This is a genomic window from Kitasatospora purpeofusca (genome assembly GCF_042691725.1).
In the GTDB taxonomy this organism is placed as follows: Bacteria; Actinomycetota; Actinomycetes; order Streptomycetales; family Streptomycetaceae; genus Kitasatospora; species Kitasatospora purpeofusca_B.
Window position 1 is genome coordinate 3797843 of the sequence record NZ_CP170483.1, and the last position, 56606, is coordinate 3854448.

Here is a 56606-nt window from a genome sequence, read left to right on the forward strand (position 1 = left end):
GGGCCAAGACCGGCCAGGACGTCACCGTCCTGGACGTCGCGATGACCCAGACCCGGCTGCGCGAGTGGGAGATCGGCAAGGTCTTCGTCCAGGTCGGCCGGGTCGGCCGGCTGCGCAAGGCGCGCGGCGAGACGCTCACCCTGGACTGGCAGGACGTCACCGGCTTCACGCTGCCCGAGGAGAACCAGGGCGCCGCCAACCTGCTCGCCACCTTCGACCAGCTGCGCGCCGCCGACCTCGCCAGCGTCATGCACCACCTGTCCGCCAAGCGCCGCGCCGAGGTCGCCGCCGCGCTCGACGACGAACGGCTCGCCGACGTCCTGGAGGAGCTGCCCGAGGACGACCAGGTCGAGATCATCGGCAAGCTGAAGGACGAACGGGCCGCCGACGTCCTGGAGGCGATGGACCCGGACGACGCCGCCGACCTGCTCTCCGAGCTGCCCGACGACGAGGCCGAGCGGCTGCTCCAGCTGATGGAGCCGGACGAGGCCGAGCCGGTGCGCCGGCTGCTGACCTACGAGGAGAACACCGCCGGCGGTCTGATGACCACCGAGCCGATCGTGCTGGAGCCGGACGCCTCCGTGGCCGAGGCGCTGGCCCGGGTGCGGGTCTCCGACCACAAGCCGGCGCTGGCCGCGCAGGTCTTCGTCTGCCGCCCGCCGAACGAGACCCCGACCGGCAAGTACCTGGGCACCGTGCACTTCCAGCGGCTGCTGCGCGAGCCCCCGTACACGCTGGTCGGCTCGCTGGTCGACGACGACCTCGACCCGCTGCCGCCGGACACCCCGCTCTCGCTGATCACCAGCTACCTGGCGACGTACAACATGGTCGCCGCACCGGTCGTCGACGACGCGGACCACCTGGTCGGCGCGGTCACCGTGGACGACGTGCTCGACCACCTGCTGCCGGAGGACTGGCGGGAGGCCGCGCTGCACGGCGGCCACGACGGCGCCGACGGCCGCGACGGGACCGACAGCCCCGACGAGAGAGAGGTGACCGGTGGACGCTGACCGCAAGGGCCGGCGGGACGAGTCCCCGCGCCAGCGGCTCCAGGGCGAACTGCGCCAACTGCGCCAGCTGCGCGAGCTGCGCGCCCGCGAGGGCGGCGCCCGGGACCGCCGCAGCGAGCCCGCCGCCGGCGGCCCGTCCCCCCGCACCCGGCTCGACCAGCCGCGCACCGCCCGCCCCGGGCTGATCACCCTGCCGTCCTACGACCCGGAGGCCTTCGGCAAGCTCTCCGAGCGGATCGCCCGCTTCCTGGGCACCGGCCGGTTCATCGTCTGGATGACGGTGGTGATCATCCTCTGGGTCGCCTGGAACACCCTGCTGCCCGACACCGCCCGGTTCGACGACTACCCCTTCATCTTCCTGACCCTGGTGCTCTCGCTCCAGGCCTCCTACGCGGCGCCGCTGATCCTGCTGGCGCAGAACCGGCAGGACAACCGGGACCGGGTCAACATGGAGCAGGACCGGGCCCGCAGCGACCGCAACATCGCCGACACCGAGTACCTCACCCGCGAGGTCGCGGCGCTGCGCCAGGGCCTCGGCGAGGTCGCCACCCGCGACTTCGTCCGCTCCGAACTCCAGTCGCTGCTGAGGGAGATCGACGAGCGCCGGGAGGCCCCCGAGGTGCTGTGACCTGCGGCACCGTACCGACCGGTTATGCACCCCGCGCGGCGCCGTACCATCAAGGCATGGCCAACGAGACAGAGGTCGCGGCCGGCGCCACGGAGCAGTCCGTGCGCCAGGCGCTGGCGACCGTCAACGACCCGGAGATCAACCGCCCGATCACCGAGATCGGCATGGTGAAATCGGTCGAGATCGGCGAGGGCGGCGCCGTGCGGGTCGCGGTCTACCTGACCGTCTCGGGCTGCCCGATGCGCGACACCATCGTCACCCGGGTCCGCGAGGCCGTCGGCCGCGTCCCCGGCGTGACCGGCGTCGAGGTCGAGCTGGACGTGATGAGCGACGAGCAGCGCAAGGAGCTCTCCCAGCTGCTGCGCGGCGGCGCCCCCGAGCGGGAGATCCCGTTCGCCAAGCCCGGCACGCTGACCCGCGTCTACGCGGTCGCCTCCGGCAAGGGCGGCGTCGGCAAGTCCTCGGTGACCGTCAACCTGGCCGCGGCGATGGCCGCGGACGGCCTGAAGGTCGCCGTGGTGGACGCCGACATCTACGGCCACAGCGTGCCGCGCATGCTGGGCGTCGAGGGCCGGCCCACCCAGGTCCAGGACATGATCATGCCGCCGCAGGCGAACGGCGTGAAGGTCATCTCGATCGGCATGTTCACCCCGGGCAACACCCCGGTGGTCTGGCGCGGCCCGATGCTGCACCGCGCCCTGCAGCAGTTCCTGGCCGACGTGTACTGGGGCGACCTGGACGTCCTGCTGCTGGACCTGCCGCCCGGCACCGGCGACATCGCCATCTCGGTGGCCCAGCTGGTCCCCAACGCGGAGATCCTCATCGTCACCACCCCGCAGATGGCCGCCGCCGAGGTCGCCGAGCGGGCCGGCACCATCGCGGTGCAGACCCACCAGAAGATCGTCGGCGTGATCGAGAACATGTCCGGCATGCCGTGCCCGCACTGCGACGAGATGATCGACGTCTTCGGCACCGGCGGCGGCCAGACCGTCGCCGACGCGCTCACCCGCACCGTCGGCGCCACCGTCCCGGTCCTCGGCTCCATCCCGATCGACGTCCGCCTGCGCGAGGGCGGCGACGACGGCCGCCCGGTCGTCCTGGCCGCCCCCGACTCCCCCGCCGGCGCCGCCCTGCTCGCCGTGGCCGGCAAGCTCGGCGGCCGCCGGCGCGGCCTGTCCGGCCTGTCCCTCGGGCTCACCCCGAAGAACAAGTTCTGACGCGCTGTCGACAGAAGCCCGCAGGGGCCCGCCGGATGATCCGGCGGGCCCCTGCGGGTGTCCGGGCCCCTGCGGGCCTCCGGTTGTCCTGCTACGGGCGGGTGTAGGCGACCAGGTCGGGGACGGCGGCGAAGCCGGCGCCGTAGGCGCTGACGCCGCGGCCGTAGGCGCCGAGCAGGACGCCGGGGGCCTCGCCCGCGAGCACCCAGCCGTACTCGGACTCGCGGTAGCGGAACGGCTGCGGCAGCCCGTTCACCGGGAGGCTGAGGGTGGACCAGCCGGGGCCCTCCAGGTCGTCGGCGAGGTCCCAGGCGAGCGTGGACTGCTGGTCCAGCCAGTCCTGGCGCCGCGCGCGGTCCAGCTGGCCCGGCCAGGTGGCGGCGAGCAGGCCGGAACCCGCCAGCCAGGCGGCGGAGGAGGCGGACGTCGCCTCCAGCGTGCCGGTGTTGTCGGCGCTGCGCCGGCTCTCCCGCCGGGCGACCGTGACGACGACGGCGAACTTCCGCACGTCGCGCGGCTCGTACTGGCGGGCCGGCTCCTCGCCGTGGCCGAGGCTGCCGTAGTCGACGGTGCCGTGGGTGCCGGCCCGCGGGCCGCCGAAGCCGCTCGGCAGCAGGAACCGGCGGCCGCTCCAGCCCTCGTCCAGGCCGTACCACGGGAAGTCCGCGGACAGGTACGGCACCAGCGGGTCCGCCGGGCCGGCCTGTCCGCCGACCACGGGTCCGCCGGCCGTGGCCGTCCCGACCGCCTGACTCGTCGCGTCCATCCCCGGGGCCTCCTCAAACGATGTTTGCCTGCCGTGGCGCGCTCCCATCGTGGCGCACCGCGGCGTCCCCGCCGACCGCCTTCGGCCCGGACGGGACCGGAAAGTGACCGATGGCACAGCGGGAACAATCAGCACAATAGCGGCGCATACACCACCGCCCCGCTCAACCGTGGGGTCGGCGGGGCGGTCAGCTTCGGGATTCAGGTCGCGTCGGGGTCGAACGGGGGGCGCTCACCGGGGGCGAGCGGGGCGCCGGCGGTCGCGGGGGCCGGGGCGGCGGCGGACTTGTCGAAGGAGACGCTGCCCGCGCGGCCGGTGCCGTTCACCGGGGCGGCCGGCTTGTCGTCCAGCACCGAGCGGATGTCGAGGGTGTCCCGCATCTCCTTGAGGCCCAGCGGGTCCTCCTCGCCGCCCATCAGCTGCTTGCGCACGAAGGTCTTCGGGTTGAGGTCCTCGAACTCGAAGTCCTTGAACTCCGGACCCAGCTCACTGCGGATGTCCTCCTTCGCGGTGTCCGCGAAGGACCGGATCTTCCGGATGAAGCCCATGGTGTCCTGGATCAGCTTCGGCAGCTTGTCCGGACCGAAGATCACGATGGCCATGATGGCCAGGGTCAGGACCTCCATCGTGCCCACGTCGCTGAACACCAAAGCTCCCTAAGCTCGCGATCGGATCGGATCGGACAGACGCCCCTCACAGCGTAATGGCCATCGGCGGGTCCATGACCCCCGGTGTGATGAAGCCGTGGTGAAGAGCCGCCGATGATCCGGTCCGCGAGGGGCCGGTGGGGCCTATCTGTTCTCGTGGTGCAGACCGGCGACACCGGAGCTCGGCGAGCGCTCCGGCAGCTCGTGCGGCGGCGTCGCGCCCCGGGTGACCGCCACCGGGCGCAGCGACAGGTCCACCGCCGGCACCTGGGCGTTCATCGGGGCCATCCCGCCCCGGCCGCCGCCGGGCGGGCTGACCGTGGTGCCGTGCTGGTCGTCGCCCGGGCCGGCGATGTTGCCGACGCCGCCGAGCGTCACCGCGGCGACCGAGAAGGCGCCGGCCGCGGCGAAGACGAAGCGCCGCCCGCGCGCCGGGGCCTGCCGGACCACCGGGGCGGCCGCGGCCGCCGCCAGCGGCTGGACCGGGGCGTCGGGGCGCGGCGAGCGCCGTCCGATCAGCGGGCGCAGCACCGAGCCGCGGCCGAACGCCCGGGGGTCGACGCCCGGCACCGGTGCGTCGGCGCCGAGCGCGCCCGCGCCGAAGGAGGCTCCGGCACCGCGGCCGAACGAGCCGCCGTCCAGCCGGCTGCCGCCGAGCGTGCCGGCGGCGGCGACACCGCCGCCGGGCAGGTCGTCGTCGTCCCGGCGCGGGCGGTCGGCGCGCGGCTGCCGCTCGTCCTCCGGGAGCGCGCCGACGGCCATCAGCCGGGCCATCAGCGAGGAGGAGGGATCGGGCGTGCCGGTGCGGGTCAGCAGGTGCTTGACGGCGCGGCCCTCGTCGGCCTCGGCGAGGCACTGCGGACAGGTCGCCAGATGGGCCTGGACGCGCTCGCGCGAGTCGTGGCCGAGTTCGCCGTCCACGAAGGCGGACAGCCGCTCCCCGAGGTGGTGCTCCTCGGCGGCGGGCTCGACGGCCCGCACGGCGACGGCGCGCAGCGCCGGCTCGGCCTGGGGCGCGGGGTGCGGCGCGTCGGCCGCCACGGGGCCGTCCTGGCCCCGGCGGCCCAGTGCGGGCCAGCCGCCACGGCGGGTGGCGGTGCGGCCGGGCGTCTCCGGGTGGCCCGGCCCCGATCGGCCGGTTCCGCTCACGATCGCCTCCGTCCGCGCCCGCCCGGCGCGACCGCGGCCCCGCCGGCGGCGGCGCCGACCGGCACCGGCTGCTCCTCGCCGCCGCCGCGGCGCTCACGGCCGGGGGCCGAGCCGGGGGCGCGGTGCTTGAGCGCGGCCCGCAGGTGCGAGCGGCCGCGGTGGATGCGGCTGCGGACGGTGCCGAGCTTGACGCCGAGCGTCGCCGCGATCTCCTCGTAGGAGAGGCCCTCGATGTCGCAGAGGACGACGGCGGCACGGAACTCGGGCGCCAGGGTGTCCAGCGCGTGCTGGACGTCGGCGTCGAAGTGGGTGTCGCTGAAGTGCTGGGCCGGGCTGGGCTCGCGGGAGGCGAGCCGCTCGGCCGCGTCCTCGCCGAGCGCGTCGAAGCGGATGCGCTGGCGGCGGCGGACCATGTCCAGGAACAGGTTGGTGGTGATCCGGTGCAGCCAGCCCTCGAACGTGCCGGGGGTGTACGTGGACAACGAGCGGAACACCCGGACGAAGACCTCCTGGGTGAGGTCCTCGGCGTCGTGCTGGTTGCCCGTCAGGCGGTAGGCCAGACGGTAGACGCGGGCACTGTGGGCCTCGACGATCTCCTCCCAGCTGGGGGGAGTCCAGGTCTGCGCGTCGGGGCCCTCGGCGAAGGTCGCGAGGGCGGGGGCCTCGGCAGTGCCGGCGGCGGGCGCCTCGGGCGCGGGGGCCGGCTGGTCCAGGGTGGAGTGCGCAGGCTGGTTCATCACGGGCTTCGGCGTACGGGTCGACGCGGTGCCGCGGAAGTGCCGCCGCACAGGGACGTCGCCCTCGGCCACACCTCCTCGGTCGGCTCTTCTGCCCAGCAGGGCCACCACCATATCCACCTCGCCCGTCAAGCCCGGATAAGAAGCGTCCGGGACCGGCCGACCCGAATGACGGGCCCGGAGGGTGTCCGGGACGTCCCGTTCTCGCGGTCCCTGCTCCACCAACGGCCCGCCGCCGTACGCGGTTCCCGTCCGGCCAGTAATCTGTGGCAGGAAATATCGACATCCGCTCGGCGCCGGGCCGTCACCCGGGGCTCCGAAAGAGGCAGCCATCAGCGACTTCGGGCCCGCGCGCGCGGCCCTCGCCGACACCTTCGTCGGCGAGGACGCGGTGCTGACCTACGCCCGGGCACAGTCCGCGCGGACCGGGATCCGGGCGATCGGGCCGAGCGGCGGCGCCTGCCTGCGGCTGCTGGCCGCCGCGCTGGACGCCAAGGCGGTGGCCGAGATCGGCACCGGCACGGGCGTCTCCGGGGTGTACCTGCTGCGCGGGATGCGGCCGGACGGGGTGCTCACCACCGTCGACTCCGAGCCGGTACGCCAGCAGTTGGCGAAGGAGGCCTACCAGGCGGCCGGGTTCGCGGCCAACCGGTCGCGGTTCATACCGGGCCGGGCCCTGGAGGTGCTGCCGCGGCTCGCGGACGGCCAGTACGACCTGGTGTTCTGCGACGGCGACCCGGCGGAGTCCCGGGAGTACCTGTCCGAGTCGATGCGGCTGCTGCGGCCGGGCGGGATGGTCTGTTTCGAAGGCGTGTTCCAGGAGGGCCGGCTGGCCGAGCCGGAGCTGCGGGACCCGCAGACGCAGTCGGTGCGGGACCTGGTCCAGGCCGTCCGGGAGAGCGAGGCGCTGCTGCCCGCGCTGCTGCCGGTCTCGGACGGGCTGCTCTGCGCCGTGAAGCGCTAGCGGGCGGCCCCGCCCGGAAATGTACGGGGCCCGGGCCGACGCGATGGTCGTACCCGGGCCCGGCAGCACATCTCCAGGAGATGGCGAGCACCTGCTGCGGTCAGCCGCAGGCCTTCTTCAGGGCCTCGCCGAGGGCGTCGGCCTCGTCAGGCGTGAGCTCCACCACAAGGCGTCCGCCGCCTTCGAGCGGAACGCGCATGATGATGCCCCGCCCCTCTTTGGTGACTTCGAGCGGGCCGTCACCCGTCCGCGGCTTCATGGCCGCCATGCTCGTTCCCCTTCCTGCAACCGCTCAGCTACGCACCGGCAGTCCGTCCACCGCCGGTATCGAACGCATTGATCGGAAGCCATTATCCCGCATGCCACGGCCTGATGACCAACATCACTCTCGGTGCAACCTCGTCCGGATCACCGCAATCCCGCACATTTTCCGGCATAAGCCCCGGCCCGGCGGCGGTCCGGACACCGCCGAAAGGTGCGATACCTCACACTCCCCAGGCGACCCGGGACTCCGGCATCCTGGCAGCGACGATCAGAGCCGATCACGAGCAGGGAGCCCTCGCCCATGTCCGATTCCGTGCTGTACGAGCTGGACGGCGGCCTGGCCGCCATCACCGTCAACCGCCCCGAGGCGATGAACGCGCTGGACGTGGCGACCAAGGTGGCGCTGCGCGACACCGTGACCGCCGCCGCCGAGGACCCGGCGGTGCGGGCGGTGCTGCTGACCGGCGCGGGCGACCGGGCGTTCTGCGTCGGACAGGACCTCAAGGAGCACCTGGGCCTGCTGAAGCGGGCCGAGGAGACCGGCGAGGGCGCGCTGAAGACCGTCGCCGAGCACTACAACCCGCTGCTGCGGGCGCTGGCCGGGATGCGCAAGCCGACGGTGGCGGCGGTCGGCGGGGTGGCGGCCGGGGCGGGTGCCTCGCTGGCCTTCGCCTGCGACTTCCGGATCCTCGCGGACACCGCCGGCTTCAACACCGCGTTCGCCGGGATCGCGCTGACCGCCGACTCCGGGGCGTCCTGGACGCTGCCGCGGCTGGTCGGGCACGCCAGGGCGACCGAGCTGCTGATGCTGCCGCGCACCGTGAAGGCGGCCGAGGCGATGGAGCTGGGCCTGGCCACCAAGGTCGTGCCGGCCGCCGAACTGGCCGCCACCGCCCGGGTGTTCGCCAAGGAGCTGGCCGAGGGCCCGACGGTGGCCTACGGCGCGATCAAGGAGTCGCTGGCCTACGGTGCGTCGCACTCGCTGAGCGAACTGCTCGACAAGGAGGACGAGCTGCAGACGATGGCCGGCGAGAGCGAGGACCACCGGATCGCGGTCCGCGCCTTCATCGCCAAGGAGAAGCCGAGGTACCTGGGGCGGTAGGACTACCCGCCCCGCCCCGAGCCGAAGGGGCGCACCGGTGCCGAAAGGGAGAAGCGAGGACGCCGTGACGAAGTCGCGGTGTTGGAGCGACGACCGTCGGCGCCGGGTCAGAGCGCCCCGGAGGCGAGCGGGCGAGCCCCCGCCCCGAGCCGAAGGGGCGCGCCGGTGCCGAAAGGGAGAAGCGAGGGAGCGACGCAGGAGCGAGGGAGCGCCGACCGTCGGCGCCGGGTCAGAGCGCCCCGGAGGCGAGCGGGCGAGTAGCAGCCCGCACGTGGCAGTCGGCGAGATGGTCGTCGACCAGTCCGCAGGCCTGCATCAGCGCGTACGCGGTGGTCGGGCCGACGAACCGGAAGCCGGCCTTCTTCAGGGCCTTGGCCAGCGCCGTCGACTCGGGCGTGACGGCCGGCACCTCGCCCAGTGTGAGGGGCGCCGGCCGGTCCGGGTTACCGGCGAACTGCCAGATCAGCGCGTCCAGTCCGCCGTCGAGGTCGCGGGCGACCCGGGCGTTGGCGATCGCCGCCTCGATCTTGGCCCGGTTGCGGATGATGCCGGTGTCGGCGAGCAGCCGCTCGACGTCGGCCTCGCCGAACTCCGCCACCTCGGCGATCCCGAAGCCGGCGAAGGCCGCCCGGAAGCCCTCGCGGCGGCGCAGGATGGTGATCCAGGACAGGCCCGACTGGAAGGCCTCCAGGCAGACCCGTTCGAACAGCGCGTCGTCGCCGTGCACCGGGCGGCCCCACTCGGTGTCGTGGTAGACCCGGTAGTCGTCCGTCGAGTCGCCCCAGCCGCAGCGGCGCAGCCCGTCCGCGCCGAGGACGGCGCCGCCGGGCTCGGTGCTCATGCGCGCTCCTCGGGCTCGGCGTCCTCGGGACCCGGTGCCACGGAGATCTTGGTGAGCGCGACGGCGGGCTCGACGACCCGGGCGAACTCCTCCAGGCCGGGCAGCGGCTCGGCCCCGGGCTGCGGGCCCTCGCCGGCCTCGACGGCGCCGCGCACCACCGCCAGCACCTCCAGCTCGGCGATCCGGGCGTCGCGGTGCGCGAGTTCGGCGCCCAGCCGGTCGAGCACGTTGTCCACCTCGTCCATCCGGTAGCCGCGCACGGCCATCGGCAGGCGCAGCGCCTCGACGTCGCCCCGGTCCAGCGGGCGGTCCTCCGGCAGCCGGGCGGAGATACGGTCCTGCACGGCCTCCGGCAGCGAACCGCCGCCGCCGAGCGCCACCAGCGCGGCACCGCCGACCACCACGGCCATCGCCGCCACGATCACCCAGAACACGAGCGGTCCTCCCGATTTTCCGGCCGGCCCCGACTGGAGTGGGATCATGGTCCCGATGGGCCGGGGGCCATCATCGCACCCGCAGCAGCTGTGGAGGAGACATCGGTGGCACTGCGCCTGGGACCACGGGAATTCGGCGACGACGAGCTGGTGATCATGGCGATCGTCAACCGGACGCCCGACTCGTTCTTCGACAAGGGCGCGACCTTCGCCGACGAGGCCGCGTTCGCCGCGGCCGACCGTGCGATGGCCGAGGGCGCCGCGATCCTGGACATCGGCGGGGTGAAGGCCGGGCCGGGCGACGAGGTGACCGTCGAGGAGGAGTTGCGGCGCACCGTGCCGTTCGTGGCGGAGCTGCGCAAGCGCCACCCGGAGGCCGTGATCAGCGTCGACACCTGGCGGCACGAGGTCGGCGAGGCGGTCTGCGAGGTGGGCGCCGACCTGCTGAACGACGCCTGGGGCGGAGTGGACCCGCGGCTGGCCGAGGTGGCCGCCCGGTACGACGCCGGGCTGGTCTGCACCCACGCGGGCGGCGCCGAGCCGCGCACCCGGCCGCACCGGACCGGCTACGACGACGTGATGGCGGACATCCTGCGGGTGACCGTCGGGCTGGCCGAGCGGGCGGTGGAGCTGGGCGTGCGGCGGGACGCGGTGATCATCGACCCGGGGCACGACTTCGGGAAGAACACCCGGCACTCGCTGGAGGCGACCCGGCGGCTGCCGGAGATGACCGCGACCGGGTTCCCGGTGCTGGTGTCGCTGTCCAACAAGGACTTCGTCGGCGAGACGCTCGACAAGCCGGTCGACGAGCGGCTGCTCGGCACGCTGGCGACCACGGCGGTCTCCGCCTGGCTGGGCGCCCGGGTGTACCGGGTGCACCAGGTGGCGGAGACCCGGCAGGTGCTGGACATGGTCGCCTCGATCCGCGGCACCCGCCCCCCGGCGGTCGCCCGCCGGGGGTTGGCGTGAGCCTGCGGCCCTAGGGCGTGTCTGACACGCCCTAGATCTCGGTCGCCGGGCGGCGGGCCTCGGCGAGGATCTTCATGACCTCGTCGATCTCGTCGGTGACGTGGAACAGCTCCAGGTCGTGCGGGGCCGCCTTGCCCTGCGCGACCAGGGTGTTCCGCAGCCAGTCGACCAGCCCGCCCCAGTACGCGCTGCCGAAGAGGATCACCGGGAAGCGGGTGACCTTCTTCGTCTGCACCAGGGTGAGCGCCTCGAACAGCTCGTCCAGCGTGCCGAGCCCGCCGGGCAGGACGACGAAGCCCTGCGCGTACTTCACGAACATCGTCTTGCGGACGAAGAAGTAGCGGAAGTTCAGCCCGAGGTCGACGAACTCGTTGAGCCCCTGCTCGAAGGGCAGCTCGATGCCGAGCCCGACGCTGAGCCCGCCGGCGTCCGAGGCGCCGCGGTTGGCCGCCTCCATCGCGCCCGGACCGCCGCCGGTGATCACCGCGTAGCCGGCCTCGGCCAGCGCCCGGCCGATCGCCACGCCCGCCGCGTACTCGGGCGAGTCGACCGGGGTCCGGGCGGAGCCGAAGACGCTGACCGCGGGCGGGAGTTCGGCGAGCGCGCCGAAGCCCTCGACGAACTCGGAGGTGATCCGCAGCACCCGCCACGGATCGGTGTGCAGCCAGTCGGTGGGACCGGTGGTGTCCAGCAGGCGCTGGTCCGTGGTGCTCTCGCCGACCTGGTCCCGGCGCACCAGCACCGGGCCCTTCTGCTTCTCGGGCCACGCCTTCTTCGGGCGCGGCTCGCCCACCTGCTCGGGGCCGTGCCCGTAGTGCTTCTCGTCTCCAGTGCCTGTCATGACGAAACCCTACGCCCGCCCCTCCCCTTTTTCAGGCAACGGTGGAAGGTCGGTTGGGCAACCGGAAGATGGCCTCCGGTCGAGGGCCGGCGGGGCGGCTCAGGCGGTCAGCCAGGCGCGCAGCCGCTCCTCGGTCACGGCGATGGCGCTCAGTGAGCAGTGCTCGTCCCGCTTGTGCGCCATGTTCGGGTCGCCGGGTCCGTAGTTGACCGCCGGGACGCCGAGCGCGCTGAACCGGGCCACGTCCGTCCAGCCGAACTTGGCGCGGGCGGTGCCGCCGGTCGCGGCGAGGAACGCCTGCGCGGCGGGCTGGTTCAGACCGGGCAGCGCCCCCGGGGCGAAGTCGGTGACGGTGACCTCGAAGCCGTCGAAGACCTCGCGCACGTGCTTCTCGGCGTCGGCCTCGTCGCGGTCCGGCGCGAAGCGGAAGTTGACCGTCACCACGCACTCGTCGGGGATGACGTTGCCGGCCACGCCGCCGTCGATGCGCACCGCGTTGAGGCCCTCGTGGTACTCCAGCCCGTCGATCTCGACCAGCCGCGCCCGGTACTCGGAGAGCCGGCGCAGCACCTCGCCGGCCTTGTGGATGGCGTTGTCGCCGAGCCAGCTGCGGGCCGAGTGGGCGCGGACGCCGCCGAGCCGGACCTGCGCGCGCAGGGTGCCCTGGCAACCGCCCTCGACGACCGCCCCGCTGGGCTCCATGAGCACCGCGAAGTCGGCGGCCAGCCAGTCGGGGTGGGCCTGGGCGAGGTGGCCGAGGCCGTTGCGGTGGGCCTCCACCTCCTCGCAGTCGTAGAAGACGAAGGTGAGGTCCCGGTTGGCCTCGGGCAGGGTGGCGGCGAGCCGGAGCTGGACGGCGACGCCGGACTTCATGTCCGAGGTGCCGCAGCCGTGGAGCAGGTCGCCCTCGACCCAGGAGGGCACGTTGTCGGCGATCGGCACGGTGTCGATGTGGCCGGCCAGCACGACCCGCTCGGCGCGGCCGAGGTTCGTGCGGGCGACCACGTTGTTGCCGTACCGGTCGACGGTCAGGTGCGGGTGGGCCCGCAGGGCGGCCTCGATGGCGTCGGCGAGCGCCTGCTCGTCGCCGCTGACGGAGGGGAAGTCGACCAGCTGGGCGGTCAGCGCGCCGCCGTCGAGGGTGAGGTCCAGGGGCGTCTTCGGGCTGCTCATGGTTGCCCAGCCTAGTCCCGCCGGAGGCAGGGGATGTGGCACGGCTGTGACAGTGCAAACAGCAACCGGGCTTCCCCGCACATCCGTCCGAGTGGGTACGGTGTCGGTTCGGAGTGCTCGGCGGAGAGGGGCGGCGGTGGCGAGGCGAGAGGGCGGCGGCGGTGACGGGGACGCGGCGCCACGGCGGCGCCGCAGGCCGCTGCGGGTGGTGCTGATCGGCCTGCTGGTGCTGGCCGTGGCCGCGGTGACGCTGTTCTGGCTGCGCGACCAGAAGCTGCTGACCCCCGAGGGCTGCTCGGTGAAGACGCCGGCCGGCGAGGGCAGCCTGGAGGTCCCGCAGGCGGCCAACGCGGCGACCATCGCCGCCGTCGCGCACGCCCGCGGCCTGCCGGACCGGGCGGTGACGATCTCGCTGGCCACCGCGATGCAGGAGTCCAAGATCCGCAACCTGTCCGGCGGCGACCGGGACTCGGTGGGCCTCTTCCAGCAGCGGCCCTCGCAGGGCTGGGGCACCGTGCAGCAGATCATGGACCCGGTCTACGCGACCAACAAGTTCCTGGACGGTCTGGTCAAGGTGCCCGGCTACACCCGGCTGCCGCTGACCGACGCGGCCCAGCAGGTGCAGAAGAGCGGCTACCCGCAGGCCTACGCCAAGCACGAGACCAAGGCCACCCTGCTGGCCTCCGCGCTGACCGGCCGCGAGGCGGCCTCGCTGACCTGCGTGGTGCACGACTTCGCCGAGCCGGACACCGACGAGCAGAGCACCCCGTCGGCCGCCCCGGCCGGGGCGGCGCCCACCACCGGCGCCGCGGCGCCGGCCGGCCCGGACCGGGCCCAGGTGCTGAGCGACCGGGTGCGCCGGGAGTTCGGCCGGACGGTCACCCCGGCCACCGGCTACACGTCCACGATCAAGGGCGCGGAGAACGCCGTCTCGCTGACCCCGGACCCGACCGCGTCCACCGACTCCGGCCCGGACGCCGAGCGGCAGAACGGCTGGGCGGTGGCGCACTGGGCGGTGACGCAGGCTCAGCGGCTGGGCATCGAGACCGTCGCGTACGACGGGAAGATCTGGCGGAAGGCCAAGTCCGAGGACGGTTGGAAGCCGCAGCCGACCGGGACGTCGACCAAGCTGGTGCTGGTCTCGCTGACCGCCCCGGCGAAGGGCTGAGACCGGCGGCCCAGGGCCGTTGACGCACTGGTGTCCGGGTTGCCGCCGCCCGGGTGATTCGCGTCAACCCGGGTCGACGGCGGGCCGGCCGGGGCGGGCGGGGCGCAGAACCGTCACTCCCCTTGGCCCGTCCCGGCCGCGTCCCCCCGGCCCGGTGCCCGGACCACCCCTCCGTGCGGTCCTACCATCCGATGGTCGGCCCGGCGCTTTCCTTGCACGGGCCGAAACCTTCTGGCTTCTCAAGCGGTAACAACGTCGTCCGCCCGGCGGACGGGACGGACCCAGACCCTCCGAGGAGCCCCATGTCTCACCCCCTCACGCGCCGGATCGCCCAGGCCGCTCTGCTCGTGGCGGCCGGCGCGACCCCGCTGGTCGCGGCCGGCTCCGCGTCCGCCGTCGACGCCCTGCTGCCGAAGGGCGACCTGGCCGCCCCGCTGGGCCAGCTCACCAACACCGACGCGGGGTCCACTCTGCAGCACACCACCCACCAGCTGGGCCAGGCCGCCGGGAACACCGGCGCCGCCACCGTGGCGGCGGGCGTGCCCGCCGCCGCCGACGCGACCGGCAACATCGTCGCCCAGCAGCTCCCCGAGGCGAACGAGAAGGCCGGTTCGCTGACCGCCCCGATCGACCAGACCGCCGCCACCACCGGCGAGCTCTCCGGCGTCGCCCCGAAGGTCGCCCGGGCCCTGGCCGGCAAGCTCGGCGAGGCCGTCACCGGCAAGAGCGCCACCCCGCAGCGCAGCTCGCACGCCGGCCTCAGCCCGGTCGGCGGGCTCGCCCCGACGGCCGGCACCCTCACCAGCACCGTGCCGGGTGGCAGCGGGATCGCCCAGGCCGTCCCCAGCACCACCGCCGTCACCGACGCGCTGCCGATCGGCTCGGTCACCCGGGCGCTGCCCGCCGACCTGCCCGGCGCCGACGTGCTGGGCCTCGCCGAGCACGGGTCGGCCAACCGCCTCGGCGGCGCCGACCTCGGCCCGAACAGCCCGCTGAACGGCCTGTCCGGCCTCACCAGTGCGCTCGGCCCGCTCAGCAGCCTGCTGGGCGGTGTCAACGGCGGCAGCCTCGGCGGCCTGCCGATCGGCTGAGCCCGCCCGCACAGCGGCGAGGGGCCGGCGTCCGGAAACCCGGACACCGGCCCCTCGCTCGCGCCCCGGGCTACCGCGCGGCGGCCGCCGCGCGCAGCCGCTCCACCGCCGCCGCGACCCGCTCGTCGGTCGCGGTGAACGCGACCCGCACGAACCGGTCGCCGGCCGGACCGTAGAAGTCACCGGGCGCCACCAGGATGCCCAGCCCCGCGAGTTCGGCCACCGTCTCCCAGCACGGCCGGTCCTGGGTCGCCCACAGGTAGAGGCTGGCCTCCGAGTGCTCGATCCGGAAGCCGTACGCCTCCAGCGCCGCCCGCAGCGCCGCGCGCCGGGCCGCGTACCGCTCCCGCTGCTCGGCCACGTGCGCGTCGTCCCCGAGCGCGGCGGCCGTCGCCGCCTGCACCGGGGCGGGCACGATCATGCCGCCGTGCTTGCGCACCTCCAGCAGCTCCTTGACCACCACCGGGTCGCCCGCCACGAAGGACGCGCGGTAGCCGGCCAGGTTGGAGCGCTTGGACAGCGAGTGCACCGCGAGCAGGCCCTCGTGGCCACCGTCGCCGCACACCTCGGGGTGCAGCACGGAGACCGGCTCGGCCTCCCAGCCGAGCTCCAGGTAGCACTCGTCGCTGACCAGCAGCACCCGGTGCTCGCGCGCCCACTCCACCGCGCGGCGCAGCTCCCGCGCGCCGAGCACCCGCCCGGTCGGGTTGGACGGGGAGTTCACCCAGAGCAGGCGCACCCGGGAGCCGTCCAGCTCGTCCACCGAGTCGTACTCGACCGGCTCGGCGCCGCACAGCCGCGCGCCCACCTCGTACGTCGGGTAGGCCAGCCGCGGGTAGGCGACCTGGTCGCCGGGGCCGAGGCCCAGCTGGGTCGGCAGCCAGGCGACCAGCTCCTTGGAGCCGACGGTCGGCAGGACGGCCTGCGGGCCGATCTCGGCGCCGAGCCGGCGGTGCAGCCAGCCGGCGATCGCCTCGCGCAGCTCCGGCGGGCCCCAGACGGTCGGGTAGCCGGGCGTGTCGGTGGCTGCGGCGAGCGCCTTCTGGATCACCTCGGGCACCGGGTCGACCGGGGTCCCGACGGAGAAGTCGCAGAGCCCGCCGGGGTGGGCGAGCGCGGTCGCCTTGTACGGCTCCAGCTTGTCCCAGGGGAACACCGGCAGCAGGTCAGAAACGCGGCGCGCCGCCCCCGGGTGGCCCGGGAACGGCGCGTGCGTGCTGTTCTTGGTACTCACAGCTCAGTTGCCACCAGTCGTCAGTGGTCGGCGTTCTGCGGCGGCAGAGCGGCGATGAACGGGTGGTCGCGCTCGATCAGACCGAGCTTCGAGGCGCCGCCGGGCGAGCCGAGGTCGTCGAAGAACTCGACGTTGGCCTTGTAGTAGTCCTTCCACTCCTCCGGCGTGTCGTCCTCGTAGAAGATCGCCTCGACCGGGCAGACCGGCTCGCAAGCGCCACAGTCGACACACTCATCCGGGTGGATGTAGAGCGATCGCTCGCCCTCGTAGATGCAGTCAACCGGGCACTCTTCGATGCATGCCTTGTCCTTGACGTCGACACAAGGCTGCGCGATGACGTAGGTCACGCTGTCGTTCCTCCTCGGAAGGGCTCGGCGGCCCATTCTGTTTTCTCGCGTGCGCGGGTGAGCGCGGCGTCGTCGATGCCCGCCCCTAGTATCGCGGGTCGGAGACCGCAAATGCACAGGAGGTGCCCAGATGGCCGCCGAAGGGCCGGTTCAGGACCGTCCGGAGGTCCGGATAGATCGCTCTGACGTGGGCCGCAGGGTCTCTGTTCGGCGGCTCGCGGGGTTCGCCGACGACAACCGGCCAGTATTCCGCGATGTGATCGGTGTGCTCGCATCCTGGGACGCCGCCGGGCTCACCGTGGTGCCCAGGAGCGGCGAGCCGGTCTCCTTCGACGAGAAGCTGCTGGTCGCCGGCAAGACCGTGCCGCTCTTCCCGGCCCGGCGCGCCCCGCTGCCGCCGACCGGTCCGGCCGAGCTCCAGCGGATCGCCGCCCGCGGCTGGCCGGCCGTCGAACAGGAGCCGCTGGGCGCGTGGACGCTGCGCGCCTCGGCCGGGTTCACCCGGCGCGCCAACTCCGTGCAGGCGCTCGGCGACCCCGGTGTGCCGCTCGACGAGGCGCTCACCACCGCGCGCGGGTGGTACGCGGCGCGCGGGCTGCCGGCCTGGGTGGAGGTCACCACCCCCGGCTCGCCGGAGGCGCTGCGCGCCGAGCTGGACCGGCTGGGCCCCGCATACGCGCCCACCCTGGTCCGGGTGGCCGAGCTGGCGCCGCTGACCAGGCTCGGGGACCGGGCCGGCCGGGACCGGGTGCGGCTGGCCCGGACCGCCTCCGCCGACTGGATGTCGCTCTACCGGCGAGTGACCGACGACCCTGCCGTGGAGGAGGCCGCCCGCGCGGTGATCCACGGCGGCCCCTCGGTCTGGTTCGCGACCGTCCACGACACCTACGGCTGCGGGACCGAGGGCGACGGCGCCCCGCCCGTGCTGGCCGTCGGACGCTGTGTCGTCGACGGACCGTGGGCCTGCTTCGGCGCCATCGAGGTGGCGCCCCGGGCCCGCCGCCGCGGCCTGGCCACGGCGGTGATGGCGGTGCTCGCCGCCCGGGCCGCCGAGGAGGGCGCGAGCGGCGCCTACCTGCAGGTGGAGGCGGAGAACGCCGGGGCGATCGCGCTCTATGACGGGTTGGGCTTCACGACCAGTCACACTTACCACTACGCGCTCCTGCCCCAGGGCTAGGGCGACGCCCTGGAACCGCCTGTCTGTCCGCCCGTCCTACGAAAGCCGCCGCCACCGCCGTGACCGAGCAGAGCAGAGCACGCTTCCGGACCGAGGCCCGGGCCGAGCACCCCGATCCGGTGCTGCTCTGCCTGCTCGCGGCCGCCGAGCACCTCCCCGCCCCCGACCCGGACGACCCGGACGACCTCCAGGGCCCGCCCTCCGTCGACGCCCTGCTCGCCGCCTGCGCGGCGGCCCTGGACCGGCACGCAGCCACCGTCCGGCACGCCGTCGCCGAGCGGGCCCCGTCCGGGCCGGAGGAGACCGCGGCGCTGCTGGCCGCCGTCCTCGGCGGGCGCGAGCGGTTCCACGGGCGGCAGTCCGACTACCGGCGGCTGGAGTCCTCGCTGCTGCCCGACGTGCTGCGGCGCCGGCGCGGGCTGCCGATCATGCTCGCGCTGGTCTGGTCGGCCGTCGCCCGGCGGGCCGGGCTCACCGTGCACGGCGTGGCCCTGCCCGGCCACTTCATCGTCGCGGTCGGCGGGCCCGTCGGCGGCGAGGAGTACGTCCTGGCCGACCCGTTCCACGGCGGCCGGCTGCTCGACCTCGACGACGTGGCCCGGCTGGTGCGCGCCGCCGGGCACGAGTTCACGCCGGAGCTGCTCACGCCCGCCCAGCCGCTGGACGTCGTGCTGCGGGTGCTCGGCAACATCAGGACCTGGGCCGCCGACCGCCCCGAGCACGCCCGCACCCAGCTGTGGGCCACCGAACTCGCCCTGCTGCTCCCCCGCCACCCCGCCCAGCTCCGCCTCGAACGCGCCGAGCTGCTGGTGCGCACCGGCGACTTCCTGGGCGGGGCGGCGGAGATGGACGAGTACGCCGGGATCCTGGACGCCTTCGACCCGGACGCCGCCGCCAAGGTCCGCCAGGAGGCCCGGGCCGCCCGCCACCGGCTGAACTGAGCCACCCGGTCAGAGCCAGCCCTTCTCCAGGGCGATCCGGACCGCCTCGGCGCGGTTGCGGGCCTCGGTCTTCTGGATCGCCATCGAGAGGTAGTTGCGCACCGTCCCCTCGGACAGGTGCAGCCGCTCGGCGATGTCCGCGTTCACCGCGCCGTCCGCCGCGGCCGCCAGCACGTCCCGCTCGCGGGCGGTCAGCGGGTTCGCCCCCTCGGCCAGCGCGGCGGCGGCCAGCACCGGGTCGATCACCCGCTCGCCGCGCAGCACCCGGCGGATCGCCTCGGCCAGCTCGGCGGCCGGCGCGTCCTTCACCAGGAAGGCGTCCGCGCCCGACTCCATCGCCCGCCGCAGATAGCCCGGGCGGCCGAAGGTCGTCGCGATCACCACCTTGGTCTGCGGCCGCCGCGCGCGCAGCAGCGCCGCCGCCTCGATGCCGGTCATCCCCGGCATCTCGATGTCCAGCACCGCCACCTGCACGTCGTGCGCGATCGCCGCGTCCACCACCTCGTCGCCGCGCCCCACCTGGGCGACGACGTCGATGTCCCCCTCCAGCCCGAGCAGCGCGGCCAGCGCCTCCCGGACCATCCCCTGGTCCTCCGCCAGCAGCACCCGCACGCAGGGCCGGTCGTTCCGAATGTCGCTCATGGCGCCCGACCCTACGGCGTTCCGGCGGGCAGCGGCCGGACCAGGTACACCCCCGGCCGCGGGCCGGTGACGTCCAGCCGGATCTCGGTCCCCTCGACCACCGCCGACCGGGCCGGGGCCTGCTTCGGCTCCTCCGTGAACCGCGCGATCATCGACGCCCGCTGCGGCGCCGGCAGCTTCCCGTCCAGGGCGAGGTCCGTGGCGTCCGCGAGGTCGTTCGCCGCCGCCGCGGACATGCCGCCGACCACGTTGAACTGCACGAAGCGCGAACGGCCGGCCGGCTCCGCCGTGATCATGAACACCAGGTCGTACCCGCCGGGTCGCGCCTTCCGCCCCTCGTACTCGACGTGCCGCGGAGGGCCGCCGGGCGCCGACGGTGGCGGCGTGACCACGGCCGAGTGGACCTCGAAGCCCCACCGCGTGCGCAGTTGCCCCGCCAGTTCCCCGGCGATCGGACCCGGCAGCCGCTCCCCGTCCCAGTGCGGGGTCGGCGACGGCGTGGGCGTGGTCCTGACGCCCGCCGCGGCCGAGGCCGTCGGCGGTGGCCCGGCCTTCGGCCGCGACCAGCCACAGCCCGCCGCCCCCGACAGCACCACCACCAGCAGGATCCCTGAAAGCCCGGCGCGCCGGGCTCGTTCGTCCACCCCCATGCCGCCGCAGCCTACTCACCGCGGCCCCTTGAGTCTCCCCCGGGGGGAGACGCCAAGCTGGGGCCATGCGGGACGACGAGCTCGGCACCACCCTGTACTCCATCGGCGAGTTGGCCCGGCGCACCGGGCTGACGGTGAAGGCCGTCCGGTTCTACGCCGACGCCGGGCTCGTCCCGCCCACCACCCGCACGCCGGCCGGCTACCGCCGCTTCGACGTGCCCGCCCTGGCCCGGCTCGACCTGGTCCGCACCCTGCGGGAACTGGGGCTGGACCTGGCCACCGTCCGGCGGGTGCTGGACCGTTCCGCCCCGCTGCGCGAGGTGGCCGCCGCGCACGCCGACGCGCTGGACGTGCAGATCCGCACGCTCCGGCTGCGCCGGACGGTGTTGCGGGCGATCGCCGAACGCGGTTCCACGACCGAGGAGATGAGACGCATGCACCAGCTCGCGAAGCTGTCCGACGCCGAACGCCGGCGCCTGGTCCACGACTTCATCGACGCCGCCTTCGGCGGCCTGGACGCCAATCCGGAGTTCGTCGCGATGATGCGCTCCGCCATGCCGGAGCTGCCGGACGAGCCGTCCGCCGAACAGATCGACGCCTGGGTGGAGTTGGGCGAACTGGTGCAGGATGAGGACTTCCGCGCCGCCGTCCGGCGGATGGCCGCCCACCAGGCGGCCGAGCGGGCGGCCGGCGACGACACCGGCCTGCACGTCGCCCTCTCCGAGACCGTCCGCACCGCCGTGACCGCCGCCATCGCCGACGGCGTCGCCCCCGGCTCCCCCGCCGCCGCCCCGGTCCTCGACGCCCTCTGCGCCGCCTACGCCGCCACCTTCGCCCGCCCCGACGACGCCGCCCTGCGCGCCTGGATCCTCGACCGCGTCGAAACCGCCGACGACCCCCGCGCCGAGCGCTACTGGCAGCTCCTCGCCACCATCAACGGCTGGCCGGTCCAGGAGAGCCTCCGCGAGGTCTTCGCCTGGTTCACCACCGCCCTGCGGGCCTCGCTGGAGTAGGAAGTCGGCCGGGCCGACTTCCTACTCCCCGGCACTGCTCCGCGGCGCTGTTCCGGGGGCCGGGGCCCGGGGCTCACCCGGGGCGCCCGGCGGGCCCGGTTCGAACGTCCGTAGGCACCGCCCCGACGACGGCGCCGCGGGCCTCGGTGAGGGCGGCGCACGGGATCAGCGCGAGGAGCAGGACGACGAGCACCACCGCGACAGGCTTCGGCATGCCCGTCATGCTGCCCGCCGCCCGGGAGCGGCGGCGGCGCGCCGGAGCGCGGGGCCGCCGAGTTCCTCCGCCCGGACCAGCCGTTCAGGAGGCCGGGACGGAGGCCGTCCGCAGCGGCACCGAGGCCCGCAGCCGAAAGCCCCTGCCCCGCTCCCCCGGCCCGGTCTCCAGCCGGCCGCCGACCAGGGCGAGCCGCTCCGCCAGGCCGCAGAGGCCGTTGCCCGGGTGGGACTTGCCCGGGCCGGGGCCGTCGTCGGCGATCTCCAGGACGGCGTACCGCTCGCCGTTCCCCTCCCAGGTCTCGTCGGCCCGCACGGTGCAGACCGTGGCGCCCTCACCGTGCCGCACGACGTTGGTGACCGCCTCGCGCAGCGCCCAGGCGAGCGCGGCCGCCTCCTCGGGGGCCAGCGCCGGCCAGGCGTCGAGCAGGTCCGGCGCGGCCTCCAGCCTGACCTGGGCGGCCGCCAGCGCGGTGCGGGCGGCGGCCAGCTCGACCGGCAGGGTGGGCCGGCGGAAGCCGGTGACCGCCTCCCGGACGTCGATCAGCGACTGCCGGGCGACCGTCTCGATGTCGGCGACCTGCGCCCGCGCCGCCTCGTCCTTGCCCGCGTCCATGAACCGCCCGGCCAGTTCGCTCTTCAGGGTGATCAGCGACAGCGAGTGCCCGAGCAGGTCGTGCAGGTCCCGGGCCAGCCGCAGCCGCTCCTCCGAGGCCGCCAGGTGGGCGACGGCGGCCCGGGCCTCGCGCAGTTCCTTCATGGTGGCGACCAGGCGCTGCAGACCGCTCATCGCGGCGCCCGCGAGGAAGGCGCTGAGCGTGAAGGTCCAGACGCTGTCCATGTCGGCGTGGGTCAGCAGGCCGATCCCGGCCGTGGTCGCCGCCATGCCGAGCAGCGCGCGCAGGACGTACCGCGCCGGTGTGATGATCGCGACGCAGACCGAGGCGTAGATGAACAGGGACAGGAAGGCGGTGCCGAGAACGAAGGTGGACGTCACGGCGAGCAGCACCATCCCCGCGACGATCACCCGGCAGGTCCGCGGCCGCGTCCCGGGCGCCGAACGGAGGACCACCAGCAGGATGTAGCCGACGACGAAGGCCGCCAGACAGACCCAGCCGAGCACCGTGGCGCCCGTGCCGTGGCCGCCGTCCAGCAGGTCGCCCACGGGGTAGGCCAGGTAGATCATCCACAGCAGCATCCAGGAGACCTTGACCAGCAGCTGCCGCCCGGTCTCCACCGGAGCGCCGGGGACGTTCATGAACGACGGCCGGGCCCCACCCGGCTCCGGCTGTTCGTCGGTGCTGCGGGCGGGACGCGGGTCGCTCATGTCGATCATCATGCCCGGCGGGTGTCGCGGCGGTACAGGGTCGCCGCGGCGACGACGAACACGGCGAGGAAGGCCGCGAGCCCGGCGACGGCGACGGTGTCCAGGGCGTGCCCGGGCTCGGTGAAGGTCGCCAGCCGGTTGTAGAGGTACACCGGGTTGAACCGGGCGAACCTCTCCAGCGAGCCGCTCACCGGGAACCACGTCCCGCCGAACAGCGCCATCACCATGTAGGTGATCATCACGATGGTCTGCACCGAGTCCGGCGCGGCCGCGTAGCCGAGCGCCACCCCGAGCGCGGCGAAGACGAAGCTGCCCAGCCACAGCGCGAGCACCAGGCCGATCCACTGCCCCGCGCCCAGCGAGACGCCCTGTCCGGCGCCGACCGCGAAGACCACCAGGATCGCGGGCAGCGTGGTCACCGCGCTCGCCGCGATCTTGCCGAGGGTGTACGCCCGGCCGGGCAGCGCGGTCAGCCGCAGCTGGCGCACCCAGCCGCTCCTGCGTTCCAGCGAGATCCGCTGCGCGCTGCCGGTCAGCACCGCGCCGACCGCGCCGAAGGTGGCCATCGAGACCATGAAGTAGGTCTTCACCGGCAGGCCGCCGGCGAAGTTCGCGCTGTCGTAGGCGTGGATGAAGAAGACGTACATCAGCGCCGGGTAGGCGATCGTGAAGAGCAGGTAGCGGCGGTTGCGGAAGGTCCGCAGGATCTCCAGCCGGATCAGGGTGGTCATCGCGCACTCTCCAGGGCGGGCTCGGCGGGCTCGGCGGATGCGGCGGCGTCCTGCTCGCCGGTGATGCTCAGGAAGGCCTGCTCCAGGCCCAGGCCGGTGACCTCCAGGCCGCGCGGGTACAGGCCCGTCCGGTAGAGGGCGGCGACGGCGGCGTCCGCGTCGGCGGTGCGGATCCGCACCGTCCGCACGCCGGGGACGCGGGCCGCGATGTCCAGGCCCTGGACGCCGGGCAGCCGGCGCAGCGGGGCCTCGTCGAACGCGCCGTCCGCCTCGTGCAGCTCGAAGGTGACCCGGCGGGCGCCGGCCCGGGCCTTGATCTCGGCGGAGCTGCCGTCGGCGATCAGCCGGCCGCGGTGCAGGACGAGGACGCGGTCGGCGATCGAGTCCGCCTCCTCCAGGTAGTGGGTGGCGAACAGGACGGTGCGCCCGGCATCGGCCTGCGCCCGCATGCTCGCCCAGAACGCCCGCCGGACCGAGACGTCCATGCCGGTGGTGGGCTCGTCCAGGACGATGAGGTCGTTGGCGCCCGCGACGGCGAGCGCGAAGCGGACCCGCTGCTCCTGGCCGCCGGAGAGCCTGTCGACGCGGCGCTCGGCGAGTTCGGTGATCCCCGCGTCGTCGAGCACCTCGGCGACGGCCCGGCCGCGCGGGTGCACGTCGCAGGCGAGCCGCACCAGTTCGCGGACCTTGACGTCGGCCATCAGGCCGCCGCTCTGCAGCATCGCGCCGACCCGGCCCGCCGTGATCGCGGCGCGCGGGGCGCCGCCGAACAGCGTGACGCTGCCGCGGTCGGGCTCGCGCAGGCCGAGCAGCAGGTCGAGGCTGCTGGACTTGCCGGCGCCGTTCGGGCCGAGCAGGGCGACGGTCTCGCCCGGCCGCAGGACGAGGTCGAGGCCGTCCACGGCCCGCACCCGCCCGTAACTCTTGCTGACGCCCCGGAAGGCGGCGACTTCTCCCGCACCCATGGCCCTGGTCCTCCCTGTCGGTGCTGTTTCCGGCACCACCAGAGTCCCGCCGGGCCGGGGTGCGGCGGCAGTGGCCGCCGTCGTGCGTTCGGCATGACGGATGTCATGCCGAACGCACGGACCGGCGTCACGGTCCTGATCCGGGCCCGCTCCCCCTCCTCGGCGCGCCGCGGCTCAGATCCCGAGCGACTTCTTCACGAAGTCGACCTGGAGCAGCAGCAGGTTCTCCGCGACCTCCTCCTGCGGCGTCATGTGGGTGACGCCGGAGAGCGGCAGCACGGTGTGCGGGCGCCCGGCGGCGAGCAGCGCCGAGGACAGCCGCAGGGTGTGCGCGGCCACCACGTTGTCGTCGGCGAGCCCGTGGATGATCATCAGCGGTCGCTCCAGCCCGGCCGCGTAGCCGGTCAGCGAGTTGCCGTCGTACACCTCGGGGTGCTCGGCCGGGTGGCCCAGGTAGCGCTCGGTGTAGTGGGTGTCGTACAGCCGCCAGTCGGTGACCGGCGCGCCCGCGACCGCCGCGTGGAAGACGTCCGGGCGGCGCAGCACGGCGAGCGCGGCGAGGTAGCCGCCGTACGACCAGCCGCGGATGGCCACCCGGTCGAGGTCGAGCGGGAACTCCCCGGCGAGCGCCCGCAGCGCGTCGACCTGGTCGTCCAGGGTGGCCCCGGCGAAGTCGTGGTGGATCGACTTCTCCCAGGCCGGCCCGCGGCCGGGGGTGCCGCGGCCGTCCGCGACGACGACCGCGAAGCCCTGGTCGGCGAACCACTGCGCGTTGAGGTGCGGGTTGTGCGCCTGGACGACGCGCTGGCCGTGCGGACCGCCGTACGGGTCCATCAGGACGGGCAGCAGGCCGTCCCGCTCGCGGTCGTAGCCGGTGGGCAGGAAGACCGCGGCGGGGATGCGCCGCTCGCCGGCGAAGCGGAACACCGGGCGGGCGGTGATCACCGGGGTCTCGGCGTGCGAGGCGATGACGGCGACGTCGTCCACCACCACGCCCTCCGGCAGGTCCCGGGCGACCTGCACCAGGGTGCCGGGCAGGTCGGGCTCGGCGGTGGCCCGCACGGTGACGCCGGCCGCGTGCACGGCGGTGGTGACGGAGGTGAACGGGCGGCCGTTGGCGGACTCCCAGGCGAGCCGCTTGCCGTCGTGGCTGATCCGGCCGACAGCGATCCAGCCGGGCTCGGGGTCGGTCTCGGCGGCGCCGCCGGAGGCCGTGAAGAAGACCTCCTCGGCGGTGACCGCGAGCACCGAGCGCAGGTGCAGGTCGGGCCCGGTGGCGGTGTGGTCGCCGATCACCAGCGAGCGCGCGCCGGACTCGTCGGAGATCCGCACCAGCTTGCCGTCCGGGGTCCAGGCCGGGACGCCCTGGAACAGTTCCAGCCAGAGGTCGTCGCGCTCCTCGTGCAGCACCTCGGTGGCGCCGGTGGCGACGTCCAGGCCGAGGGTGAGCTGGGCGCGCTGGTCGCGGGACTGGACGAGCAGCAGCGGCACGCCGCCCTTCGACCAGTGCACCCGGGCCAGGTAGGGGAAGGCCGCGCGGTCCCAGACCACCTCGGTGCGGGTGCCGTCCAGGCCGAGCAGCCAGAGCCCGACCTCGGCGTCGGCGGTGCCGGCGGCCGGGTAGGCGACCTCGGCGGGCTCGCGGTCCGGGTTGGCCGGGTCGGCGATCCACCAGCGGCCGACCGGGGTGTCGTCGGCCCGCTCGACGAGCAGCCGGTCGCTGTCCGGGGACCACCAGTGGCCGCGGTCGCGGTCCATCTCCTCCTGGGCGATGAACTCGGCCTGGCCCCACGTCACGTTCGGCCCGTCGGGCCGGGCGAGGGCGCGGTCGCCGGTGCCGTCGACGCGGGTGAGCCGCAGCTCGCCGGAGGTGGTGGCGTACGCGACGTGGGTGCCGTCCGGGGAGGGGCGCGGGTCGAGCAGCGGGCCCTCGGCGGGCAGTTCGGTGGCGGTGCCGGCGGCCAGGTCGGCGACGAACAGCCGGCCGGACAGGGCGAAGGCGGCGAGCCGGCCGGCGCCGTCCAGGGCGTAGCCGACGATGCCGGCCGAGCCCTCGCGGCTGCGTTCGCGGCGGGCCTTCTCGGCCGGGGAGAGGTCCTCCTCGCCGCCGCCGAGCAGCACGGCCGGGTCGGCGGCGATCCGCTCCTCGCCGGTGGCGGTGTCGAGGGTCCAGAGCAGGTTGGCGCGGTCGCCGCCGGAGGGCGAGCGCAGGAAGACGACCCGGGAGCCGTCGGGTGCGACGGAGAAGGACCGGGGGGCGCCGACGGTGTAGCGCAGGGTGCGCGCGTACTGCCTCGGGAAGGTGTCCGCTGAGGTGTGGGTGGTCATGGCACCAGACCCTACGACCCGGGGTCGGCCGATCGTGATCACTCGTTCGGAGCATCGGCCGCAAGTACGCCCGGAAGGGTCCCGCACCCCCTCCGACCGGCCCATGCGCCCCAGCGGTGCCACCGTGCCCCGGGGCATGCGGACTCACCCAGCGTCATGATCCCATCACTCTTCGGGTATGACTGGTGCACGAGTGCTCGCCAGGCCCCGAGGAGTGTGAGCCGCCATGGCCCTGTCCATCTCCGCCGCCATGCTGATGCTGGTCATCGTGGTGGTGCTGATCCGCCGCTCCGGCCTGAAGCTCGCGCACGCGATCGTCTGCGCGCTGCTCGGCTTCTACCTGGCGTCCAGCTCCATCGCCCCCTCGATCAGCCAGGTCACCAGCAACCTCGCCGGGATGATCAACGGTCTGCGGCTCTGACCCGCCGCGTGCGGTCACCGGGGCGGCGCGCCGGTCGTTAGGCTTCCTCCCATGACCGCGACTACCGGCCGCCGCCTCCTCCTGGTGCACGCGCACCCCGACGACGAGTCGATCAACAACGGCGCCACGATGGCCCGGTACGCCGCCGAGGGCGCCCACGTCACCCTGGTGACCTGCACCCTCGGCGAGGGCGGCGAGGTGATCCCGCCGGAGCTGGCCCACCTGACGGCGGATCGGGACGGCACCCTCGGCGCGTACCGGATCGGCGAGCTGACCGAGGCGATGGCGGCGCTCGGGGTCACCGACGTCCGCTTCCTCGGCGGTCCGGGCCGCTACCGCGACTCCGGGATGATGGGCGTGCCCGACAACGACGCGCCCGACTGCTTCTGGCGGGCCGACGTGGACGAGGCGGCCGGCCGGCTGGTGGCGGTGGTCCGCGAGGTGCGCCCGCAGGTGCTGGTCACCTACGACGAGCAGGGCGGCTACGGGCACCCCGACCACATCCAGGCGCACCGGGTCGCGACGCGCGCCCACGAGCTGGCCGCCGACCCGGCGTACCGGCCCGAGCTGGGCCCGGCCTGGCGGATCGCCAAGGTCTACTGGAACCGGGTGCCCCGCTCGGTGCTCGAACGGGCCCTGGCCGAGACCGCCGAGAAGGCGCCGTTCCCGGGCGTGGCCGAGCCCGCGGACGTGCCGGGCGTGGTGGACGACGAGCTGGTCACCACCGCGCTCGACGGCGGCGCGCACGCCGGCCGCAAGGCCGCCGCGATGGCCGCGCACGCCACCCAGATCACCGTGGACCCCACCGGCGCGTTCTTCGCGCTCTCCAACCACCTGGGCCAGCCGCTGCTCGCCACCGAGTACTACCAGCTGGTGCACGGCCAGGCCGGGCCGCGGCTGCCCGAGGACGACCTGTTCGCCGGCCTTGACGCCGGCCCGGACACCGCCCCGGCGGACGCCCCCGCCGCGACCTCCGAGGAGCGCGTCCGATGACCCCGCCCGCCCCCGCACGGCCCGCGCGCCGTTCCGTCCCGGCGGCCGTCCTCGGCACCCGGGACGAGCGGCTGAAGGAGCCCCAGCCCCCGCGCGCCGCACGGATCGCGGCCTATGTCCTGCTCTTCCCGCTGGGCTTCGCGGTGTCGGTGTGCGGAGCGTTTGTGCAGGCCTTGTGGCCGCCCGTGGGAGTCCTGCTGGCGCTCGCCGCCACCGCCGCCACCTTCTACGGCGGCCTGCGGCTGACCGGCACCCGGCTCGGCGCGGCCGTCCCGGCAGCCGGCTGGTTCCTGGCGCTGCTGCTGGTGATGGTCCCCCGCCCGGAGGGGGACAACGTGCTCTGGACCAATGCCACGTCGCTCGCCTGGCTGTTCGCCGGCTCGATCCTGGGCGTGATCTGCGCCACCCTGCCGACCCGCGCCGGCTGGTTCCCCGGGGTGATGGGCCCGCCGCGCTGACCCGGGCGGCCACCCGCGTACGGTGGCCGGTACGACGGGCAGTCAGCACCGCCCGGTCTTACTCTCATACCGGAGGAACCGGACGTATCGGGATCTCTCCGAACCGGTTCACCGGTCGGTTCTTCCCAGTATGGTGGTGCCGCAGAACGCCGTACCCGACGCCGCCCGCCAGGCCCGGCGCAGACGAACCGCGGTCGCGCCGCACGGCCCGGCCCGCGAACCCGGAGCAGAGCAGCATTGAGCAGCCGCGAATCTGACAACGCCCACCCGACGCCTCGGCGCACGGGCCCGGACGCCTACCCCTCGGGCACCCCGCCCTACGGGACACCGGGCTTCGCCGGCGGCGACCGCACGGGTGGCACCGGCCCCGCCAAGGGCCCGGCTCCGGAGGGCGAGGGCGAGGGCCCGAAGACCGAGACCACCCTCACCACCCGGGTCCGGATCAACATCCCGGGCTCGCGCCCGATCCCGCCGGTGGTGGTCCGCAGCGCCGTCAAGAACGAGGACGGCGGCGCCGAGGAGGCCCCGGCGCCCGCCGCCGAGCCGGCCGGCCCCCGGCACCGCTCCGCCGCGCCCGCCTCCCCGGTGCTCGGCGTGATGGACGGCGGCAGCCGCGGCACCCCGCCGAACCTGCCGCCGGAGTGGCAGATCCCGCCGGCCACCTCCGAGGCCGAGTCGACCGGCGCGTGGTTCCGCCCGCGCCAGAAGAAGGCCCCGGCCGCCGAGGGCGTCGCCCCGGTGCCGGCCACCGCCCCGGCCGCGGGTGCCACGCCCGCCGCCCCGGCCCCCGCCCCGCAGCGCGGCGCGGCCCGGGCCAACGGCCGCCCGGTGCCCGCCCAGGCCCAGGCCCCCGCACCGCACTCGAACGGCACGCCGGCCGCCCCGTACGGCGCGGCCGCGGAACTGCCCGCCGACGAGGCCGGCGTCTACGCCGACTCCCCCGCCGACCCGTTCGCCCCCGCCGATCCGTTCGCCCCGGCCCCCGGCACCCCCGGCGCGCCGAGCCCCGAGGACACCTCGGTCGACGGCTTCGCCCCGATCCGCGACGACGCCCCGGCCGCGCCCATATCCGGCGCGCCCGCCGCACCCGGCGGCGCCCCGCAGCCCGGCCTCTTCCCCGGCGCCCCGGCCGGTGCCGACCCGTTCGCCGCCCAGCGCCCGCCGGCCGCCGCCGCGAACGGCGCCCCGGCCCCCGGCGGCCTCTTCCCCGGCGCCCCCGGCCGCCAGGGCGAGCCCGCCGCCGACCCCTTCCACACCGCCGTCCCGAACCCCGAGAACGCGCCCGCCGACCCGGCCGCCGCCACCTCCCCGGCGTCGGACGGCCCGTCCGCTCCGACGCCGGCCCCCGCCGCCGCCAAGCCCGCGCCGACCCCCAAGCCCAGGCCGAGCGCCGCCAAGAAGCTGGTCAAGCTCGCCACCTACGCCGTCGTCGGGGTGGGCTTCCTCGGCGCCGCCGCCTACGGCACCGGGCTGATGCTGAACCAGTCCGACGTCCCCAAGGGCACCGTGGTGCTCGGCACGGACATCGGCGGCAGCAGCCGCGACCAGGCCATCCACCAGCTCGACGAGAGCGTCGGCAAGGCCGGCCAGCAGCCGGTCAAGCTGAAGGTCGGCGAGCAGAGCATGGACCTCGACCCGACCGCCGCCGGGCTCGCCTTCGACACCACGGCCACCGTGGACAAGCTCGCCCAGCACTCCTACAACCCGCTGGACGTCCTCAAGTCGCTCAAGGGCGACGAGAAGGCGGTGCCGCCGGAGGTCAAGGTCGACCGGGCCAAGCTCAAGTCCGCGCTGGAGGCGCTGGCCGGCGGCACCGGCCAGGGCCTCCAGGAGGGCTACGTCAAGTTCTCCGAGAGCGGCGAGGCCGTCGTCGTCCCCGGCAAGGCCGGGCAGGCGGTGGACTCCGCCGCCGCCGTCGACCTGGTCGACGCGGCCTACCGCGACCGCGCCGCGGGCAAGCCCGAGCAGGCCGTCGCGCTGGCCGTGACCGCCGCCCAGCCGAAGACCTCCGCGCAGGCCCTCCAGGGCGCGGCGGACACCCTCGGCAAGTCCGTGGTGAGCAGCCAGATCCACCTCCAGGCCGGCACCAAGAAGTTCGACTTCGGCCCGAAGACCGCGGCCGTGGCCCTCACCCTGGTCCCGGACGCCAACGGCAAGTTCGTGCCCAAGTGGGACCTCGACGCGCTGGGCCGCCAGCTGGTCGCCGGCGGCTTCGACAAGGTGAAGACGAAGAAGAACGGCCAGCTCGTCCCGATCACCCCGCAGGACGCCGCGGACCAGATCACCCTGCTGCTCGACAAGACCGGCGACAAGGACCGCACCTTCAAGTTCCCGGTCTGACCCGACCGCTGTCGAGGGCGGGCCCGATTCCGGGCCCGCCCCTCGACAACCCCACTCCCGGTCAGCAAGATGTGTCGCCTGTCATCCGCCGCATCCGTCCCGGGAGAACCACCATGGGCCGCCCCCTGTACCGCCGCACGGCCCTGCTCGCCGGCCTCACCGCCGTCTCGCTGTCGCTGACGCTCTGTTCCTGCGCCCCCGGCAGCGGCTCCGGCGGCACCCGCGCCCTGCCGAGCGCCGTCGAGAGCCCCAAGCTCACCGCCGTCGACATCAACCCGCACGACCGCGCCGAGCTGCGCCAGGGCGGCACCCTGCGGATGGCGATCCCCCAGTACTCCACCCAGTGGTCGCCGATCCAGACCGACGGCGCCGAGTCCTCCACCATCGCCGTCAGCAAGCCGCTGCTGCCGACCTTCTTCCGCTCCGACGCGGCCGGCACCCAGACCCCCAACCCGGCCTACCTGCTGGACGCGCGCGCCGAGCAGCGGGACGGCCGGCAGGTCGTGGTCTGGACGCTGAACCCCAAGGCCCACTGGTCCGACGGCACGCCGATCACCTGGCGCGACATCGAGGCCAACTGGCGGGCACTGAACGGCAAGGACCCGGCGTACCGGGCGGCCAGCAGCACCGGATTCGAGCAGGTCTCGGCGGTCGAGCGCGGCAAGGACGACCACCAGGCGGTGATGACCTTCGAGCGGCCGTACTCCGAGTGGCAGTCGATGTTCAACGGCGCCGCCAACGCCCCGCTGCTGCCGGCGAGCAGGATCGCCACGCCCGAGCTGTTCAACACCGCCTACCTGGACGCCATCCCGGTCACCGCGGGCCCGTTCAAGGTCGAGAGGATGGACCGGGCCGCGCAGACCGTCACCCTGGTCGCCGACCCGGCCTGGTGGGGCGACAAGCCGCTGCTGGACCGGATCGTCTTCCGCGCCATGGTGCCCAACACGATGGCCGCCGCCTTCAACAAGGGCGAACTCGACCTGTTCAACAACGGCCCGGACGTGGCCGGCTACCAGCTGATCCGCACCACCCCGGGCGCCGCCGTCCGGCGGGCCGGCGGGCCGGACTACCGGCAGTTCACGCTGAACAGCCGCAGCCCCGCGCTCACCGACCCGGCCGTCCGCCAGGCGCTCTTCCAGGCGATCAACCGGGACGCCATCACCCGCTCCGACCTCGCCGGGCTCGACTGGCCCACCGTCACCCTCAACAACCACCTGCTGGTGGCCAACCAGAACGGCTACCGGGACAACTCCCTGGGCCTCAGCCGCTACGACCCCGCCGAGGCCGTCCGCAAGCTCGACTCGGCGGGCTGGAAGCTCGACGGCGACGTCCGCCGCAAGGACGGCAAGGAGCTCAACCTGCGGATGGTCATCCCGGCCGGCGTCACCCAGGCCCAGAACGAGGCCGCCGTCGCCACCGGCATGCTCAAGGAGGTCGGGATCAAGGTCACCACCGTGACCGCCAGCCCCAACGAGTACTTCGACAAGTACGTCAACCGGCGGGACTTCGACATCGCGGCCTACTCGCTGCTCGGCACGCCCTTCCCGGCCAGCGGCAACCGGACCAACTTCGCCACCAACGGCGGCACCAACCACTCCCAGACCGGCAGCCCGGCGGTGGACGCCGCGTTCGACCGGGCGGCCGCGGCGACCGACGCGGCCGGCACCTTCGAGGCCATCAACCAGGCCGACGGCGAGCTGTGGAAGGTGGCCGGGATGCTGCCGCTCTACCAGCGCCCGCAGCTGTTCGGCGCCCGCGCCGACCTCGCCAACATCGGCGCCCAGGGCCTCTCCGACATCGTCTGGGAGAACGTCGGCTACCAGAAGTGACGGCAGGGGCCCCGGAGCCCGAACCGGCTCCGGGGCCCCTTCGGGCCTGCGCGCTCAGCCCGCGCCGATCACGTCCCGCACCTCCGCGAAGTGGCAGGCCGACTCGTGCGCGGCCGGCCCGCTCAGCGCCGACGGCACGGCCAGCAGCGGGACCTCGGTCGAGCAGCGCTCCTCCGCCTTCCAGCAGCGGGTGCGGAAGCGGCAGCCGGACGGCGGGTTGGCCGGCGAGGGGATGTCACCGCTGAGCAGGATCCGCTCGCGCTGCTCGCGCCCGGTCGGGTCGGGCACCGGGACGGCGGACAGCAGCGCCTGGGTGTACGGGTGGGTCGGGTGGGAGTAGATCTCCTCCTCCGTCCCGATCTCGACCATCGTGCCGAGGTACATCACGCCGACCCGGTCGGAGATGTGCCGGACGATGGAGAGGTCGTGGGCGATGAACATGTAGGAGAGCTGGAAGTCGTTCTGGAGCTGCTCCAGCAGGTTGATCACCTGCGCCTGCACCGAGACGTCCAGGGCGGAGACCGGCTCGTCGCAGATGATGACCTCCGGCTTGAGCGCCAGGCCGCGGGCGATGCCGATGCGCTGGCGCTGGCCGCCCGAGAACTGGTGCGGATAGCGGTTGATGTACTCCGGGTTGAGGCCGACGACGTCCAGCAGGTCCTGGACGGCCCTGCGGCGGTCGCCCTTCGGCGCCACCTCGCGGTGGATCTCGAAGGGCTCGCCGATGATGTCGCCGACCGTCATCCGCGGGTTCAGCGAGGTGTACGGGTCCTGGAACACCATCTGGATGTTCCGCCGCACCGCCTTCAGCCCGGCCCCGGACAGCTTGGTGATGTCCTCACCCTTGAACAGCACCTGGCCGGAAGTGGCCCTCTCCAGGTGCATCAGCACCTTGGCCAGCGTCGACTTGCCACAGCCGGACTCGCCGACGATGCCGAGCGTCTCGCCCTTCGCCAGCTCGAAGGAGACGCCGTCCACCGCCCGTACGGCGCCGACCTGCCGCTTGAAGACGATCCCCTGGGTCAGCGGGTAGTGCTTGACCAGGTCCCTGACCTCCAGGATGGGCTCAGCCATGGAGGGTCTCCTTCCAGAAGTGGCAGGCGCTGCGGCGGCCCGGCAGGTCGGCCCCCTCGGCGTCCAGCACCGGTACCAGGCGCGGGAGTTCGGTGCGGCAGACGTCCTGGGCCCGGTCGCAGCGCGGGTTGAACGCGCAGCCGGCCGGGATCCGCAGCAGGCTCGGCGGCAGGCCCTGGATGGCGTAGAGGTTCTGGCCCTTCTGGTCCAGCCGGGGGATCGAGTTGAGCAGGCCCCGGGTGTACGGGTGGGCCGGGCGCGCGTACAGCTCGTGCACCGGGGCCGTCTCCACGATCCGGCCCGCGTACATCACCGCGATCTTGTCGGCCACGTCCGCCACCACGCCGAGGTCGTGGGTGATCAGGATCAGGCCCATGTTGAACTCGGCCTGCAACTCCGCGAGCAGGTCCATCACCTGGGCCTGCACCGTGACGTCCAGGGCGGTGGTCGGCTCGTCCGCGATGATCAGGTCCGGCTCCAGCGCCAGCGCCATCGCGATCATGATGCGCTGGCGCATACCGCCCGAGAACTGGTGCGGATAGTCGCCCACGCGCTGCCGGGCGGCGGGGATGCGCACCCGCTCCATCAGCTCGACGGCCTTCTCCCGGGCCTCCTTGCGGCCGGCGCCCTGGTGCACCCGGAACATCTCGCCGAGCTGGTAGCCGACGCTGAGCACCGGGTTGAGCGAGGAGAGCGCGTCCTGGAAGATCATCGCGATCTTCCGCCCGCGCACCGCCCGCCGGGCCCTGGGGCTCATGGTGAGCAGGTCCTCGCCCCGGAACCGGATCGATCCGGCGGTGATCCGCCCCGGCGGCATGTCCAGGATGCCCATGATCGCCTGCGCGGTCACCGACTTGCCGGAGCCGGACTCGCCGAGCACCGCCAGCGTCTCCCCCGCCGACACCGAGTAGCTCACCCCGTTGACGGCCTTGGCGACGCCGTCCCGGGTGTGGAACTCGATGTGCAGGTCGTCGACCTCCAGCAGCGGTGTACCGGGCGCCAGGCTCTCCCGGCGCGCGCCCAGCACCTCCACCGCGTCCCGGCCCGCACCGGAGCCGTCCTTCGCCGGTTGGGTCATGTCAGTCATGGTCCGCGGCCCTCCTCAGCGCAGCTTCGGGTCGAGGGCGTCGCGCACCGCGTCGCCGAGCATGATGAACGCCAGCACCGTGATGCTCAGCACGACGGCCGGGAAGAGCAACACGTGCGGGGCGTTCAGGAAGCGGGACTGGGCGTCGCTGATCATCAGACCCCAGGAGATCGCCGGGGACTGGATGCCGATGCCCAGGTAGGACAGCGCGGCCTCGGCGCCGATGTAGACGCCCAGGTTGATGGTGGAGACCACGATCACCGGGGCGACGGCGTTCGGCAGGATGTGCCGGCCGACGATCCGCCCGGTGCCGGCGCCGAGCGCCCGGGCCGCCACCACGTAGTCGTTGTGCTTGTTGGCCAGCACCGCCGAGCGCATCAGCCGGTAGATCTGCGGCCAGCCGAGCACCGCCATCACCGCGGAGACCGTCCAGGCGTTGCCCTTGCCCCAGGTGGACATGATCAGCATGCCGCCGAGCAGCAGCGGGATGGCGAAGAAGATCTCGGTCACGCGGGAGAGCACGCTGTCCCCGAGGCCGCCGATCCAGCCGGCCCACAGACCCAGGGTGCCGCCGACCAGGACCACCAGGGTGGTGGTCACCAGGCCGACGATGATCGAGTTGCGGGCGCCCCAGACGGCGCGGGTGTAGATGTCGCAGCCCTGCACGTCGAAGCCGAACCAGTGGCTGCCGCTGGGCCGCTTCAGCGAGTCGGCCAGGTTGCAGAAGCCGCCGGCGCGCGGGTCGGCGTCGGTGAACAGCTGCGGGACGACCGCGAGCAGCACCATGAACACCACCAGGAACCCGCCGATCAGGAACAGCGGGTTGCGCCGCAGGTCCGCCCAGGCGTCGCTCCAGAGGCTGGCGACCCGCTCGCCGCCTTTGCCGTCCGTGCCCGGGCCGCTCGCGGTGAGCACGCCGGCCTCGGCGGCCGGCCCGCCCGCGGCCGCGCCGCTGCCGGACTGCCGGGGGATCGCCCCGCTCGCGTTCTCGTCCTTCGTCGGCTCACTCATAGCGGATCCTCGGGTCAAGGACGGCGTACAGCAGGTCCACCACCAGGTTGGCGAACAGGTAGACCATCACCAGGGCGCTCACGATGCCCACGATGATGGTCCGTTCCCGCAGGTAGACGGACTGGAAGAGCTGGTGTCCGACGCCGGGGATGTTGAAGATGCCCTCGGTGATGACCGCGCCGCCCATGAGCCCGCCGAGGTCCATGCCCAGGAAGGTCACGATCGGGATCAGCGCGTTGCGCAGCCCGTGCCGCACCACCACCCGCAGCGGGCTGAGCCCCTTGGCGACCGCCGTCCGGACGTAGTCCGCCCGCATGACCTCGATCAGGCTGGTCCGGGTGAGCCGGGCCACGTACGCCAGGGAGGTGGAGGCGAGGACGTAGCCGGGCAGCAGGTAGGACCGGAAGCCGGCGTCCTCGTTGAAGGAGACCGGGAAGAAGTCGATGCCGTAGTCGGTGTTGAGCTTCACCCCGAGGAGCAGTTGGAGCACGAAGCCGATCACGAAGACCGGGATCGAGATCACCATCAGGGTCGAGATCAGCACCACGTTGTCGATGAACCTGCCGCGCCGCAGGGCGGCGATCACACCGGCGGTGACGCCCACCACCATCTCGATGGCCAGCGCGACGAACGCCAGGTTGATGGTGTACGGGAAGGCCCGCTGCATCACGTCGACGACCTGGTTGCCGCGGTAGTCCTCACCGAAGTCGCCCTTGAACAGGCCGGTGAGGTAGTCCCAGTACTGGATGAAGAACGGGTCGTCCAGGTGGTAGCGGTCCCGCAGGACCTGGACGACGGCGGGGTCCTGCCGCTTCTCACCGGCCAGTGCCGTGATGGGGTCGCCGGGCAGCAGGAAGACCAGTGCGTAGATCAGGAATGTCGCGCCGAGGATCACAGGTATGGCCTGGATGATCCGGCGGACCACATAGCGGCCCATGCGGTCTCCTCGTGATCGGGGTACGCCGCAGCCGGGCGGCGCGGGGGTTGCCCGCGCCGCCCGTCAGGGCGTGCCGGTCGGACTGGGGACGGTCAGGCCAGCTCGACGTTGGCCAGGTCGATGCGGTTCTGGGCGTCCACGACCACGTTCTTGACGGTCTTGGTGTAGGCGGCGGAGGTCATGTACGTGTAGACCGGGATGTACGGCAGGTCCTGGATCAGGACGTCGTCGGCCTGCTGGTACAGCTTCAGGCCCTCCTCCTGGGTCTTCGCCTGGTCGGCCTGCGACAGCAGCGACTCGAACTGCTCGTTGACGTAGCCGCCGTAGTTCGAGCCGTTCTCGATCGCGACCTTGGAGAAGATCGGCCGCAGGTAGTTCTCGATCGACGGGTAGTCCATCTGCCAGGCCATCCGGAAGGCGCCGGAGAACTGCTTGGCGCCCAGCTCGTCGAGGATCTTGCCGAACTTCTCGAAGGGCTTGAAGGTGACCTCGACGCCGAGGTTCTTCTTCAGCTGGTTGCCGACCGCCTCGATCCACTCCTTGTGGCCGCCGTCGGCGTTGTAGCCCAGCTCGATGGTGTTGTTCGGGACGCCGCCGGCCGTGGTGAAGAGCTCCTTGGCCTTGGCCGGGTCGAACTTGGCCGCGTCGCCCATCGCGCCCTTGCGGTAGCCCGGAATGATCGGGCTGATGAAGTCGTCGGCCGGGATGCGGGTGCCCGAGAAGATCGTCTTGGTGATCGACTCACGGTCGATCGCCATCGAGATCGCCTTGCGGATCTCCGGCTTGCCGTAGGCGGCCGGGTTGGTCGCGATCGGGAAGCCGATGAAGCCGACGCCCGACTCCGGCTTGTAGATGTAGCGGTCGCCGAATTCCTGGGCGACGGTCGCCATCGCCGAGATCGGGAGCTTGTTGGTGATCTGGATGTTGTTGGCCCGGAGGTCGTTGTAGGCCGTTTCCAGCTTGTCGTAAATCTTGAACGTGACGGATTCCAGCTTGGCTTTTCCGTCCGACTCCGGGAAGTTGTCGTACCGCTTGATCTTGATCTGCTGGTTGTGCTCCCACTTGCCGTCCATCTGGAACGGGCCGTTGCCGATCGGGGCGTCCTCGAAGGTCTTCGGGTCCTGGAAGAAGGCCTTCGGCAGCGGGTAGAACGCGGTGTAGCCCAGCATGACCTTGAACTGCGAGAACGGTGCGTTGAGGGTGACCGTGAAGGTCTTGTCGTCGACGACCTTGAGGCCCCTGAGCTTGTCGGTGGTCGGCTTCTTGTCCTTGCCCGGCGAGAGGTCCTCGGAGCCCTCGATCTTGGCGAAGAACGGCAGGCCCTCGGCCGCGTTGTCCTGGTTGGCGCCCCAGTTCCAGGCGTCGACGAAGGACTGCGCGGTGACCTTCTCGCCGTTGTGGAAGGTGTAGCCGTCCTTGAGCTTGATCGTCCAGACCTTGCTGTCCGGCGACTCGATCGACTCCGCGGCGCGCAACTTCGGGTCGTTCGTCTTGCGGTCGTACTCCACCAGGCCGGCGAAGAGCTGCGAGAGCACCTGGGCACCCTCGGACTCCGCGGTGTTCTGCGGGACCAGCCCGTGCTGCGGCTCACCCGACTGGATGCTGATCGAGCCGCCCTTCTTGCCCGACCCGTTCGCCCCGTCCGAGGACTTCTTGTCGCTGCCGGTGCTGCAGGCGGAGATCGCCAGCGCGGTGCACGCCGCCAGCGCGGTCCAACGCATCGTCTTGGTGAGCCTCATTCAACTGCTCCTCGATTTAGGGGCTTACGAACGAACGGCGCCCCGCCACCCGGTGTGCCGGGCACGGCGGGGGTCGACATCTCAGGGCCGATCCGCACAGCTGGCGAGGTGACCACTGATACGCGCAGAGCAACTATCGATCAACCGACCCCTTCGGTGGAATCGCCGTCACATCTCTTTTCAATTACGGGCCGGGATCAACCCGTGACAATACTCGGCAATTCCGCCATTTCGCGCCCGGAATCGTCAACTCCGCCTTCCGAATAGCGAACCGATAACACCGGTATTCGAATATTTACGAAGCGTAATGATCTATTCGAACGGCAGGCCGGTCCACCCCGCCGGAATTACCGCAGGTCGACGGGTGGACAACAGCGGAGCGCGCCCCCCACGAGGAGGACGCGCTCCGTGACGGGGCCTGGCCCCGGTGTCAACCGCTTTCCGGCCCGCCCGCGGCCTGGTCGCGCTCGGCCGCGAAGTGGCAGGCCGACTCATGGGCGGCCGCTCCGCCCAGCCACCCCGGCACCGCCAGCAGCGGGACCTCCACCGCGCACTTCTCCTGCGCCTTCCAGCAGCGGGTGCGGAAGCGGCAGCCGGACGGCGGGTTGGCCGGCGAGGGCACGTCACCGGTCAGCACGATCCGGTCCCGGTTCTCCCGCGCCGTCGGGTCGGGCACCGGGACGGCGGACAGCAGCGCCTGGGTGTACGGGTGGGTCGCGTGGTCGTAGATCTCCCGGTCGGTGCCGATCTCCACCAGTTTGCCGAGGTACATCACGCCGACCCGGTTGGAGATGTGCCGGACGATCGAGAGGTCGTGCGCGATGAACATGTACGAGAGGTTGAACTCGCTCTGCAGCTGCTCCAGCAGGTTGATCACCTGCGCCTGGACGGACACGTCCAGGGCCGAGACCGGCTCGTCGCAGATGATGACCTCCGGCTTGAGCGCCAGGCCGCGGGCGATGCCGATGCGCTGGCGCTGGCCGCCGGAGAACTGGTGCGGGTACCGGTTGATGTACTCGGGATTGAGGCCGACGACGTCCAGCAGGTCCTGGACGGCCTTGCGGCGGTCGCCCTTCGGTGCCACCTCGGGATGGATCTCGAAGGGCTCGCCGATGATGTCGCCGACCGTCATCCGGGGGTTCAGCGAGGTGTACGGGTCCTGGAACACCATCTGGATGTTCCGCCGCACCGCCTTCAGCGCCGAGCCGGAGAGCCGCGAGATCTCCTCGCCCTTGTAGCGCACCGACCCGCCGGTGGCCGGCTCCAGGTTCATCAGCACCTTGGCCAGCGTCGACTTGCCGCAGCCGGACTCGCCGACCACGCCCAGCGTCTCCCCCTGCATGAGGTCGAAGGAGACACCGTCGACCGCCTTCACCGCGCCGACCTGCTTCTTGAACAGCACGCCCCTGGTCAGCGGGAAGTGCTTGACCAGGTCGCGGACTTCGAGGATCGGCTCGCCGCGCGCCACCTCCTGCTCGAAGGCGGCCTCCGCCGGCGACTCGACCGGACCGGCCCCGTCAACGGTCATGGAGGGTCTCCTTCCAGAAGAAGCAGGCGCTGCCCCGCCCGGCCGACTCGGTGCCGTCGTCCTCGGAGACCGGGAACAGCTCCGGCACCTCCTGCCGGCAGATGTCCTGGGCGCGCGGGCAGCGCGGGTTGAACGCGCAGCCCGGCGGGATCCGCAGCAGGTTGGGCGGCAGGCCCTTGATCGCGTACAGCTCCTGGCCCTTCTGGTCCAGGCGCGGGATCGAGTCCAGCAGCCCGCGGGTGTACGGGTGGGCCGGGCGCGCGTACAGCTCGTGCACCGGGGCCGTCTCCACGATCCGGCCCGCGTACATCACCGCGATCTTGTCGGCCACGTCCGCGACCACCCCCAGGTCGTGCGTGATGAGGATCAGCCCCATGTGGTACTCGGCCTGCAACTCCGCGAGCAGGTCCATCACCTGCGCCTGCACCGTGACGTCCAGCGCCGTGGTCGGCTCGTCCGCGATGATCAGGTCCGGCTCCAGCGCCAGCGCCATCGCGATCATGATGCGCTGGCGCATACCGCCCGAGAACTGGTGCGGATAGTCGTTGACCCGCTGCCGGGCGGCGGGGATGCGCACCCGCTCCATCAGCTCGACGGCCTTCTCCTTGGCCGCCCTGCGCGAGCTGCCGTGGTGGGCGCGGAACATCTCGCCGAGCTGGAAGCCCACCGTGAGCACCGGGTTGAGCGAGGAGAGCGCGTCCTGGAAGATCATCGCGATCTTCTGGCCGCGCACCTTCCGCCGCTGCTCCTTGTCCATCTTCAGCATGTCCTGGCCGCGGAAGCGGATCTCGCCCCGGGGGATGCGGGCCGGCGGCATGTCCAGGATGCCCATGATCGCCTGCGCGGTCACCGACTTGCCGGAGCCGGACTCGCCGAGCACCGCCAGCGTCTCCCCCGCCCGCACGCTGTAGTCGACCCCGTTGACCGCCTTCGCCACCCCGTCCCGGGTGACGAACTCGACGTGCAGGTCCCGGACGTCGAGCAGCGGCCCCTCGTAGGGCGCCTCCCGCCGGGCCTGGCCGCTATCGACTGCTGTGGTCACGATGCGTCCCCTCGCTCAGCGCAGCTTCGGGTCGAGGGCGTCGCGCACCGCGTCGCCCAGCATGATGAAGGCCAGCACGGTGATGGAGAGCGCGGCGGCCGGGAAGAACAGGACGAACGGGGCGGTCCGGATCACCTTCTGGGCCGAGGAGATGTCGATGCCCCAGGAGATGGTCGGGTCCTGCAGGCCGATGCCGAGGAAGCTCAGCGTCGCCTCGGTGGCGATGTAGCCGCCCAGCGCGATGGTCGCCACCACGATCACCGGGGCGACCGCGTTCGGCAGGATGTGCCGGAACATCAGCCGGCCGGTGCCGGCGCCGAGTGCCCGCCCGGCCACCACGAAGTCGGACTGCTTGACCGTCAGCACCGCGCCGCGCATCACGCGGGCGATCTGGGTCCAGCCCAGCACCCCCAGCGCGATGACCACGGTCCACACCGTGCGGGTGGAGAAGGCGTTCAGCAGCACCAGCGCGCCGAGCAGCAGCGGGATGCCGAAGAAGATGTCGATGATCCGGGAGAGCACCGCGTCCACGGTGCCGCCGAAGTAGCCGGCCACCATGCCGGTCAGCCCGCCGAGCAGGGTGACCGTGGCGGTCACGAAGATGCCGACGGTGATCGAGGCCCGGGCGCCGTAGACCACCCGGGCGTAGATGGAGCGGCCCTGGCCGTCGTAGCCGAACCAGCCCGCGCCGAAGAAGTCCGTCCAGTCCGGCCGCCTGAGGAAGTTGTTGACCAGGTCGGCCTTGCGCGGATCGGCGTCGGTGAACGCCCAGGGGAAGATCGCCATCACGATCAGCAGCACGATCAGCACCCCCGAGATCAGGAAGATCGGCCGCCGCCGCAGGTCCCGCCAGGCGTCCCCCCAGAGACTGCGGGCCTCTTCCCGCTTCTCCGGGTCGGGCTCGATCAGGGTCTCCTGCTCGACCGCCATGCCCTGTTCGCCGGCGTAGTCCAAGTGGTCCACCCCCGGCTTGGGATGCGGCTCGAAGGAGTTCTCGTCGTGGACGTCAGGCATAGCGGATCCTCGGGTCCAGGACCGCGTAGAGCAGGTCGACGACGAGGGAGGCCACCAGGTAGACGATCACCAGCACGGTGACGATGCCGACCACGGTCGGCCCCTCCTTCTGGTTGATCGCCCGGTAGAGGACGTTGCCGACGCCCTGCACGTTGAAGATGCCCTCGGTCACGATCGCGCCGCCCATCAGTGCGCCGAGGTCGGTGCCGAGGAAGGTGACCACCGGGATCAGCGAGTTGCGCAGCAGGTGGCGGGAGACGATGGTGCGCCGGGGCAGGCCCTTGGCCACCGCGGTGCGCATGTAGTCGGCCCGCAGGTTCTCACCGATCGAGGTGCGGGTGAGCCGGGCGACGAACGCCAGTGACAGCGAGCCCAGCACGATCGCCGGGAGGATGAGCTGCGAGAGGTCCCTGGAGTCCTGGACGGTCGGGGTGACCCAGCCCAGGTTGGTCGCGAAGACGGTCTGGGCGATGTACGCCAGGACGAAGACCGGGATGGAGATCACCAGCAGGGTGAGGATCAGCACCAGGGTGTCCTGCGCGCTGCCGCGCTTCAGTCCGGAGACCAGGCCCAGCAGCAGTCCGAAGATCATCTCGAAGGCGAAGGCCATCAGGGCCAGCCGGATGGTGACCGGGAAGGCGTCCGCCATGATGTCGGAGACCGGCCGGCCGGTGAAGCTGGTGCCGAAGTCGCCCTGGAAGAGGTTCCCCATGTAGTGCAGGTACTGCTTCCAGATCGGCTGGTCCAGGTAGTACTTGTGCTTGAGGTTGGCCACCACCGCGGGGTCCGCGGCCTTCTCCCCGAACAGCGCCGAGACCGGGTCGCCCGGCAGCGTGTAGACCATCAGGAAGATCAGCAGCGTGGTGCCGAAGAACACCGGGATCATCTGCAGCACCCGCCGCAGCACGTAACTGCCCATTCGAGCCTCCTTCCTGGAGACGTGATCGAGTGCCCGGGCCCCGCCCTCCGTGCGGGAAGGACGGGGCCGGCGCGGGGACCTGGGGGCGCTTGCGGCGCCCGGTCAGCCCTTGACCTCGACCTGGGTCCAGGCCGGGTTGCCGAAGGAGTCGAACGTCACGTTCTGGACCTTGGTGGAGTAGCCCGAGTTGGTGCGGTAGTACCAGAGCGGGATGGCCGGCATGCCCTGGGCCAGCACGGCCTCGGCCTGCTGGTAGCCGGTGACCGTGTCGTTCACGCTGGAGGCCTCGTCGGCCTGGGTGGCGAGCTGGTCGAACTGCGGGTCGCTGTAGCCGAAGTCGTTGGACGCCGCGCCGGTGCGGTACACGTCGGCGAGGAAGTTGGCGTTCAGCGGGTAGTCCTGGACCCAGCCGGTGCGGAAGGCGCCGTTGATCTGGTGGCCGGTGATCGCCGCGCGGGCGGTCTTGAAGTCCGGCTTCGGGTCGCCGACGCAGTCCACGCCGGTGTTCTGCCGGATCGAGTTGCAGACCGCGTCGACCCACTCCTTGTGGCCGCCGTCCGCGTTGTAGGTGACGGTCACCTTGTTGCCGGGGACACCGCCGCCCTCGGAGATCAGCTGCTTGGCCTTGGCCGGGTCGAACGTGCAGTTGGCACCGCACTGGCCGTCCTTGTAGCCCTGGACGCCCTCGGCGACCCAGGCGGTGGCCGGCTTGCGCGAGCCCTGGAGCACCGTCTTGGTGATGGTGTCGCGGTCGATCGCCATCGACAGGCCCTGGCGGACCTTCGCCTTCTCCGGGGGAGCCCAGTCGGCCTGGTAGAGCGTGAAGCCGATGTTCTGGATGGCGCCCTGCGGGGCGTCGATCGCCCGGTCGCCCAGGTCGCTCTTGTAGGTGGCCAGTGCCGAGGGCGGCACCTGGTCCATCACGTCCAGGTTGTTGGACTGCAGGTCGGCGTAGGCGGCCTCGGCCGTGCTGTACATCTTGAAGACGACGCCGCCGTTCTTCGGCTTGTCCACGCCCTGGTAGTCCGGGAAGGCCTTGGTGACCACCTGCTGGTTGTGGTCCCAGCTGACGAACTGGTAGGCGCCGTTGCCGACCGGCTTCTGCCCGTACCCGGTCGGGTCGTTGAAGAAGGCGTCCGGCAGCGGGGAGAAGGCGATGTAGCCGAGCTTGTACTCGAAGTACGAGACCTTGTGGCTCAGCTTGACGGTGAAGTGCTGGTCGTCCGTGACGGTCAGTCCGGACATCTTGGCCGTGGTCGGCTGGCCGCTCGCCGGGTGGACGTCCTGGTAGCCCTCGATGTCGGAGAACCAGGAGCTGTTGATCTGGTTGTTGGTGGCGGTGGCGCCCCAGTTCCAGGCGTCCACGAAGTTCTTGGCGAGCACCGGGGTGCCGTCGTGGAACTTCCAGCCGTTCTTCAGGGTGACGGTGAAGGTCTGCGAGTCGCTGGTGTCGATGGTGTCCGCGACCTGCATCCGGATCTTCGCGTTCGCCGGGTCGTAGTCGACCAGGCCCTTGAAGAGGTTCTGCAGGATGCGCCCGCCGCCGGTCTCGTTGGCGTTGGCCGGTTGCAGCGCGTTCTGCGGCTCGCTGCTCTGGTAGCTGAAGGTCTTGCTGGTGTCCGACGAGCCGCTGCTGCCGCCCCCGTCGCTACTGCTGCTGCATCCACTGGCCACCAGGGCCACGGACGTCGCTGCGGCGAGGACCCATCGAGCACGGGTGGCCACGGGCATGGAGGTCCCTCCTCAAGGTGTGTGACGCATCACACCCCATGAGAAGCGCGGCCGCCCGGCGGCGCGAGTGCGGTACCCCCGGACGGGTGCACCGGCCGGGACGGCGGTTGACGCCCCGCCAGGTCCGGGCGCGCGAACGCCGAAGGGGCCCGCGCCGCGCGAACGGCAGCGGGCCCCTCCGGGCGGGAACGGGCGGCGGGTCAGGCCGCGGCCGTCTCCCGGACGGCGGCGAAGTGGCACGCCGACTGGTGCTTGGCCGGGCCGCTCAGCACCTCGGGCACCGCCAGCAGCGGGACCTCGGTCGAGCAGCGCTCCTCCGCCTTCCAGCAGCGGGTGCGGAAGCGGCAGCCGGACGGCGGGTTGGCCGGCGAGGGGATGTCACCGGTCAGGATGATCCGGTCGCGGTTCGCGCGCGCCTCCGGGTCCGGCACCGGCACCGCGGAGAGCAGCGCCTGGGTGTACGGGTGGGTGGCGTTCTCGTAGATCTCCTCGTCCGTGCCGATCTCGACCATCTTGCCGAGGTACATCACGCCGACGCGGTCGGAGATGTGCCGGACGATGGAGAGGTCGTGCGCGATGAACATGTAGGAGAGCTCGAAGTCGTTCTGGAGCTGCTCCAGCAGGTTGATCACCTGGGCCTGCACCGAGACGTCCAGGGCCGAGACCGGCTCGTCGCAGATGATGACCTCCGGCTTGAGCGCCAGGCCGCGGGCGATGCCGATGCGCTGGCGCTGGCCGCCGGAGAACTGGTGCGGGTACCGGTTGATGTACTCCGGGTTGAGGCCGACGACGTCCAGCAGGTCCTGGACGGCCTTGCGGCGGTCGCCCTTGGGAGCCACCTCGGGGTGGATCTCGAAGGGCTCGCCGATGATGTCGCCGACCGTCATCCGGGGGTTCAGCGAGGTGTACGGGTCCTGGAACACCATCTGGATGTTCCGCCGCACCGCCTTCAGCCCGGCCCCGGACAGCTTGGTGATGTCCTCACCCTTGAACAGCACCTGGCCGGAAGTGGCCGTCTCCAGGTGCATCAGCACCTTGGCCAGCGTCGACTTGCCACAGCCGGACTCGCCGACGATGCCGAGCGTCTCGCCCTTCGCCAGCTCGAAGGAGACGCCGTCGACGGCCTTGACGGCGCCGACCTGCTTCTTGAAGAGGATGCCCTGGGTCAGCGGGTAGTGCTTGACCAGGTCCCTGACCTCCAGGATGGGCTCAGCCATGGAGGGTCTCCTTCCAGAGGTGGCACGCGCTGCGGCGGCCGGTGAGCTCCTTGCCGTCCTTGTCGGTCACCTGGTGCAGCTTCGGGATCTCCGTGCGGCACAGGTCGGTGGCGACGTCACAGCGGGGGTTGAACGCGCAGCCGGCCGGGACCTTCAGCAGGTTCGGGGGCAGGCCCTTGATCGCGTACAGCTCCTGGCCCTTCTGGTCCAGGCGCGGGATGGAGCGGAGCAGGCCCTTGGTGTACGGGTGGGCCGGGCGCGCGTAGAGCTCGTGCACCGGAGCGGTCTCGACGATCCGGCCGGCGTACATCACGGCGATCTTGTCCGCGACGTCGGCGACCACGCCGAGGTCGTGGGTGATCAGGATCAGGCCCATGTTGTACTCGTCCTGCAGCTCCGCGAGCAGGTCCATCACCTGGGCCTGGACGGTGACGTCCAGGGCGGTGGTGGGCTCGTCGGCGATGATCAGGTCGGGCTCCATGGAGAGCGCCATGGCGATCATGATGCGCTGGCGCATACCGCCGGAGAACTGGTGCGGGTAGTCGCCCACGCGCTGCTTGGCGGCGGGGATGCGCACCCGCTCCATCAGCTCGATGGCCTTCTCCCGGGCCTCCTTCTTGGAAGCGCCGCGGTGCACCCGGAACATCTCGCCGAGCTGGGCGCCGACGGTCATCACGGGGTTCAGCGAGGACAGCGCGTCCTGGAAGATCATCGCGATCTTCTGGCCGCGGATCTGCCGGCGCTCCTCCTCCTTCATCGCGAGCATGTCCTGCCCGCGGAAGAGGATCTGGCCCTGGCTGATCTTGCCGGGCGGCATGTCGAGGATGCCCATGATGGTCTGGGCGGTCACCGACTTGCCGGAGCCGGACTCGCCGAGGACCGCCAGGGTCTCACCGGCGGCCACGGAGTAGTTGACGCCGTTCACGGCCTTGGCGACGCCGTCCCGGGTGTGGAACTCCACGTGGAGGTCCTTGACCTCCAGCAGCGGGGTGCCAACCTCCAGGCGGCCGTTCTTCTGGTTCTTCTCGATCACGGTGGTCATCGGGTCGTCACCTCTTCTCTCAGCGGAGCTTCGGGTCGAGGGCGTCGCGCACCGCGTCGCCGAGCATGATGAACGCCAGCACGGTGATGCTCAGCACGGCGGCCGGGAAGAGCAGGACGTGCGGGGCGTTCAGGAAGCGGGGCTGGGCGTCGCTGATCATCAGGCCCCAGGAGATCTGCGGCGGCTGGACGCCGATGCCCAGGTAGGACAGCGCGGCCTCGGCACCGATGTAGACGCCCAGGGAGATCGCGGCGACGACGATGACCGGCGCGATGGCGTTCGGCAGGATGTGCCGGAAGGTGATCCGGCCGGAGCCGGCGCCCAGCGCGCGGGCCGCCATCACGTAGTCGTTGTTCTTGTTGGCCAGCACCGAGGCGCGCATGATGCGGAAGATCTGCGGCCAGCCGAGGACGGCCATGACGACCGAGACCGAGATGGCGTTGCCGCTGCCCCACATCGACATGATCAGCATGCCGCCGAGCAGCAGCGGGATGGAGAAGAAGATCTCGGTGAAGCGGGACAGGATCGAGTCGACGATCCCGCCCTTCCAGCCGGCCAGCAGGCCGAGCAGGGAGCCCACCACGGTGACCGTGAAGGTGGTCAGCACGCCGACGATGACCGAGTTGCGGGCGCCCCAGACGGTGCGGGTGTAGATGTCGCAGCCCTGGACGTCGAAGCCGAACCAGTGATCGGCGCTCGGACGCTGGAGCGAGTTCGCCAGGTCGCAGGCACCGCCCTCGAACGGGCTGCCGTCGGTGAACAGCTGGGGCACCGCGGAGATGACCAGCAGGCAGAACACCAGCACCGCGCCGATGATGAAGACCGGGTTGCGGCGCAGGTCGCCCAGCGCGTCCGACCACAGGCTCGCGACGCGCTCGGGCTTCTGCGCCTTCGCCGCGCCCTTCTCGCTGTTGTCGCCGGAAGGGGCCTCGGGGCCCTTGGTGATGGTGTCACTCATAGCGGATCCTCGGGTCGAGCACGGCGTACAGCAGGTCCACGAGCAGGGTGGTGATCAGGTAGATCAGGACCAGCAGTGTGACCACGCCGACGATGATCGTGCCCTGCTTCTGGTACACGGACTGGGCGAGCAGACCGCCGATGCCGTGGATGTTGAAGATCCGCTCGGTGATGACCGCACCGCCCATGAGACCGCCGAGGTCGGCGCCCAGGAAGGTGACGATCGGGATCAGCGCGTTGCGCAGCGCGTGGCGGCCGATCACCCGGCGCCGCTTCAGACCCTTGGCGACCGCGGTACGGACGTAGTCCGCGCGCATGGTCTCCATCAGGCTGGTGCGGGTCAGACGGGCGACGTACGCGAGCGACATCGAAGCGAGGACGAAGGCGGGCAGCAGGTACGCGCGGAGCCCGTCCTCCTCGTTGAAGGACACCGAGAAGATCTCGATGCCGTAGTCGTTCTTCAGCTTGACGCCGAGCACGAGCTGCAGCACGAAGCCGGTGACGAAGACCGGGATCGAGATGACCAGCAGCGTGCTGATGAGGACCAGCTGGTCCAGGAACTTCCCCTTGCGCAGGGCCGCCATGACACCGGCCGCGACACCCACGACCGCCTCGATGACGAACGCCACCAGGGCCAGGTTGACGGTGTACGGGAAGGCGTCCCCGATCATCTCACTCACTGAGCGACCGGTCAGGCTCTCGCCCAGGTCGCCCTGGAAGACGCCGGTGATGTAGTTCCAGTACTGAACGATGAACGGGTCGTTCAGGTGGTACTTCTCGCGGATCATGTCCGCGACGACCGGGTCGGCTCGCTTCTCGCCGGCCAGCGCCTGCACCGGGTCACCGGGCAGGTAGTGGACCAACGCGTAGATCAGCAGCGTCGCGCCGATAAGGACAGGGATCGCCTGTATCAGTCGGCGGATCACATAGCGGCCCATTAGACCTCCACACTTTCGGACAAGGAAGGGAGGCGGGGGGAGCCGGACTGTGGTCCGGTCTCCACCCGCCCCCTAACGTCTGCGTCTCAGATCAGCCGGCGAGCTCGACCTCGTCCAGGTTCATGCGACCCTGGGCGTCGGTGTCGAAGTTCTTGATCTTCTTCGAGTACGCGGCGGAGGACATGTACGTGTAGACCGGGATGTACGGCAGGTCCTGGATCAGGACGTCGTCGGCCTGCTGGTACAGCTTCAGGCCCTCGTCCTGGCTCTTCGCCTGGTCGGCCTGCGACAGCAGCGACTCGAACTGCTCGTTGACGTAACCGCCGTAGTTCGAGCCGTTGTCGATCGCGACCTTGGAGAAGATCGGCCGGAGGTAGTTCTCGATCGACGGGTAGTCCATCGACCACGCCATGCGGAAGGCACCGGAGTACTGCTTGGCGCCCAGCGCGTCGAGGATCTTGCCGAACTTCTCGAACGGCTTGGTGGTGACCTCGACGCCGAGGTTCTTCTTCAGCTGGTTGGCGACGGCCTCGATCCACTCCTTGTGGCCGCCGTCGGCGTTGTAGCCCAGCTCGATGGTGTTGCCCGGGACGCCGCCGGCGGTGTCGAACAGCTGCTTGGCCTTGGCCGGGTCGTACTTCGCCGCGTCGCCCATGGCGCCCTTGCGGTAACCCGGGATCAGCGGGTTGATGAAGTCGTCGGCCGGGACGCGGGTGCCCGAGAAGATCGTCTTGGTGATCGCCTCCCGGTCGATCGCCATCGAGATCGCCTTGCGGATCTCCGGCTTGCCGTAGGCGGCCGGGTTGGTCGAGATCGGGAAGCCGATGTAACCGACGCCCGACTCCGGCTTGTAGATGTAGCGGTCGCCGAACTCGCCCTTGACGGTGCCCATGGCCGAGATCGGGAGCTTGTCGGTGGCCTGGATGTTGTCGGCGCGCAGGTCGTTGTACGCGGTGTCCAGGTTGTCGTAGATCTTGAAGGTGACGCCCTGCAGCTTCGCCTTGCCGTCAGCGGCCGGGAAGCTGTCGAAGCGCTTGACCTTGATCTGCTTGTTGTGCTCCCACTTGCCGTCCATCTGGAACGGGCCGTTGCCGATGGGGGCGTCCTCGAAGGACTTCGGGTCCTGGAAGAAGGCCTTCGGCAGCGGGTAGAACGCGTTGTAGCCCAGCATGGTCTTGAACTGGGAGAACGGGTCCGTCAGGGTGACGGTGAAGGTCTTGTCGTCGACGACCTGCAGGCCCTTGAGCTTGTCGGTGGTCGGCTTCTTGTCCTTGCCCGGCGAGAGGTCGGCGGAGCCCTCGATCTTGGCGAAGAACGGCAGGCCCTCGGCCGCGTTGTCCTGGTTGGCGCCCCAGTTCCAGGCGTCGACGAAGGACTGCGCGGTGACCTTCTCGCCGTTGTGGAAGGTGTAGCCGTCCTTGAGCTTGATCGTCCAGACCTTGCTGTCCGGCGACTCGATCGACTCGGCGACGCGCAGCTTCGGCTCGTTGGTCTTGTTGTCGTACTCGACCAGGCCGGCGAACAGCGCGTTCAGGACCTCGGCACCCTCGGACTCCGCGGTGTTCTGCGGGACCAGGCCGTGCTGCGGCTCACCGAGCTGAACGGCGATCGAGCCGCCGCCGGAGGCGGCCTTGTCGTCGCTCTTCGAGCTGGTGCTGCAGGCGGTCGCCGCGAGGGCGATCGCGGTCGCCGCGACGATCCACTTGGTCTGGGTTGCACCACGCATGGGGGGATGCCTCCTGAATTCGACTTTCCAACGAGGAGAGCACCGCGGGCGAGTGATCCGGTCCGCCGTGCCGTCCGCGCTCGTGGTTTCGGCGCGCACCCCTGCGCGTTAACCCTTGACCCGAGCCTGACTGCACCCACTATGTGTCACGCACGGACACGAAAGTGACCACTGCCGATCTCAATTAGGTCACATGAACGGTCGGTAAGTTTCGAAAATCGGACATATGAGACATACTCAGACAGGCATCAACCGGACAGTCGTCATGAATGACGGACTGTCACGTTCGCTCAGCGGACACCTTGGCGTGGTAAGCGCTATTCCGTTTATACGCGCGTCGACAGCGTGGAGTAGTGGAAATGGTTCGCCCCCCTCTCCATCGGAAAGGGGGGCGAACGTTTCCGGCCAAAGCACCGCCGGAACGGCTCAGAACGCCGCGATCACGCCTTCTTCGCGCGCGACGCGGTACGGCCGCGGTCCTTCTGGTCCAGGACGACCTTACGGATGCGAACCGTCTCCGGGGTCACCTCGATGCACTCGTCCTCGCGGCAGAACTCCAGCGACTGCTCCAGCGAGAGCTTGCGCGGCGGGACGATCGACTCGGCGACGTCGGCGTTCGACGACCGCATGTTGGTGAGCTTCTTCTCCTTGGTGATGTTGACGTCCATGTCGTCGGCGCGCGAGTTCTCGCCGACGATCATGCCCTCGTACACCTCGGTGCCCGGGTCGCAGAAGAGCACGCCGCGCTCCTGCAGGTTGGTCATCGCGAAGGCGGTGACCACACCGGCCCGGTCGGCGACCAGCGAACCGTTGTTGCGGGTCGTCAGGGTGCCGAACCACGGCTCGTGGCCCTCGTGGATCGAGTGGGCGATGCCGGTGCCGCGGGTGTTGGTGAGGAACTCGGTCCGGAAGCCGATCAGACCGCGGGACGGGACGACGAACTCCATCCGGACCCAGCCCGAGCCGTGGTTGGACATGTTGTCCATCCGGCCCTTGCGGATGCCCATGAGCTGGGTGACGGCACCCATGTGCTCCTCGGGCACGTCCACGGTGAGGCGCTCGACCGGCTCGTGCGTCTTGCCGTTGACCTGCTTGGTGACCACCTGCGGCTTGCCGACGGTCAGCTCGAAGCCCTCGCGGCGCATGGTCTCGATCAGGATGGCCAGCGCCAGCTCACCGCGGCCCTGCACCTCCCAGGCGTCCGGGCGCTCGGTCTCCAGCACGCGCAGCGAGACGTTACCGATCAGCTCGCGGTCCAGGCGGTCCTTCACCTGGCGGGCGGTGACCTTGCGGTCGACCCGGCCGCCGGACTTGGCGTCCGCGCCCTTGCCGCTGCCGCCCCGGCCGACCAGCGGCGAGGTGTTGGTGCCGATGGTCATCGAGATGGCCGGCTCGTCCACCGTGATCAGCGGCAGTGCGATCGGGTTCTCCGGGTCGGCCAGGGTCTCGCCGATCATGATGTCGGAGATGCCCGCGACGGCGCAGATGTCGCCCGGGCCCGCCACCTCGGCCGGCTTGCGGGTGAGCGCCTCGGTCATCAGCAGCTCGGAGATGCGGACGTTCGTGATGGTGCCGTCGCGCTTGATCCAGGCCACCGTCTGGCCCTTGCGCAGCTCGCCCTGCTCGACGCGGAGCAGCGCGATGCGGCCGAGGAAGTTGTCGGCGTCCAGGTTGGTGACGTGGGCCTGGAGCGGCGCGTCCGCGTCGAAGGTCGGGGCCGGGACGTGCTCCAGGATGGTGGAGAAGAACGGCTCCAGGCTGTCGCTGTCGGCGGGAACGGTGCCGTTCTCCGGCTTGGTCAGCGAGGCGACGCCGTCACGGGCGCAGGCGTAGACGATCGGGAACTCGATCTGGTCCTCGTCCGCGTCCAGGTCCAGGAAGAGGTCGTAGGTCTCGTTGATGACCTCGTCGATCCGGGCGTCCGGGCGGTCGGTCTTGTTGATGCAGAGGATGACGGGCAGCCGCGCGGTGAGCGCCTTGCGGAGCACGAAGCGGGTCTGCGGCAGCGGGCCCTCGGAGGCGTCCACGAGGAGGACGACCGCGTCCACCATCGACAGACCGCGCTCGACCTCGCCACCGAAGTCGGCGTGGCCCGGGGTGTCGATGATGTTGATGGTGATCGGCGCGCCACCATCCTTCGGGTGGTACTTGACCGCGGTGTTCTTCGCGAGAATGGTGATGCCCTTCTCACGCTCCAGGTCGTTGGAGTCCATCATCCGGTCGTCCAGCTGCTGGTGCGCGGCGAAGGCGCCGGCCTGCTTGAGCATGGCGTCGACCAGGGTGGTCTTGCCGTGGTCGACGTGGGCGACGATGGCGACGTTACGGATGTCGTTACGCGTGGGCATGCCTAGCGGATTCTCCTGGAATCGTGGGTTACGGCGCCCGGCTGCGTGACGCGCACTTGCGACCCCTGTCGGCCGCCACCACCCGTTCCGCCTGCTACTACCGGTCCACCCGCCGGGCAGGACATGCCACGGCTTCCTCCTATGGTACGGGGAACCGCCGAGCTCGGCCGAAACGGGCATCGCGGGCGGGACCAAGATCACAGCTCGGCCGCTTACCCTTCACCCGGTATTCGGACGGTTCGCCGTGGTCGACCGCGGCCTCCCGAGGCCGAACGGGGGTCGCGCACGCCCCGGCGCACGGCCGCGCCGCCGGACAGGCGTACGCCGCCGCCACCACGGTGAGCGTGTGCCGCGGTGACAGCGGGGAGCCCACCTCGGCCAGGAGCGGCCCGTCCCCGTCCGCTAGGCCGCCCAGCCCAGGTCCTGGAGGCGGGGGCGGGCCAGGCCCCGGACGCCGGCGCCGACGAGGCCGTCCCGGACCGCCACCGCCTCCGGGCGCTGGAAGAGCGGGACCGAGTGGCCCAGCTGCCAGATCCGCACGTCGGCCTCCTGGAGCAGGGCGCGGCGGGCGGGCGGGTCGGGTTCGGCGGCGGCGCGGTCGAAGAGGCGGTCGATCTCCTCCGTCCCGGCCCGCGCGTAGTTGCGGCCGACCGTCGGGGCGCCGTCCGGGCCGGGGCGGGGCTTGGCGTAGACGGGCCGCTGCTCGCCGGCCGGGCCGGGGCCGGCCGGCCAGGAGAACAGGGCGAGGTCGAAGTCGCCGGTGGCCAGGTGGTCGCCGACGAAGGTGTCCGCGGGCGCCTCCACCACCTGGACGGCCGCCCCGGCCGCCGCGAGGTCCGCCGCCACCGCGTCGGCCGCCCGCCGGAGGGTCGCGGAGCCCGCCGGGACCAGCAGGGTGAGCGCCAGTTCGTGTCCGCCCCGGGCCCGGGTGCCGCCGGCGGCGGGGCGCTTCCAGCCGGCGGTGTCCAGCATCCGCCCCGGATCGGCGCCGCCCAGCGCGTCGGCGTCGTCCCGGTAGCCGGGCTGGTCGCCGGCCAGCAGGTGGTGGCCGAGCGGCGCGGCGGGCAGCCCGAACGGCGTCAGCGCGGCCTCGGCGGCGTGCCGCCGGTCGACGGCCCGGGACAGCGCGCGGCGCAGCACCGGGTCGGTGAGCGGTTCGCGGGCGGCGTTCAGGGTGAGCTGGGCGAGGCCGGTCCCGGCGGACCGGTGCAGGGTGACGCCGGTCGGCGCCGCGGCCCTGCGCAGCGCCTCGGCGGTGTCGGCCCCGGCGCGCTCGACCGCCGCCGTCAGCGGGGCGAGGTCCAGCCGGCCCTGGGCCAGCTCCTCGGCCCGGCGTTCGGCCGGGACGGCGAGGAACTCGATCCGGTCCGCCTTGGCCGGCTCGCCCCACCAGAACGGGTTGCGGACCAGGACGGCCTTCCCGCCCGCCGGGTCGTACCCGTCGACCAGGAACGGGCCGGCGGTCGGGTGGGCGGTGCCGCCGGGCAGCGGGCGCCCGAAGGCGGCGGCGGTGGCGGTCTCGGCGGCGGGGTAGAGCGGGTCGAACAGGGCCTGCCACTCGGCGCAGGGATGGCGGAAGGTGACCTTGACCTCGTGCGGGTCGGCGCCCTGGGCGATGGAGTCGACGGCCGCGTACCCGGCGGGCCGGGCGGCGGGGTAGGCGGGGTCGAGGCCGGAGAGCGCGGCCCGCTGGGCGATGAAGTCGGCGGCGGAGAGCGGGGTGCCGTCGCTCCAGACGGCGCGCGGGTTGAGGCGGTAGGTGACCACCTGGGGCAGCTGTCCGGGCGGGGTGGACTCGGCGGCGGCCAGGTAGTCCGGGTCCGGGGTCCACTCGCCGTGCGCGTCCGGCCGGAACAGCGCGGGGTAGAGGGCGTGCGCGAGCAGCGCGGAGCCCGCGGTGGCGGCGGGCTGGTAGACGTTCACGGTGGCCGGAACGGCGTCGACGGCCCAGCGCAGGGTGCCGCCGTCGCGGACGACGCTCCGGTCGACGGGGCGGACGTCCCCGGTGACGACGGCCGGGCCGGGCGGCGCGGGGTCGGGCGTCCGGCCGGTGCGGGCCGGGTCGGGGCCGCCGAGGCAGCCGGCCGTGGCACCGAGGGCGAGCAGCAGCGCGGCGGCTGCGACGGGGAGGCGGGCGCGCATGGCGGCCATCGAACGCCGCCCCGGCGCGCCGGGCGGCCCCGACACGGCGGCCCGCCGGGCGACAGCACCCGGTCGGCGGTATTGTCGCCCGCTCGCCTCCGGGGCGCTCCTGTCCGGCGCCGACGGTCGGCGCTCCAACACCGCGACTTCGTCACGGCGTCCTCGCCTCTTCCTTTCGGCACCGGCGCGCCCCTTCGGCTCGGGGCGGGGGCCTTCGGCGCGGGGCGGAGCTCGTCCGGGCGGCTACAGCCCCAGCTCGAACCAGACGATCTTGCCCTTGGGCGTGCGCCGGCTGCCCCAGCGTTCGGCGAGCAGGCTGACCAGCTGGAGCCCGCGCCCGCCCTCGTCGGTCTCGTGGGCGCGCCGCTGCCTCGGCTGGGCGTAGCCGTCGTCCCAGACCTCGCACACCATGGTCCGGTCGCGCAGCAGCCGCAGCCGGATCTCGCCCCGGCCGTGCCGCAGCGCGTTGGTGACCAGCTCGCTGACCAGCAGCTCAGTGGTGTCGACCAGCTCGTCCAGGCCCCGGGCGAGCAGCCAGCTGCACGCGGCCTCGCGGGCCTTGGCGACCGAGGTGGGCTCGGGCGGCAGGAACCACTGGCCGACGGCGTCCTCCGGGAAGGCGTGCACCTTGGCCATCAGCAGGGCGATGTCGTCCTCGCCGTGGTGCGGGTTGAGCTCGCCGAGGACGTGGTCGCAGAGGTCCTCCAGGCCCTTGCCCCCGTCGGAGAGCGCGTGCCGGAAGGCCCGCAGGCCCTCGTCCAGCTGGTGCTTGCGGCTCTCCACCAGGCCGTCGGTGTAGAGGCCGAGCACGGCGCCGTCCGGGAGGGTCAGCTCGACCTCCTCGAAGGGCTCGCCGCCGACGCCGAGCGGCAGGCCGGGCGGGACGTCCAGCATCCGGGCGGGCTCGCCGGGGCCGAGCAGGACGGGCGGCAGGTGGCCGGCGTTGGCGAAGGTGCAGCGCCGGGTGACCGCGTCGTACACGGCGTAGACGCAGGTGGCGAGGTAGACCTCGCGGGCCTCCTCGTCGGCGGTGGAGGTGAGCCGCCCGTACGGGTTGGACCGGCCGGTCGGCGCGGTGTCGTCGCCGAGGCCGCGGGCGATCTCGTCGAGCGCGGTGAGGACCTCGCCGGGTTCGAGGTCGAGCATGGCCAGGGTGCGCACGGCGGTGCGCAGCTGGCCCATCGCGACGGCGGCGCGCAGGCCGCGGCCCATCACGTCGCCGATGACCAGGGCGGTGCGGTTGCCTGGCAGCGGGATGACGTCGAACCAGTCGCCGCCGACCTCGGTGTTGTTGTTGCTGGGCAGGTAGCGGCAGGCGATCTCCAGGCCGCTGGCGACCGGGTTGCCCGGGGGCAGCAGGCTGCGCTGCAGGATCAGCGCGCGCTCGTGCTCGCGCCGGTAGAGGCGGGCGTTGTCGATGCAGACGGCGGCGCGGGCGACGAGTTCCTCGGCGATGGCGACGTCGCGGGCGTCGAAGGGCTCGCTGCCGATCGCCCGGGAGAGCTGGACCAGGCCGAGCACCTGGTCGCGGGCGACCAGCGGGACGA

Annotated in this window: 52 protein-coding genes (2 of these 52 running past the window's edge); 16 read left to right on the plus strand and 36 right to left on the minus strand. The window is 72.3% G+C overall.

What is annotated here, in order from left to right; translation table 11 throughout:
- The 3 genes in view from ACFCLZ_RS15930 to ACFCLZ_RS15940 are tightly spaced (at most 56 nt apart) and all read left to right on the plus strand, a layout consistent with a single transcriptional unit that may run on beyond the window.
- Positions 1–1010: the 3' portion of a magnesium transporter MgtE N-terminal domain-containing protein gene (locus tag ACFCLZ_RS15930; RefSeq protein ID WP_380285550.1), read on the plus strand. It extends 310 nt beyond the left edge of the window; only the last 1010 of its 1320 coding nucleotides appear in the window; its start codon lies beyond the left edge, outside the window; its stop codon occupies positions 1008–1010.
- A gap of 49 nt (positions 1011–1059) precedes the next feature.
- Positions 1060–1638 carry a DUF1003 domain-containing protein gene (locus tag ACFCLZ_RS15935; protein ID WP_380286185.1) on the plus strand — a complete coding sequence of 193 codons (579 nt, stop codon included), beginning with the start codon at positions 1060–1062 and terminating at the stop codon, positions 1636–1638.
- A 56-nt stretch (positions 1639–1694) separates the two neighbouring features.
- Positions 1695–2855, plus strand: coding sequence for an Mrp/NBP35 family ATP-binding protein (locus tag ACFCLZ_RS15940; RefSeq protein ID WP_380285551.1), 1161 nt, complete (start codon positions 1695–1697; stop codon positions 2853–2855).
- 91 nt (positions 2856–2946) lie between these two features.
- Here ACFCLZ_RS15940 and ACFCLZ_RS15945 read toward each other — a convergent pair whose 3' ends face one another.
- From ACFCLZ_RS15945 to sigE, 4 genes are all read right to left on the minus strand, one after another.
- Positions 2947–3621 carry a hypothetical protein gene (locus tag ACFCLZ_RS15945; protein ID WP_380285552.1) on the minus strand — a complete coding sequence of 225 codons (675 nt, stop codon included), beginning with the start codon at positions 3619–3621 and terminating at the stop codon, positions 2947–2949.
- A 200-nt stretch (positions 3622–3821) separates the two neighbouring features.
- On the minus strand, positions 3822–4268 hold the full coding sequence (locus ACFCLZ_RS15950; RefSeq protein ID WP_380285553.1) for a sec-independent translocase: 447 nt from the start codon (positions 4266–4268) through the stop codon (positions 3822–3824).
- A gap of 144 nt (positions 4269–4412) precedes the next feature.
- On the minus strand, positions 4413–5417 hold the full coding sequence (locus ACFCLZ_RS15955) for a zf-HC2 domain-containing protein (protein WP_380285554.1): 1005 nt from the start codon (positions 5415–5417) through the stop codon (positions 4413–4415).
- Positions 5414–6154: an RNA polymerase sigma factor SigE gene (gene sigE / locus ACFCLZ_RS15960; protein WP_350547066.1), complete on the minus strand. Its 741-nt coding sequence runs from the start codon at positions 6152–6154 to the stop codon at positions 5414–5416. Before sigE ends, ACFCLZ_RS15955 begins: the two co-directional genes overlap by 4 nt.
- A 331-nt stretch (positions 6155–6485) precedes the next feature.
- On the opposite strand from sigE, the gene ACFCLZ_RS15965 reads away from it, so the two are divergent.
- Positions 6486–7118, plus strand: coding sequence for an O-methyltransferase (locus tag ACFCLZ_RS15965; protein WP_380286186.1), 633 nt, complete (start codon positions 6486–6488; stop codon positions 7116–7118).
- A 100-nt stretch (positions 7119–7218) separates the two neighbouring features.
- On the opposite strand, the gene ACFCLZ_RS15970 is transcribed toward ACFCLZ_RS15965, so the two are convergent.
- Positions 7219–7386 (minus strand): DUF3117 domain-containing protein, encoded by a 168-nt coding sequence (locus ACFCLZ_RS15970; RefSeq protein ID WP_014137929.1) that lies wholly within the window; start codon positions 7384–7386, stop codon positions 7219–7221.
- 297 nt (positions 7387–7683) lie between these two features.
- On the opposite strand from ACFCLZ_RS15970, the gene ACFCLZ_RS15975 reads away from it, so the two are divergent.
- Positions 7684–8484, plus strand: a complete 801-nt coding sequence (locus ACFCLZ_RS15975) for an enoyl-CoA hydratase-related protein (protein WP_380285555.1) — start codon at positions 7684–7686, stop codon at positions 8482–8484.
- Positions 8485–8713: 229 nt separating this feature from the next.
- Here ACFCLZ_RS15975 and ACFCLZ_RS15980 read toward each other — a convergent pair whose 3' ends face one another.
- Both ACFCLZ_RS15980 and ACFCLZ_RS15985 read right to left on the minus strand, forming a co-directional pair.
- The gene (locus tag ACFCLZ_RS15980; RefSeq protein WP_380285556.1) at positions 8714–9325 is read right to left on the minus strand and encodes a DNA-3-methyladenine glycosylase I; all 612 of its coding nucleotides are present in this window, start codon (positions 9323–9325) and stop codon (positions 8714–8716) included.
- Entirely contained in the window at positions 9322–9759 is a 438-nt protein-coding gene (locus ACFCLZ_RS15985; protein WP_380285557.1) for a DivIVA domain-containing protein, read from the minus strand. Before ACFCLZ_RS15985 ends, ACFCLZ_RS15980 begins: the two co-directional genes overlap by 4 nt.
- A gap of 156 nt (positions 9760–9915) precedes the next feature.
- Here ACFCLZ_RS15985 and folP point away from each other — a divergent pair, with 156 nt between their 5' ends.
- Complete coding sequence (gene folP, locus ACFCLZ_RS15990) at positions 9916–10728, plus strand: dihydropteroate synthase (protein ID WP_380286187.1); 813 nt, start codon at positions 9916–9918, stop codon at positions 10726–10728.
- Positions 10729–10759: 31 nt separating this feature from the next.
- Here folP and ACFCLZ_RS15995 read toward each other — a convergent pair whose 3' ends face one another.
- Together ACFCLZ_RS15995 and dapE are read right to left on the minus strand one after the other, a co-directional pair.
- Positions 10760–11569 carry a TIGR00730 family Rossman fold protein gene (locus ACFCLZ_RS15995; protein ID WP_380285558.1) on the minus strand — a complete coding sequence of 270 codons (810 nt, stop codon included), beginning with the start codon at positions 11567–11569 and terminating at the stop codon, positions 10760–10762.
- Positions 11570–11668: 99 nt separating this feature from the next.
- Positions 11669–12742: a succinyl-diaminopimelate desuccinylase gene (dapE, locus tag ACFCLZ_RS16000; RefSeq protein WP_380285559.1), complete on the minus strand. Its 1074-nt coding sequence runs from the start codon at positions 12740–12742 to the stop codon at positions 11669–11671.
- A gap of 136 nt (positions 12743–12878) precedes the next feature.
- On the opposite strand from dapE, the gene ACFCLZ_RS16005 reads away from it, so the two are divergent.
- Positions 12879–13910, plus strand: a complete 1032-nt coding sequence (locus tag ACFCLZ_RS16005) for a hypothetical protein (RefSeq protein WP_380285560.1) — start codon at positions 12879–12881, stop codon at positions 13908–13910.
- A gap of 302 nt (positions 13911–14212) precedes the next feature.
- A complete protein-coding gene (locus ACFCLZ_RS16010; RefSeq protein ID WP_380285561.1) occupies positions 14213–15001 on the plus strand; it encodes a hypothetical protein in 789 nt (262 codons plus the stop codon).
- 70 nt (positions 15002–15071) lie between these two features.
- Here ACFCLZ_RS16010 and dapC read toward each other — a convergent pair whose 3' ends face one another.
- Complete coding sequence (dapC, locus tag ACFCLZ_RS16015) at positions 15072–16235, minus strand: succinyldiaminopimelate transaminase (protein ID WP_380285562.1); 1164 nt, start codon at positions 16233–16235, stop codon at positions 15072–15074.
- Positions 16236–16255: 20 nt separating this feature from the next.
- A complete protein-coding gene (gene fdxA / locus ACFCLZ_RS16020; RefSeq protein ID WP_030061559.1) occupies positions 16256–16582 on the minus strand; it encodes a ferredoxin in 327 nt (108 codons plus the stop codon).
- Positions 16583–16847: 265 nt separating this feature from the next.
- On the opposite strand from fdxA, the gene ACFCLZ_RS16025 reads away from it, so the two are divergent.
- Entirely contained in the window at positions 16848–17759 is a 912-nt protein-coding gene (locus ACFCLZ_RS16025; protein ID WP_380285563.1) for a GNAT family N-acetyltransferase, read from the plus strand.
- Positions 17760–17818: 59 nt separating this feature from the next.
- Entirely contained in the window at positions 17819–18700 is an 882-nt protein-coding gene (locus ACFCLZ_RS16030) for a transglutaminase family protein (RefSeq protein WP_380285564.1), read from the plus strand.
- Positions 18701–18709: 9 nt separating this feature from the next.
- Here ACFCLZ_RS16030 and ACFCLZ_RS16035 read toward each other — a convergent pair whose 3' ends face one another.
- Positions 18710–19342, minus strand: a complete 633-nt coding sequence (locus ACFCLZ_RS16035) for a response regulator (RefSeq protein WP_380285565.1) — start codon at positions 19340–19342, stop codon at positions 18710–18712.
- Positions 19343–19353: 11 nt separating this feature from the next.
- Positions 19354–19992: a hypothetical protein gene (locus ACFCLZ_RS16040; protein ID WP_380285566.1), complete on the minus strand. Its 639-nt coding sequence runs from the start codon at positions 19990–19992 to the stop codon at positions 19354–19356.
- A gap of 65 nt (positions 19993–20057) precedes the next feature.
- On the opposite strand from ACFCLZ_RS16040, the gene ACFCLZ_RS16045 reads away from it, so the two are divergent.
- The gene (locus ACFCLZ_RS16045; RefSeq protein WP_380285567.1) at positions 20058–21005 is read left to right on the plus strand and encodes a MerR family transcriptional regulator; all 948 of its coding nucleotides are present in this window, start codon (positions 20058–20060) and stop codon (positions 21003–21005) included.
- Between the two features lie 73 nt (positions 21006–21078).
- Here the strand turns inward: ACFCLZ_RS16045 and ACFCLZ_RS16050 are convergent, their stop codons facing one another.
- The 5 genes from ACFCLZ_RS16050 to ACFCLZ_RS16070 form a co-directional block, all read right to left on the minus strand.
- Positions 21079–21219, minus strand: coding sequence for a hypothetical protein (locus ACFCLZ_RS16050; protein WP_380285568.1), 141 nt, complete (start codon positions 21217–21219; stop codon positions 21079–21081).
- An 84-nt stretch (positions 21220–21303) separates the two neighbouring features.
- Positions 21304–22545, minus strand: a complete 1242-nt coding sequence (locus ACFCLZ_RS16055; protein WP_380285569.1) for a sensor histidine kinase — start codon at positions 22543–22545, stop codon at positions 21304–21306.
- Positions 22546–22553: 8 nt separating this feature from the next.
- Positions 22554–23276, minus strand: coding sequence for an ABC transporter permease (locus tag ACFCLZ_RS16060; protein ID WP_380285570.1), 723 nt, complete (start codon positions 23274–23276; stop codon positions 22554–22556).
- On the minus strand, positions 23273–24241 hold the full coding sequence (locus tag ACFCLZ_RS16065) for an ABC transporter ATP-binding protein (RefSeq protein WP_380285571.1): 969 nt from the start codon (positions 24239–24241) through the stop codon (positions 23273–23275). Before ACFCLZ_RS16065 ends, ACFCLZ_RS16060 begins: the two co-directional genes overlap by 4 nt.
- 174 nt (positions 24242–24415) lie before the next feature.
- The gene (locus ACFCLZ_RS16070; protein ID WP_380285572.1) at positions 24416–26569 is read right to left on the minus strand and encodes a prolyl oligopeptidase family serine peptidase; all 2154 of its coding nucleotides are present in this window, start codon (positions 26567–26569) and stop codon (positions 24416–24418) included.
- Positions 26570–26795: 226 nt separating this feature from the next.
- Here ACFCLZ_RS16070 and ACFCLZ_RS16075 point away from each other — a divergent pair, with 226 nt between their 5' ends.
- From ACFCLZ_RS16075 to ACFCLZ_RS16095, 5 genes are all read left to right on the plus strand, one after another.
- The gene (locus ACFCLZ_RS16075) at positions 26796–26990 is read left to right on the plus strand and encodes a DUF2304 family protein (RefSeq protein WP_344344199.1); all 195 of its coding nucleotides are present in this window, start codon (positions 26796–26798) and stop codon (positions 26988–26990) included.
- Between the two features lie 51 nt (positions 26991–27041).
- Positions 27042–27983 (plus strand): N-acetyl-1-D-myo-inositol-2-amino-2-deoxy-alpha-D-glucopyranoside deacetylase, encoded by a 942-nt coding sequence (gene mshB, locus ACFCLZ_RS16080; RefSeq protein WP_380285573.1) that lies wholly within the window; start codon positions 27042–27044, stop codon positions 27981–27983.
- The gene (locus ACFCLZ_RS16085) at positions 27980–28441 is read left to right on the plus strand and encodes a DUF6113 family protein (protein WP_380285574.1); all 462 of its coding nucleotides are present in this window, start codon (positions 27980–27982) and stop codon (positions 28439–28441) included. Before mshB ends, ACFCLZ_RS16085 begins: the two co-directional genes overlap by 4 nt.
- Positions 28442–28678: 237 nt before the next feature.
- Positions 28679–30781, plus strand: a complete 2103-nt coding sequence (locus ACFCLZ_RS16090) for a peptidoglycan binding domain-containing protein (protein WP_380285575.1) — start codon at positions 28679–28681, stop codon at positions 30779–30781.
- 113 nt (positions 30782–30894) lie between these two features.
- Positions 30895–32610, plus strand: a complete 1716-nt coding sequence (locus ACFCLZ_RS16095; RefSeq protein ID WP_380285576.1) for an ABC transporter family substrate-binding protein — start codon at positions 30895–30897, stop codon at positions 32608–32610.
- Between the two features lie 54 nt (positions 32611–32664).
- Here ACFCLZ_RS16095 and ACFCLZ_RS16100 read toward each other — a convergent pair whose 3' ends face one another.
- The 18 genes from ACFCLZ_RS16100 to ACFCLZ_RS16185 form a co-directional block, all read right to left on the minus strand.
- Positions 32665–33684 (minus strand): ABC transporter ATP-binding protein, encoded by a 1020-nt coding sequence (locus ACFCLZ_RS16100; RefSeq protein ID WP_380285577.1) that lies wholly within the window; start codon positions 33682–33684, stop codon positions 32665–32667.
- On the minus strand, positions 33677–34771 hold the full coding sequence (locus ACFCLZ_RS16105; protein WP_380285578.1) for an ABC transporter ATP-binding protein: 1095 nt from the start codon (positions 34769–34771) through the stop codon (positions 33677–33679). Before ACFCLZ_RS16105 ends, ACFCLZ_RS16100 begins: the two co-directional genes overlap by 8 nt.
- A 15-nt stretch (positions 34772–34786) precedes the next feature.
- Positions 34787–35782, minus strand: coding sequence for an ABC transporter permease (locus ACFCLZ_RS16110; protein WP_380285579.1), 996 nt, complete (start codon positions 35780–35782; stop codon positions 34787–34789).
- Complete coding sequence (locus tag ACFCLZ_RS16115) at positions 35775–36719, minus strand: ABC transporter permease (RefSeq protein ID WP_380285580.1); 945 nt, start codon at positions 36717–36719, stop codon at positions 35775–35777. The genes ACFCLZ_RS16110 and ACFCLZ_RS16115 overlap by 8 nt, the downstream gene beginning before the upstream one ends.
- A gap of 92 nt (positions 36720–36811) precedes the next feature.
- Positions 36812–38458, minus strand: a complete 1647-nt coding sequence (locus tag ACFCLZ_RS16120) for an ABC transporter substrate-binding protein (RefSeq protein ID WP_380285581.1) — start codon at positions 38456–38458, stop codon at positions 36812–36814.
- 430 nt (positions 38459–38888) lie between these two features.
- Positions 38889–39986: an ABC transporter ATP-binding protein gene (locus tag ACFCLZ_RS16125; RefSeq protein WP_380285582.1), complete on the minus strand. Its 1098-nt coding sequence runs from the start codon at positions 39984–39986 to the stop codon at positions 38889–38891.
- A complete protein-coding gene (locus tag ACFCLZ_RS16130) occupies positions 39976–41028 on the minus strand; it encodes an ABC transporter ATP-binding protein (RefSeq protein ID WP_380285583.1) in 1053 nt (350 codons plus the stop codon). Before ACFCLZ_RS16130 ends, ACFCLZ_RS16125 begins: the two co-directional genes overlap by 11 nt.
- A gap of 15 nt (positions 41029–41043) precedes the next feature.
- Positions 41044–41958, minus strand: a complete 915-nt coding sequence (locus ACFCLZ_RS16135; RefSeq protein WP_380286188.1) for an ABC transporter permease — start codon at positions 41956–41958, stop codon at positions 41044–41046.
- A 76-nt stretch (positions 41959–42034) separates the two neighbouring features.
- Positions 42035–42961 (minus strand): ABC transporter permease, encoded by a 927-nt coding sequence (locus ACFCLZ_RS16140; RefSeq protein ID WP_380285584.1) that lies wholly within the window; start codon positions 42959–42961, stop codon positions 42035–42037.
- 102 nt (positions 42962–43063) lie between these two features.
- Positions 43064–44692, minus strand: coding sequence for an ABC transporter substrate-binding protein (locus tag ACFCLZ_RS16145; protein WP_380285585.1), 1629 nt, complete (start codon positions 44690–44692; stop codon positions 43064–43066).
- 200 nt (positions 44693–44892) lie between these two features.
- Complete coding sequence (locus tag ACFCLZ_RS16150; RefSeq protein ID WP_380285586.1) at positions 44893–45909, minus strand: ABC transporter ATP-binding protein; 1017 nt, start codon at positions 45907–45909, stop codon at positions 44893–44895.
- Positions 45902–46951, minus strand: coding sequence for an ABC transporter ATP-binding protein (locus ACFCLZ_RS16155; RefSeq protein ID WP_380285587.1), 1050 nt, complete (start codon positions 46949–46951; stop codon positions 45902–45904). Before ACFCLZ_RS16155 ends, ACFCLZ_RS16150 begins: the two co-directional genes overlap by 8 nt.
- Before the next feature lie 19 nt (positions 46952–46970).
- Positions 46971–47909 carry an ABC transporter permease gene (locus tag ACFCLZ_RS16160; RefSeq protein WP_380285588.1) on the minus strand — a complete coding sequence of 313 codons (939 nt, stop codon included), beginning with the start codon at positions 47907–47909 and terminating at the stop codon, positions 46971–46973.
- Positions 47902–48846: an ABC transporter permease gene (locus ACFCLZ_RS16165; RefSeq protein ID WP_380285589.1), complete on the minus strand. Its 945-nt coding sequence runs from the start codon at positions 48844–48846 to the stop codon at positions 47902–47904. The genes ACFCLZ_RS16160 and ACFCLZ_RS16165 overlap by 8 nt, the downstream gene beginning before the upstream one ends.
- A 91-nt stretch (positions 48847–48937) precedes the next feature.
- The gene (locus ACFCLZ_RS16170; RefSeq protein WP_380285590.1) at positions 48938–50572 is read right to left on the minus strand and encodes an ABC transporter substrate-binding protein; all 1635 of its coding nucleotides are present in this window, start codon (positions 50570–50572) and stop codon (positions 48938–48940) included.
- A 440-nt stretch (positions 50573–51012) separates the two neighbouring features.
- On the minus strand, positions 51013–52917 hold the full coding sequence (gene typA, locus ACFCLZ_RS16175) for a translational GTPase TypA (protein ID WP_380285591.1): 1905 nt from the start codon (positions 52915–52917) through the stop codon (positions 51013–51015).
- A gap of 402 nt (positions 52918–53319) precedes the next feature.
- Entirely contained in the window at positions 53320–55059 is a 1740-nt protein-coding gene (locus ACFCLZ_RS16180) for an ABC transporter family substrate-binding protein (RefSeq protein ID WP_380285592.1), read from the minus strand.
- Between the two features lie 243 nt (positions 55060–55302).
- Positions 55303–56606 carry the 3' portion of a SpoIIE family protein phosphatase gene (locus ACFCLZ_RS16185; protein WP_380285593.1) on the minus strand. Its footprint extends 1222 nt past the window's final position, so the window shows 1304 of its 2526 coding nt (coding positions 1223–2526); its start codon lies beyond the right edge, outside the window; the stop codon is at positions 55303–55305.

Coding starts and splice junctions, on each gene's coding strand:
- ACFCLZ_RS15940 (WP_380285551.1), top strand. CDS start 1,695: ATGGCCAACGAGACAGAGGTCGCGGCCGGCGCCACGGAGCAGTCCGTG.
- ACFCLZ_RS15945 (WP_380285552.1), bottom strand. CDS start 3,621: ATGGACGCGACGAGTCAGGCGGTCGGGACGGCCACGGCCGGCGGACCC.
- sigE (WP_350547066.1), bottom strand. CDS start 6,154: ATGAACCAGCCTGCGCACTCCACCCTGGACCAGCCGGCCCCCGCGCCC.
- ACFCLZ_RS15970 (WP_014137929.1), bottom strand. CDS start 7,386: ATGGCGGCCATGAAGCCGCGGACGGGTGACGGCCCGCTCGAAGTCACC.
- ACFCLZ_RS15975 (WP_380285555.1), top strand. CDS start 7,684: ATGTCCGATTCCGTGCTGTACGAGCTGGACGGCGGCCTGGCCGCCATC.
- ACFCLZ_RS15980 (WP_380285556.1), bottom strand. CDS start 9,325: ATGAGCACCGAGCCCGGCGGCGCCGTCCTCGGCGCGGACGGGCTGCGC.
- folP (WP_380286187.1), top strand. CDS start 9,916: ATGGCGATCGTCAACCGGACGCCCGACTCGTTCTTCGACAAGGGCGCG.
- ACFCLZ_RS15995 (WP_380285558.1), bottom strand. CDS start 11,569: ATGACAGGCACTGGAGACGAGAAGCACTACGGGCACGGCCCCGAGCAG.
- dapE (WP_380285559.1), bottom strand. CDS start 12,742: ATGAGCAGCCCGAAGACGCCCCTGGACCTCACCCTCGACGGCGGCGCG.
- ACFCLZ_RS16010 (WP_380285561.1), top strand. CDS start 14,213: ATGTCTCACCCCCTCACGCGCCGGATCGCCCAGGCCGCTCTGCTCGTG.
- ACFCLZ_RS16035 (WP_380285565.1), bottom strand. CDS start 19,342: ATGAGCGACATTCGGAACGACCGGCCCTGCGTGCGGGTGCTGCTGGCG.
- ACFCLZ_RS16040 (WP_380285566.1), bottom strand. CDS start 19,992: ATGGGGGTGGACGAACGAGCCCGGCGCGCCGGGCTTTCAGGGATCCTG.
- ACFCLZ_RS16045 (WP_380285567.1), top strand. CDS start 20,058: ATGCGGGACGACGAGCTCGGCACCACCCTGTACTCCATCGGCGAGTTG.
- ACFCLZ_RS16050 (WP_380285568.1), bottom strand. CDS start 21,219: ATGCCGAAGCCTGTCGCGGTGGTGCTCGTCGTCCTGCTCCTCGCGCTG.
- ACFCLZ_RS16055 (WP_380285569.1), bottom strand. CDS start 22,545: ATGAGCGACCCGCGTCCCGCCCGCAGCACCGACGAACAGCCGGAGCCG.
- ACFCLZ_RS16060 (WP_380285570.1), bottom strand. CDS start 23,276: ATGACCACCCTGATCCGGCTGGAGATCCTGCGGACCTTCCGCAACCGC.
- ACFCLZ_RS16065 (WP_380285571.1), bottom strand. CDS start 24,241: ATGGGTGCGGGAGAAGTCGCCGCCTTCCGGGGCGTCAGCAAGAGTTAC.
- ACFCLZ_RS16070 (WP_380285572.1), bottom strand. CDS start 26,569: ATGACCACCCACACCTCAGCGGACACCTTCCCGAGGCAGTACGCGCGC.
- ACFCLZ_RS16075 (WP_344344199.1), top strand. CDS start 26,796: ATGGCCCTGTCCATCTCCGCCGCCATGCTGATGCTGGTCATCGTGGTG.
- mshB (WP_380285573.1), top strand. CDS start 27,042: ATGACCGCGACTACCGGCCGCCGCCTCCTCCTGGTGCACGCGCACCCC.
- ACFCLZ_RS16085 (WP_380285574.1), top strand. CDS start 27,980: ATGACCCCGCCCGCCCCCGCACGGCCCGCGCGCCGTTCCGTCCCGGCG.
- ACFCLZ_RS16095 (WP_380285576.1), top strand. CDS start 30,895: ATGGGCCGCCCCCTGTACCGCCGCACGGCCCTGCTCGCCGGCCTCACC.
- ACFCLZ_RS16100 (WP_380285577.1), bottom strand. CDS start 33,684: ATGGCTGAGCCCATCCTGGAGGTCAGGGACCTGGTCAAGCACTACCCG.
- ACFCLZ_RS16105 (WP_380285578.1), bottom strand. CDS start 34,771: ATGACTGACATGACCCAACCGGCGAAGGACGGCTCCGGTGCGGGCCGG.
- ACFCLZ_RS16110 (WP_380285579.1), bottom strand. CDS start 35,782: ATGAGTGAGCCGACGAAGGACGAGAACGCGAGCGGGGCGATCCCCCGG.
- ACFCLZ_RS16115 (WP_380285580.1), bottom strand. CDS start 36,719: ATGGGCCGCTATGTGGTCCGCCGGATCATCCAGGCCATACCTGTGATC.
- ACFCLZ_RS16120 (WP_380285581.1), bottom strand. CDS start 38,458: ATGAGGCTCACCAAGACGATGCGTTGGACCGCGCTGGCGGCGTGCACC.
- ACFCLZ_RS16125 (WP_380285582.1), bottom strand. CDS start 39,986: ATGACCGTTGACGGGGCCGGTCCGGTCGAGTCGCCGGCGGAGGCCGCC.
- ACFCLZ_RS16135 (WP_380286188.1), bottom strand. CDS start 41,958: ATGGCGGTCGAGCAGGAGACCCTGATCGAGCCCGACCCGGAGAAGCGG.
- ACFCLZ_RS16140 (WP_380285584.1), bottom strand. CDS start 42,961: ATGGGCAGTTACGTGCTGCGGCGGGTGCTGCAGATGATCCCGGTGTTC.
- ACFCLZ_RS16145 (WP_380285585.1), bottom strand. CDS start 44,692: ATGCCCGTGGCCACCCGTGCTCGATGGGTCCTCGCCGCAGCGACGTCC.
- ACFCLZ_RS16150 (WP_380285586.1), bottom strand. CDS start 45,909: ATGGCTGAGCCCATCCTGGAGGTCAGGGACCTGGTCAAGCACTACCCG.
- ACFCLZ_RS16155 (WP_380285587.1), bottom strand. CDS start 46,951: ATGACCACCGTGATCGAGAAGAACCAGAAGAACGGCCGCCTGGAGGTT.
- ACFCLZ_RS16160 (WP_380285588.1), bottom strand. CDS start 47,909: ATGAGTGACACCATCACCAAGGGCCCCGAGGCCCCTTCCGGCGACAAC.
- ACFCLZ_RS16165 (WP_380285589.1), bottom strand. CDS start 48,846: ATGGGCCGCTATGTGATCCGCCGACTGATACAGGCGATCCCTGTCCTT.
- ACFCLZ_RS16170 (WP_380285590.1), bottom strand. CDS start 50,572: ATGCGTGGTGCAACCCAGACCAAGTGGATCGTCGCGGCGACCGCGATC.
- typA (WP_380285591.1), bottom strand. CDS start 52,917: ATGCCCACGCGTAACGACATCCGTAACGTCGCCATCGTCGCCCACGTC.
- ACFCLZ_RS16180 (WP_380285592.1), bottom strand. CDS start 55,059: ATGCGCGCCCGCCTCCCCGTCGCAGCCGCCGCGCTGCTGCTCGCCCTC.